Annotated in this window: 52 protein-coding genes, 5 tRNA genes and 1 other RNA gene (1 of these 58 only partly in view); 33 read left to right on the forward strand and 25 right to left on the reverse strand. The window is 64.4% G+C overall.

The annotated features are described in order from the left end of the window. Positions 1-370 (forward strand): hypothetical protein (locus B2V17_RS00005; RefSeq protein WP_292993901.1); only part of this gene is annotated, 370 nt, incomplete at its 5' end. A 349-nt stretch (positions 371-719) separates the two neighbouring features. Further along, on the forward strand, positions 720-947 hold the full coding sequence (locus tag B2V17_RS00010) for a helix-turn-helix transcriptional regulator (protein WP_292993903.1): 228 nt from the start codon (positions 720-722) through the stop codon (positions 945-947). Here B2V17_RS00010 and B2V17_RS00015 read toward each other — a convergent pair. From B2V17_RS00015 to B2V17_RS00035, 5 genes are all read right to left on the reverse strand, one after another. Beyond that, on the reverse strand, positions 932-2170 hold the full coding sequence (locus B2V17_RS00015) for a tyrosine-type recombinase/integrase (protein WP_292993905.1): 1239 nt from the start codon (positions 2168-2170) through the stop codon (positions 932-934). The two genes, B2V17_RS00010 and B2V17_RS00015, sit on opposite strands and share 16 nt — an antisense overlap. A gap of 173 nt (positions 2171-2343) precedes the next feature. Next, positions 2344-2420: transfer RNA gene (locus tag B2V17_RS00020), tRNA-Pro, on the reverse strand. Positions 2421-2443: 23 nt separating this feature from the next. Beyond that, positions 2444-2520, reverse strand: a tRNA-Ile gene (locus B2V17_RS00025). Between the two features lie 40 nt (positions 2521-2560). Then, positions 2561-3541, reverse strand: a complete 981-nt coding sequence (locus B2V17_RS00030; protein WP_292994108.1) for a polysaccharide deacetylase family protein — start codon at positions 3539-3541, stop codon at positions 2561-2563. Between the two features lie 55 nt (positions 3542-3596). Then, positions 3597-5393: a histidine kinase dimerization/phospho-acceptor domain-containing protein gene (locus B2V17_RS00035; RefSeq protein WP_292993907.1), complete on the reverse strand. Its 1797-nt coding sequence runs from the start codon at positions 5391-5393 to the stop codon at positions 3597-3599. A gap of 207 nt (positions 5394-5600) precedes the next feature. Here B2V17_RS00035 and B2V17_RS00040 point away from each other — a divergent pair, with 207 nt between their 5' ends. Together B2V17_RS00040 and B2V17_RS00045 are read left to right on the forward strand one after the other, a co-directional pair. Next, positions 5601-6065, forward strand: a complete 465-nt coding sequence (locus tag B2V17_RS00040; RefSeq protein WP_292993909.1) for an Lrp/AsnC family transcriptional regulator — start codon at positions 5601-5603, stop codon at positions 6063-6065. Between the two features lie 40 nt (positions 6066-6105). Then, positions 6106-6996, forward strand: a complete 891-nt coding sequence (locus B2V17_RS00045; RefSeq protein ID WP_292993911.1) for an HrgA protein — start codon at positions 6106-6108, stop codon at positions 6994-6996. A 17-nt stretch (positions 6997-7013) separates the two neighbouring features. Here the strand turns inward: B2V17_RS00045 and accC are convergent, their stop codons facing one another. The 5 genes from accC to B2V17_RS00070 all read right to left on the reverse strand — a co-directional run bounded on the left by accC (position 7014) and on the right by B2V17_RS00070 (position 10267). Beyond that, positions 7014-8363: an acetyl-CoA carboxylase biotin carboxylase subunit gene (accC, locus tag B2V17_RS00050; RefSeq protein ID WP_292993913.1), complete on the reverse strand. Its 1350-nt coding sequence runs from the start codon at positions 8361-8363 to the stop codon at positions 7014-7016. A gap of 13 nt (positions 8364-8376) precedes the next feature. After that, entirely contained in the window at positions 8377-8871 is a 495-nt protein-coding gene (gene accB, locus B2V17_RS00055) for an acetyl-CoA carboxylase biotin carboxyl carrier protein (RefSeq protein WP_292993915.1), read from the reverse strand. 72 nt (positions 8872-8943) lie between these two features. Next, positions 8944-9372 (reverse strand): type II 3-dehydroquinate dehydratase, encoded by a 429-nt coding sequence (aroQ, locus tag B2V17_RS00060; RefSeq protein WP_292993917.1) that lies wholly within the window; start codon positions 9370-9372, stop codon positions 8944-8946. A gap of 75 nt (positions 9373-9447) precedes the next feature. Continuing rightward, a complete protein-coding gene (locus B2V17_RS00065; RefSeq protein ID WP_292993919.1) occupies positions 9448-9756 on the reverse strand; it encodes a hypothetical protein in 309 nt (102 codons plus the stop codon). Between the two features lie 97 nt (positions 9757-9853). Then, positions 9854-10267, reverse strand: coding sequence for a holin family protein (locus B2V17_RS00070; protein ID WP_292993921.1), 414 nt, complete (start codon positions 10265-10267; stop codon positions 9854-9856). A gap of 135 nt (positions 10268-10402) precedes the next feature. Here B2V17_RS00070 and B2V17_RS00075 point away from each other — a divergent pair, with 135 nt between their 5' ends. Beyond that, positions 10403-11176, forward strand: a complete 774-nt coding sequence (locus tag B2V17_RS00075) for an enoyl-CoA hydratase-related protein (protein WP_292993923.1) — start codon at positions 10403-10405, stop codon at positions 11174-11176. Between the two features lie 16 nt (positions 11177-11192). Here the strand turns inward: B2V17_RS00075 and B2V17_RS00080 are convergent. After that, positions 11193-11269 (reverse strand) — tRNA-Pro (locus B2V17_RS00080). Positions 11270-11507: 238 nt separating this feature from the next. Between B2V17_RS00080 and yajC the strand changes: the two genes are divergently transcribed. The 3 genes from yajC to secF are packed head-to-tail and all read left to right on the forward strand — an operon-like array spanning position 11508 to position 14446. Further along, the gene (gene yajC, locus B2V17_RS00085; RefSeq protein ID WP_324475604.1) at positions 11508-11840 is read left to right on the forward strand and encodes a preprotein translocase subunit YajC; all 333 of its coding nucleotides are present in this window, start codon (positions 11508-11510) and stop codon (positions 11838-11840) included. Between the two features lie 16 nt (positions 11841-11856). Next, complete coding sequence (gene secD / locus B2V17_RS00090) at positions 11857-13452, forward strand: protein translocase subunit SecD (RefSeq protein WP_292993927.1); 1596 nt, start codon at positions 11857-11859, stop codon at positions 13450-13452. 13 nt (positions 13453-13465) lie between these two features. Beyond that, on the forward strand, positions 13466-14446 hold the full coding sequence (secF, locus tag B2V17_RS00095; protein ID WP_292993929.1) for a protein translocase subunit SecF: 981 nt from the start codon (positions 13466-13468) through the stop codon (positions 14444-14446). Here the strand turns inward: secF and B2V17_RS00100 are convergent. Continuing rightward, positions 14443-15609 (reverse strand): glycosyltransferase, encoded by a 1167-nt coding sequence (locus B2V17_RS00100; protein ID WP_292994110.1) that lies wholly within the window; start codon positions 15607-15609, stop codon positions 14443-14445. The genes secF and B2V17_RS00100 overlap by 4 nt on opposite strands. Before the next feature lie 5 nt (positions 15610-15614). Beyond that, a complete protein-coding gene (locus tag B2V17_RS00105; RefSeq protein WP_292993931.1) occupies positions 15615-16187 on the reverse strand; it encodes a helix-turn-helix domain-containing protein in 573 nt (190 codons plus the stop codon). Between the two features lie 93 nt (positions 16188-16280). Here B2V17_RS00105 and B2V17_RS00110 point away from each other — a divergent pair, with 93 nt between their 5' ends. The 3 genes from B2V17_RS00110 (at position 16281) to B2V17_RS00120 (ending at position 19140) form a co-directional block, all read left to right on the forward strand. After that, positions 16281-16754 carry a DUF6456 domain-containing protein gene (locus B2V17_RS00110; RefSeq protein ID WP_292994112.1) on the forward strand — a complete coding sequence of 158 codons (474 nt, stop codon included), beginning with the start codon at positions 16281-16283 and terminating at the stop codon, positions 16752-16754. Between the two features lie 97 nt (positions 16755-16851). Beyond that, positions 16852-18666 carry a DUF885 domain-containing protein gene (locus B2V17_RS00115; RefSeq protein ID WP_292993933.1) on the forward strand — a complete coding sequence of 605 codons (1815 nt, stop codon included), beginning with the start codon at positions 16852-16854 and terminating at the stop codon, positions 18664-18666. Between the two features lie 78 nt (positions 18667-18744). After that, entirely contained in the window at positions 18745-19140 is a 396-nt protein-coding gene (locus B2V17_RS00120; RefSeq protein ID WP_292993935.1) for a hypothetical protein, read from the forward strand. On the opposite strand, the gene B2V17_RS00125 is transcribed toward B2V17_RS00120, so the two are convergent. Continuing rightward, positions 19137-21059 carry an ABC-F family ATP-binding cassette domain-containing protein gene (locus B2V17_RS00125; protein WP_292993937.1) on the reverse strand — a complete coding sequence of 641 codons (1923 nt, stop codon included), beginning with the start codon at positions 21057-21059 and terminating at the stop codon, positions 19137-19139. The genes B2V17_RS00120 and B2V17_RS00125 overlap by 4 nt on opposite strands. Positions 21060-21126: 67 nt before the next feature. On the opposite strand from B2V17_RS00125, the gene B2V17_RS00130 reads away from it, so the two are divergent. The 4 genes from B2V17_RS00130 (at position 21127) to B2V17_RS00145 (ending at position 24478) form a co-directional block, all read left to right on the forward strand. Continuing rightward, a complete protein-coding gene (locus B2V17_RS00130; RefSeq protein WP_292993939.1) occupies positions 21127-21969 on the forward strand; it encodes an aminotransferase class IV in 843 nt (280 codons plus the stop codon). 47 nt (positions 21970-22016) lie between these two features. After that, complete coding sequence (locus B2V17_RS00135; protein WP_292993941.1) at positions 22017-22316, forward strand: hypothetical protein; 300 nt, start codon at positions 22017-22019, stop codon at positions 22314-22316. Between the two features lie 77 nt (positions 22317-22393). Beyond that, positions 22394-23071: a response regulator transcription factor gene (locus B2V17_RS00140; RefSeq protein ID WP_292993943.1), complete on the forward strand. Its 678-nt coding sequence runs from the start codon at positions 22394-22396 to the stop codon at positions 23069-23071. A 90-nt stretch (positions 23072-23161) separates the two neighbouring features. After that, a complete protein-coding gene (locus tag B2V17_RS00145) occupies positions 23162-24478 on the forward strand; it encodes a sensor histidine kinase (protein WP_292994114.1) in 1317 nt (438 codons plus the stop codon). A gap of 7 nt (positions 24479-24485) precedes the next feature. Here B2V17_RS00145 and B2V17_RS00150 read toward each other — a convergent pair whose 3' ends face one another. Beyond that, the gene (locus tag B2V17_RS00150) at positions 24486-25160 is read right to left on the reverse strand and encodes a hypothetical protein (protein WP_292993945.1); all 675 of its coding nucleotides are present in this window, start codon (positions 25158-25160) and stop codon (positions 24486-24488) included. Continuing rightward, a complete protein-coding gene (locus B2V17_RS00155) occupies positions 25157-25450 on the reverse strand; it encodes a chorismate mutase (protein WP_292993947.1) in 294 nt (97 codons plus the stop codon). The genes B2V17_RS00150 and B2V17_RS00155 overlap by 4 nt, the downstream gene beginning before the upstream one ends. Positions 25451-25540: 90 nt before the next feature. Here B2V17_RS00155 and B2V17_RS00160 point away from each other — a divergent pair, with 90 nt between their 5' ends. The 8 genes from B2V17_RS00160 to B2V17_RS00195 all read left to right on the forward strand — a co-directional run bounded on the left by B2V17_RS00160 (position 25541) and on the right by B2V17_RS00195 (position 33485). Beyond that, positions 25541-26557 carry a polyprenyl synthetase family protein gene (locus B2V17_RS00160; RefSeq protein ID WP_292993949.1) on the forward strand — a complete coding sequence of 339 codons (1017 nt, stop codon included), beginning with the start codon at positions 25541-25543 and terminating at the stop codon, positions 26555-26557. 163 nt (positions 26558-26720) lie between these two features. Continuing rightward, positions 26721-27044, forward strand: a complete 324-nt coding sequence (locus tag B2V17_RS00165; protein WP_292993951.1) for a DUF1153 domain-containing protein — start codon at positions 26721-26723, stop codon at positions 27042-27044. A gap of 178 nt (positions 27045-27222) precedes the next feature. Next, positions 27223-28239: an aldo/keto reductase gene (locus B2V17_RS00170; RefSeq protein WP_292993953.1), complete on the forward strand. Its 1017-nt coding sequence runs from the start codon at positions 27223-27225 to the stop codon at positions 28237-28239. Between the two features lie 40 nt (positions 28240-28279). Beyond that, positions 28280-30730: an ATP-dependent helicase HrpB gene (gene hrpB / locus B2V17_RS00175; protein WP_292993955.1), complete on the forward strand. Its 2451-nt coding sequence runs from the start codon at positions 28280-28282 to the stop codon at positions 30728-30730. A gap of 44 nt (positions 30731-30774) precedes the next feature. Then, a complete protein-coding gene (locus B2V17_RS00180; RefSeq protein ID WP_292993957.1) occupies positions 30775-31053 on the forward strand; it encodes an ETC complex I subunit in 279 nt (92 codons plus the stop codon). Positions 31054-31248: 195 nt separating this feature from the next. After that, positions 31249-31343, forward strand: an RNA gene (gene ffs / locus B2V17_RS00185) — signal recognition particle sRNA small type. Positions 31344-31382: 39 nt separating this feature from the next. Next, positions 31383-33143 (forward strand): DNA polymerase III subunit gamma/tau, encoded by a 1761-nt coding sequence (locus B2V17_RS00190; protein WP_292993959.1) that lies wholly within the window; start codon positions 31383-31385, stop codon positions 33141-33143. Between the two features lie 3 nt (positions 33144-33146). Then, entirely contained in the window at positions 33147-33485 is a 339-nt protein-coding gene (locus B2V17_RS00195) for a YbaB/EbfC family nucleoid-associated protein (protein ID WP_292993961.1), read from the forward strand. Positions 33486-33632: 147 nt separating this feature from the next. On the opposite strand, the gene B2V17_RS00200 is transcribed toward B2V17_RS00195, so the two are convergent. Continuing rightward, entirely contained in the window at positions 33633-34952 is a 1320-nt protein-coding gene (locus B2V17_RS00200; RefSeq protein ID WP_292993963.1) for a metal-dependent hydrolase family protein, read from the reverse strand. Between the two features lie 142 nt (positions 34953-35094). Between B2V17_RS00200 and B2V17_RS00205 the strand changes: the two genes are divergently transcribed. The 3 genes from B2V17_RS00205 to B2V17_RS00215 all read left to right on the forward strand — a co-directional run bounded on the left by B2V17_RS00205 (position 35095) and on the right by B2V17_RS00215 (position 40212). Further along, positions 35095-37125 (forward strand): amidohydrolase family protein, encoded by a 2031-nt coding sequence (locus B2V17_RS00205; protein ID WP_292993965.1) that lies wholly within the window; start codon positions 35095-35097, stop codon positions 37123-37125. Positions 37126-37288: 163 nt separating this feature from the next. Further along, positions 37289-39706, forward strand: coding sequence for an endopeptidase La (gene lon, locus B2V17_RS00210; RefSeq protein WP_292993967.1), 2418 nt, complete (start codon positions 37289-37291; stop codon positions 39704-39706). 233 nt (positions 39707-39939) lie between these two features. Beyond that, entirely contained in the window at positions 39940-40212 is a 273-nt protein-coding gene (locus B2V17_RS00215; protein ID WP_292993969.1) for an HU family DNA-binding protein, read from the forward strand. Between the two features lie 106 nt (positions 40213-40318). Here B2V17_RS00215 and B2V17_RS00220 read toward each other — a convergent pair whose 3' ends face one another. Then, positions 40319-41359 (reverse strand): acyltransferase family protein, encoded by a 1041-nt coding sequence (locus B2V17_RS00220; protein ID WP_292993971.1) that lies wholly within the window; start codon positions 41357-41359, stop codon positions 40319-40321. Positions 41360-41467: 108 nt separating this feature from the next. Here B2V17_RS00220 and B2V17_RS00225 point away from each other — a divergent pair, with 108 nt between their 5' ends. From B2V17_RS00225 to B2V17_RS00235, 3 genes are all read left to right on the forward strand, one after another. Further along, positions 41468-41740: a hypothetical protein gene (locus tag B2V17_RS00225; protein ID WP_292993973.1), complete on the forward strand. Its 273-nt coding sequence runs from the start codon at positions 41468-41470 to the stop codon at positions 41738-41740. Positions 41741-41834: 94 nt separating this feature from the next. Beyond that, entirely contained in the window at positions 41835-44555 is a 2721-nt protein-coding gene (gene secA, locus B2V17_RS00230; protein ID WP_292993975.1) for a preprotein translocase subunit SecA, read from the forward strand. Between the two features lie 29 nt (positions 44556-44584). Then, on the forward strand, positions 44585-45322 hold the full coding sequence (locus B2V17_RS00235; RefSeq protein WP_292993977.1) for a sulfite exporter TauE/SafE family protein: 738 nt from the start codon (positions 44585-44587) through the stop codon (positions 45320-45322). Positions 45323-45373: 51 nt separating this feature from the next. Here B2V17_RS00235 and B2V17_RS00240 read toward each other — a convergent pair. After that, positions 45374-45448, reverse strand: a tRNA-Asn gene (locus tag B2V17_RS00240). 76 nt (positions 45449-45524) lie between these two features. Further along, complete coding sequence (locus B2V17_RS00245) at positions 45525-46304, reverse strand: NAD kinase (protein ID WP_292993979.1); 780 nt, start codon at positions 46302-46304, stop codon at positions 45525-45527. 63 nt (positions 46305-46367) lie between these two features. Between B2V17_RS00245 and B2V17_RS00250 the strand changes: the two genes are divergently transcribed. After that, the gene (locus B2V17_RS00250; protein ID WP_292993981.1) at positions 46368-47657 is read left to right on the forward strand and encodes a GGDEF domain-containing phosphodiesterase; all 1290 of its coding nucleotides are present in this window, start codon (positions 46368-46370) and stop codon (positions 47655-47657) included. Between the two features lie 19 nt (positions 47658-47676). Here the strand turns inward: B2V17_RS00250 and mfd are convergent, their stop codons facing one another. The 3 genes from mfd to B2V17_RS00265 all read right to left on the reverse strand — a co-directional run bounded on the left by mfd (position 47677) and on the right by B2V17_RS00265 (position 51930). Further along, positions 47677-51150 carry a transcription-repair coupling factor gene (mfd, locus tag B2V17_RS00255; protein WP_292993983.1) on the reverse strand — a complete coding sequence of 1158 codons (3474 nt, stop codon included), beginning with the start codon at positions 51148-51150 and terminating at the stop codon, positions 47677-47679. A gap of 69 nt (positions 51151-51219) precedes the next feature. Further along, on the reverse strand, positions 51220-51486 hold the full coding sequence (locus B2V17_RS00260; RefSeq protein ID WP_292993985.1) for a succinate dehydrogenase assembly factor 2: 267 nt from the start codon (positions 51484-51486) through the stop codon (positions 51220-51222). Positions 51487-51525: 39 nt separating this feature from the next. Continuing rightward, positions 51526-51930 carry a host attachment protein gene (locus B2V17_RS00265; RefSeq protein ID WP_292993987.1) on the reverse strand — a complete coding sequence of 135 codons (405 nt, stop codon included), beginning with the start codon at positions 51928-51930 and terminating at the stop codon, positions 51526-51528. Between the two features lie 117 nt (positions 51931-52047). Between B2V17_RS00265 and recG the strand changes: the two genes are divergently transcribed. Together recG and B2V17_RS00275 are read left to right on the forward strand one after the other, a co-directional pair. Continuing rightward, entirely contained in the window at positions 52048-54105 is a 2058-nt protein-coding gene (recG, locus tag B2V17_RS00270) for an ATP-dependent DNA helicase RecG (protein ID WP_292993989.1), read from the forward strand. Beyond that, positions 54102-54479, forward strand: a complete 378-nt coding sequence (locus tag B2V17_RS00275) for a YkvA family protein (protein ID WP_324475602.1) — start codon at positions 54102-54104, stop codon at positions 54477-54479. Before recG ends, B2V17_RS00275 begins: the two co-directional genes overlap by 4 nt. A gap of 15 nt (positions 54480-54494) precedes the next feature. Here the strand turns inward: B2V17_RS00275 and B2V17_RS00280 are convergent, their stop codons facing one another. After that, on the reverse strand, positions 54495-54794 hold the full coding sequence (locus B2V17_RS00280; RefSeq protein ID WP_292993991.1) for a hypothetical protein: 300 nt from the start codon (positions 54792-54794) through the stop codon (positions 54495-54497). Between the two features lie 83 nt (positions 54795-54877). Then, positions 54878-54954 (reverse strand) — tRNA-Pro (locus tag B2V17_RS00285). 100 nt (positions 54955-55054) lie between these two features. Between B2V17_RS00285 and thyA the strand changes: the two genes are divergently transcribed. Beyond that, a protein-coding gene (gene thyA / locus B2V17_RS00290; RefSeq protein ID WP_292993993.1) for a thymidylate synthase crosses the window boundary here: on the forward strand, positions 55055-55995 show its 5' portion. The gene runs 16 nt beyond the window's last position; only the first 941 of its 957 coding nucleotides appear in the window; the start codon lies at positions 55055-55057; its stop codon lies off the right edge, out of view.

The following is a 55995-nucleotide window of genomic DNA, read 5'->3' on the forward strand; positions in this document are numbered from 1 at the left end:
CCAAACCGGCAGCAGGCCAATCCACGCAGTCGAGATGAATTTGCACATTGCCGCAAGATGGCGCGACGCAGGTCTGTCAGATGATCTGATCAACATCGTTTTCAGGCGCTTCAAAGACGACGATGTCCATTTAAGAAGCTCCTTAGCCCGTCAAATTCTTTTAGCGTCGGCTTGCGAAGCCTCTGAAGAAAACTGGCTTGAGAGGCTGCGGGTGATGACGACGTCGTTTGCTAGAATTTACCCTGAAAGGCAGAGGATTGAAGCTTATCGAGAATCACTGATGGTCATCGCGGGCATGTCCGAGAAACTTGCACAAGCGGTTGCTCCCGCCCTGTCAATGGCCAGCCTCATCGACAATGAGATTGCGTGACACTGCAAGAAGGTGACGATTCTGAGAGAAAGGCTGCATACCTCACTTTCGTCGACAAAAGGAGACTGTCAGCAGCGTCGAACAAAGCGGCCACACCCTTCGAATGTGCCATCGCTGCAACACATCCAATGCAATCGGCTTGCCAACCTCATCTCGGCCCAGTCGCGCGCGTGAAGTCCGCTAGCTTCCCTATGGTTCCGAGGTCGTCCCAGGACTGTTCAAGCTGGCGAAACTCGGTGAGTGAAGGGGCAATCCGCGAAGAAGATCGCCTATTGCCAACTCGGAAAAAGGTTCCCATTATGTTCTTTCAGGAGGGGCGCAACGACTGAGCCTAGATGGAACTAACACCGTGTCCCACTCCGAACGCATCATCCGCCTGAAAACCGTACTCGCCCGCACCGGGCTTTCCCGCTCCACCGTCTATCGCAAGATCGCCGACGGGACGTTCCCGCCCCAGGTGCGTATAAGCATCCACGGTGCTGGCTGGCATGAGTCCGCAATCGATACCTGGATTGCCGATCCTGCTGCCTATCGATTTGCATCGAAGCCTGTGGGCGCCAATCAGGTCCTGGCGTGATGGCCGCTCAGGCCCTTGCGCTCGGCCTCGTCGAGATAGTCTGACCACCAGTGCATCATGTCCCGGCGCTGGGTGAGGTAGCGCGCCGAGTTGTAAGCTGCGCGCACGCCGCGCTGAACATGGGCGAGTTGCATTTCGATCCAGTCGGATTCGAACAGGCCGGACTCGTTGAGCACTGTGCTGGCAAGACCGCGGAAGCCATGGACCGTGGCCTTGCCGCGCAGCCCGATGCGATACATCACGTCGAGCATCCGGTTCTCGCTGATCGTTCCGGTTTTGCTGCTGGCGACAGGGAACAGGAACTTGCCGTAACGCTCGTTGCCCGCCTGGCGATAGGCGTTCGCCGCATCGATCTCCTCAAGCAGGCGGACTGCCTGCGGTGAGAGGGGTACGATATGCTCTGTACGCATCTTCATCCGGTGCGCCGGGATCCGCCAGATCGGGTTGTCGGTGTTGAGGTCCTCGAACTCGCTCCATTCGGCAAAGCGCGTTTCCTGGGTGCGGACCATTGTATGGATGGTCCAGCGTAGTGCGAGATGGCTCATCGGTTCGGCCTGGTCGCGGCTGAGACCGGCAAAGAATGCCGGCAGGTCGCGCGCTTCAACCTTGGCCCGATGCTGGACAGGCGGCGGCCGCTTCATGGCAGGGCCAATGTCGCGGCTCGGATCGCTGCGGCACAGTTCCATGGCGATCGCGAAGCGGAACACCTCACTGCAATAGTTGCGGACGCGGTGTGCCATCTCGATCGAACCGCGCGCCTCGATCTTGCGCAACACAGCCAGGAGCATTGGCGGATCGATCGCAGTGATCGGCTTGCTGCCGAGCGTAGGGAAGATGTCCTCGCGCAGCCGGGTTTCGACCACGCGGGCATAGCGCGGCGACCATGCGCAGCGCCGTGCCTCGATCCAATCGTTGGTAACTTCCTCGAAAGTGTTGGTAGTTGCCTCGATCAGGGCGCGCTTGGTCGCCTTGCGCACCTCGCTGGGATCGCGCCCCGCGAGAAGTTCGAGCTTCGCATCGTCACGCCATTTGCGGGCATCTGCCAGCTTTACAAGCGGATAGGGGCCTCCGGAGAGCAGCTTTTGCTTGCCCAGGAATCGGTATGCCAGCCGCCAGTGCTTCTTTCCCTCGGGTGTGACCAGAATGAAGAGCCCGCCGCCGTCCGCCTTCTTGATCGGACGATCTCCGGGCCTCAGTGCGCGAATGGCAGTGTCTGTGAGCATGTTGGTAATTTAGCAGAGGGTCCGAAAAAGACCAACACGGTTACCAACATCGAAGCGGGCTGGGCTGGGATCGAATGAACCCAAATGGGATGAAAAAGTGGGCTGAATATGCTGATATTAAGCCATTTTATGAGAAAACTCGATTTCGGATGAGATCACCTGAAATCGAGTGTTGGTCGGGGAGACAGGATTCGAACCTGCGACCCTCTGCTCCCAAAGCAGATGCGCTACCAGGCTGCGCTACTCCCCGACCGGGTTCGGCATCATTCGCACTGGTGGGCCCGGCAGGACTCGAACCCGCGACCTAGCCGTTATGAGCGGCCAGCTCTAACCAACTGAGCTACAGGCCCATGTGCGTAATGCCGCGCGGCGTTAGCTTGGCCGGCGCGCTTAGGCAAGCTCGACCGACTCGATCAGTTCGCTGACCCGCGTCGGGGCGATCTCCCGCTGCCGGAGATAGGCAAAGGCCCGCCGCCACCAGTCATAAAGCGCGTCGAGATCGTCCTCGTTGCGGACATAGGGGGTATAGCCCGGCGCCAGCGACGGAGAGTGGAACGAGAAGACCAGCACTGGCAGGCCTTCGTCGATCGCGATGTCGATCCCGCGGATCGCCTCTTCGATCGTCACGCCTTCGGGGGTCAATGGAATCCGTTCGAGCAGACCGATCCGCGCCAGCGCGCCACGCAGCCGCGGCACTCGCCACATCCGGGCGTAGAGGAACTGCCCAAGCTGGCGCAGCAGGCCCCAATAGACCGTGGTCAAGGGCAACTCCATCAGCCCGGCGTCCCGATCAATCCACCAAGGACGCACCGGCAGGTCGCGGAAATTCGGTCCGCCGCCGGCGCTGTAATCGAACCGGGCGCGGACTGAGCTGTCGATCGCGATCCCGCCTTCGGACAGAATCCCGGCGGTATTGGGCCCAACGCCATAGCGGCCGGCGCGGTAGATCAGCGGCGGGGCGCCAATCTCGCGCTCGATCGCATCGCGCAGGTTGCGGAACTTGGCGCGTTCCAGCGCTTCGGGAAGGTTGCCGGCAAAGGTATTGTGCTCGGTCACCTCTTCCTCAAACGGCGGGTTGACCCAGGGGTGCAGCTGAACTCCGACCTCGGCCTTGCCGGCGGCAACCGCATCGCGCAGGATCCCTGCGGCGGCAGAGCTTTCGACGATCGGATAGTCGATCAGGTAGATCGGGCAGACGCCCTGTGCCTCGCAGAATTCCTGGAACCGCGCGAGCCGGGCGACGGTCTGCACGGTATGGCGGCTGCGTTCGATCGGCCGGCTCCAGTCGAATTCCTCTTCGGTATCGACGGTGACGATGAAGCGCTGACCGAATTCCGGCTTGAAGCGCACGAAATCGGCCTGGGCGGGCATCTCGGCAATGCAACGCTCCACCACCTTACCTTGGCCCCCGTCTATCGTGTGCCGGTCAGTCGGCCGATTGTGCGGCGTCTTGGGTATGAGCGCCATCGCCCGTGGTCAAGCCCGGCAAGGTCAGGCGCAGCTTGTCATCTTTGCGGATCAGGTCGCCACCGGCGGCGCGCGCCTCGGCCCGGGCAAGGCGCAGGGCAAAGCCGACCCCGAACACGCCGGCCGAAATGACCTGCGGAATTGCGCCGGCACCCGCTTCGAACAGGGCATCGCCCTTTTGCGCGGCCAGGACCGCGGGCAGGCCGATATCGACCCGCGCCATGCCGCCGTGCTCACGCAGCTTGAGCCGCAGTACTTCGCCCGGCGCGCTTGTCCCGGCCAGCGTGGCGAGCAGGCGCCAGGCGATCCGCTCAACCTCCAACCGGGCGAGGCCGACTGGCAGCGACGCAGCTTCATCCTTCACCGTAAAGCCGCTGCCGCGCGACGCGGTGTGGCTACCAAGCTGGCCGACTGTGGCCGCTATCACGGCGGCCAGATCGGTCTCTCCGGCATCGAGCTCCATCGCCCCGGAATCGAGCTTGGCCAGCCGGTCCAGCTCTTCGAAGGCGGACAGCATCCGCGCGGCGTCGCCGGCAATGCTGGCGGCCAGCGCGCGATATTCGTGCGGGGTGGCGCCGAACAGCTGCTGCTGGATGATCTCTGCGCCGACCTGGATCGCGTTCACCGGGGTGCGCAGTTCGTGGAGCATCTGGCGCATCCGGTCGGCCGGGCTCTCGGTGACCGGGGGGACCAGCGGCGCTTTCAAGGACGGGCGGCGCAGGCGGCCGCGATAGCCCAGGAAATGGCCGGTCAGCGGATCGAACCACGGTGCGGCATCGAGCTGCCAATCGCCTGCGATCGGGGCCGCCCCGGCGAGACTGATCGGGCACGCGTGCAGCGGCTGACGGCGGCTGTAAAGCTTGGCGAATTCCGCGTTTTGGACCGTGCCGGCGATGCGCAGGCCGCTGACCAACGGTGCGACGCCGGGATCGCTCCACACGATCCGGCCCTCGGCATCGGTCGCGAAATCGAACGCCGAAGCCCGCTCCGGAACTTCGAGCACATGGCCTTCATCGAGCGGAAGGCGCGGAGAATCGTTGGCCGGAACGTGGTCAATCACCTGCTTGGTGCGGCGATAGGCCTCGATCCGTTTGACGATTGCGCCAATGCCGGTCTCTTCCCGGATCGGGGCTGGGTGCAGGATCACCGGCGGCTCGGGCAAGCTGGGTTCCCGACCAGGCTCTGCAATTGCTTCTGCCACCGGCTGCGGTTCCGGTTCGGGTTGCGCCTCGGACTCGATCGTGGACGCGGTAACGGAGGCTGGTGCAGGCAAAGGCTCAACTGCGACTTCCGATTCTGGCAGCGGCGCTGGCTGGACCGGCGGGAGCCCGCGGTCGGTAACGCCCAGCCGGGCCAGCAACTCGCCCACTGCCGGTGATAGATCGCGCCGCAGCCGCAGGTAGGGGCGGCTCGATGGGGGCAAGGCTGGGAGCAGATCGAGCCATTGGTCGTCCGAAAGCCTTGCCCGCTGCAGGGCGGCGGCTGAAACCGCGGGTTCGCCCTCGGCCAGTGCCGCGACCAGTCGCGGCGAGCGCAGCCGCAGGCCGGCATCGCCGATCATCGCGGCGCGTTCAGCTGCCGGGATTTCCTTGGCCAGTTCGCCCAGCCGGACATAGGCCGCATCAAGCTGTTCGCCCCGCGTCTGGGCCGGACTGGTGCCGAGCAGGTCAAGCAACTGGCGGAACTGGATCCGCCGCACCGCCCCGCTGCCGGCACGCAGGCGCAGCACGGTTCCAAGGCGGTCGTCGAAATGCATGCAGTTCCCGGTATGGCAGGCGCACAGTGCGCGCGAGGCTGTTTACCAGTTTTGTCCCCAGCCAAAACGGGCAGCGAAAGGTGCGTTGCAAAGCGGGACAGTTGCGGCCATAAACAATAATATTATCGCATCGCGACGCAGACTGTGGTGAAAGTTGCCGAATCGCGCGTCATTGCGTTAGTGCGGCGCAAGCAAGGGGTGGGTGGCATGGCTAATCTCGATTCGATCGACCGTCGCTTGCTGGCCGAGCTGCAGGAAGAGGGCCGGGTAACCAATGTCGAGCTCGCCCAGCGCGTCGGGCTGACCGCGCCGCCCTGCCTGCGCCGTGTCCGCGCGCTCGAGGAATCGGGCGTAATCCGCGGCTATCACGCCGATCTCGATGCTTCCAAACTGGGCTTTGCGATCACGGTGTTTGCGATGGTTTCGCTCAAGAGCCAGGCGGAGGATTCGCTGCGCCAGTTCGAAGAAGCGATGCGCGACCTGCCCGAAGTGCGCGAATGCCATATGCTCAACGGCGAGATCGACTTTATCCTGAAGATCGTCAGCAAGGATTTGCAGAGCTTTCAGGAGTTTTTGACCAGCAAACTGACCCCTGCGCCCAATGTGGCGAGTGTGAAGACTTCGCTCACGATCCGGACGGCGAAGCAGATGCCTGGGGTGCCGTTGGAATAATGGCATGGGACTTCGACTAAATACACGTGTGGTAGAATGCTTGAAGGCAAAACCGGGGGTTAGATTCACGGCGAGAGATATCGCGCAATGGATTATGGAGAATTATCCTGGTGAGAGCGCTGAGAAGCTAGCATCGAGCAAGCGTCTTTCGACAGAAGCCGACTTAATGCAGCAGATTGTCGCAGAAATTGGCGCGAATCGACCCACGATTGAGAAAAAATGGAATGCTGTTCGGACCACAGCAGAACGACCACGAAAATATTTCTGGTCCGAGTTTAGCGACGAGGCAATCGCAGAAGCTGCGGAATCAGCTGATGAAGTCGGGTCGATAAGTGAAGTTGACGCGCGGGGAGAAACCGAGAGTGATCTTTACCCAAAGTTAGTCAGATACCTGTCTTCTGAATGGGGGCTATTCGCGAAGCGAATTGATGAAAAAACCGCTTCAAATCGCCGCGGACCTCAGGGAAACCGGTGGCTTTTCCCCGATTTGGTAGCGATGGAAGATCTCACCACAGACCTTTCTGGAGCTGTTCGCGATCTCCACTCAATTTCCGGTGCGAGAAAGTTTCGGGTCTGGGCCTTTGAGGTCAAACTTGTCTTGAACAGGTCGAACGTCCGAGAGTCATTTTTCCAAACAGTCTCAAACAGTTCATGGGCTAACTTTGGATATTTGGTTGCCTCCGAAATTCAGTCGGACGAGACACTCAAGGAATTACAAATCCTCTGCTCGCTCCATGGCACGGGCTTGATCCAATTGAACAGCGGCAATCCGGATGAGAGCGAAATCCGTATTCCGGCGCGAGAGAGACAAGATATTGACTGGGCAAACGCAAATCGTCTCGCGAGTGAGAATCGAGACTTCATGTCAGTTGTGGAATTGCTGAAAGAGTTTCACCAAACTGGCAAAGCCAAGAGGAACGAGTGGGATTAGCCAAAGGGCTTGACCTGCTAGCCCGCCCGCTTGGCCAGCCACTCCTCTAGCCACTTGATCGTATAGTCCCCGTGGATGAAGTCCGGCTCGCTCATCAGCGCCTGGTGCAGCGGGATCGAGGTCTTGACGCCGCCGATCACCATTTCTTCCAGCGCGCGCTTCAGCCGCATGATGCAGCCTTCGCGGGTGCGGCCCTTGACGATCAGCTTTGCGATCATTGAATCGTAATAGGGCGGGATTTTGTATCCGGCGTAAAGCCCTGAATCGACGCGGACATTCATCCCGCCGGCGGGGTGGTAATTGCTCACCAGCCCGGGCGAGGGGGCGAAGGTCCAGGGGTCTTCGGCGTTGATCCGGCATTCGATCGAATGGCCGTTGAACTCGATATCATCCTGTTTGACCGAGAGCGGCTTGCCATCGGCAATGCGGATCTGTTCGCGGACCAGATCGACCCCAGTGATTGCCTCGGTCACCGGATGCTCAACCTGCAGGCGGGTGTTCATTTCGATGAAATAGAACTCGCCATTTTCCCACAGGAACTCGATCGTACCGGCGCCGCGATAGGCCATGTCGGCCATCGCCCTGGCGACGATTCCGCCCATCCGCTCGCGCTCTTCTGGGCTGATGACCGGGGAGGGGGCCTCTTCCAGGACTTTCTGGTGGCGGCGCTGCAGCGAACAGTCGCGCTCGCCCAGGTGGATCGCCTCGCCATTGCCGTCGCCAAACACCTGGAATTCGATGTGGCGCGGATTGCCGAGGTACTTTTCGATATAGACGGTGGCGTCACCAAACGCGGCCTTGGCCTCGGTCCCGGCCTGCTGGATCAGCGTTTCGAGCTCGTCGGGGCCGTTGCAGACTTTCATGCCGCGCCCGCCGCCACCGCTGGCAGCCTTGATGATCACCGGATAGCCGGCTTTCTCGGCAATTTCCTTGGCCTCGGCAATGTCGCTGACCGCGCCGTCGGAACCCGGAACCAGCGGCAGACCGAGCGCGCCTGCAGTGCGCTTGGCCTCGATCTTGTCACCCATGGTGCGGATGTGTTCGGGCTTGGGCCCGATCCAGGTGATGCCGTGGCTTTCGACAATCTCGGCGAACTGGGCGTTCTCCGAAAGAAAGCCGTAACCGGGGTGGATCGCGTCGGCGTGGGTGATTTCGGCGGCCGAGATGATCGCCGCGACGTTGAGGTAGGAATCCTTGGCCTGCGGCGGGCCGATGCAGACCGCATGGTCGGCCAGCCGGACGTGCATGGCATCGGCATCGGCGGTGGAGTGAACCGCCACCGTCTCGATCCCCATTTCATGAGCGGCGCGGTGAATGCGCAGCGCGATCTCGCCGCGGTTGGCGATCAGGATCCGGGAAATGCCCATGGTTTATCCGGCCTCAGGCAATCACGACCAGCGGCTGGTCATATTCGACCGGCTGCGCGTTCTCGACCAGGATTGCGGTGATCGTGCCAGCCTTGTCGGCGGTGATCGGGTTCATCACCTTCATCGCCTCGATGATCAGCAGGGTGTCGCCGGCCTTGACCTGGGTTCCGACCGAAACGAACGGTGCCGCGCCCGGCTCCGGTGTCAGATAGGCGGTGCCGACCATCGGCGATTTCAGCGCATTGGCATCAGCCGCCGGTGCGGCCACTGCTGGCTCGGCAGCGGCCGGCAGTGGCATGGCCGGAGCGGCGGCGACAGCGGGAGCCGCCATCGGAGCGGCGGCAAAGTGCTGTGCAGCAGCCTGACGCGCGACCTTGATCTTGCGGTCGCCATCTTCGACCTCGATCTCGGTCAAGCCGGTTTCGGCAAGGAGTTCCGCCAGTTCACGCACCAGCTTGCTGTCGATGTTCATGCCGCCCGAACGGTTGGCGCCCTTGGTATCGCTCATGAGATTTTTTCTCTGGCCTTGTTATCTCAACAGGGCTTCCGCCTATGCGGCGATGCAGCCGGAGAGGCAAGCCTAAAGCGCGGCGGCGCGCTCCAGCGCAACCTCATAGCTGCGCGCACCGAGGCCCTTGACGCAATCGATCGCGGCCATGCCGATGTAGGACAGGTGGCGGAACGGCTCGCGGGTTTCCGGGTCGGACAGGTGAACTTCGATCACCTTGAGCTGGGTTGCCTTGATCGCATCGAGCAGCGCAATCGAGGTGTGGGTATAGGCCCCGGCATTGAGCAGCACGGCGTGAACCTGACCGCGCGCATCGTGCAGCCAGTCGACCAGCACGCCTTCGTGGTTGCTCTGGCGGCATTCGACTTCGACGCCCAGCGCTTCGCCCTGGGCGATCAGCCGCGCTTCGATATCGGCCAGGGTCTCATGCCCGTAAATCTCCGGCTCGCGCGTGCCGAGCAGGTTGAGATTGGGGCCGTTGAGGACAAGGACTTTGCGCAAGGTGCTGGCTTTCCGCGATGGATCGGATCGCGAATCTCCATAACCACGCGGCCCGAACGGGCAAGCCGAAAGGCGTCAGCCCTTGATTTCGGGTTCGGTTGAAAGGGGTTCGTTCTCGGCGGCGACGGCGGCGTCTTCCGCATCCTCGGTCGCGTCGGGATCGGCTTCGATCACTTGCGGCTGGCCGGCCTTTTCGGCCTTGGAAGCAGCCGCTTCGGCGCGTTCGGCGGCCTGTTCGGCGCGCAGCGCGGCGGCGTTGATCTCGGCAAGCTTTTCTGCGCCGTCGGTGTCACGTCCACATCCACCAAGCAGCAGTGCGCCGCCCAGCAATAGCGCAGTGGCGAGGCGTCCGGCCTTGGGCAATGGGTGGTGCGATCCGCTCACAGGCAACTCCCGGACAGCCCTGTGCCGTCCATGCAAGCCTGATCCATAGCGCGGAAAGATTACCTGAAACTAACCAAGGCCGGGCGCGGAATGCGGTTTATTTGTCGCTGCCGGCAATCTTGCCCCACTGGCGCGCGGCGGTGTAGCCAAGGTAGCCGGTGCCGAACAGCGCATAAAGCGGCTCTGGCAGGCCGGAAAGGTAGGCGTTCATGCCCTCGGCGATTTCCTTGGCGGTCTGCGGGCTGAAGGCGGCGAGCAGACCCATCGGCAGTGCCCACAGCAGCAGCACATAGATCACATAAAGGAAGCTGGGCCGGGCGCGGCTGGTCCACGGGTCGTGCGAATTGGCCTCGGCGACGATCGCGGAGAGGCGGGCCTGGATTTCGGCCAGTTCCTGCGATCCCTGCATGGCCAGGAGTTCCAGTTTGGCCTTGTCGCGCTGGGCTGGGTTCGGGATGACCTTGTCGATGATTGCGGCGACGGGTCCGATAAGGGCTTCGAGGATTGGCATTGCGTGCTCCTTTGGCGAGAGGATGCGAACAAGATAACCAAAATGGTTCTTGTAGGAAAATCATTCGCCTCTCTGGTCAAGCATCGCGCTTTGTGAAAACCTGCTGCGATCGACGCATCCGAGGCGAGGGCGGGCATGAAGCATATCGAAAGCACGGCAAGTGGCGGAGTGCGGCGGATCACGCTCAACCGCCCGGAAGTGCTCAACGCGATCAATCACGCGATGCACTATGAGCTGGAGTCAGCTTTTGATGCCTTTGCCGCGGCGGAAGACGAACAGGTCTGCGTCGTGACCGGGGCAGGGCGTGCCTTCTGCGCCGGGTCCGACTTGAAAGCCGCCATTACCGAGGGCCGGCAGCCCTATCCGCCTCATGGCTATGCCGGACTGATCGAACGGTTTGACTGTCAAAAACCGATCATAGCCGCCGTGAATGGCCTGGCGCTCGGCGGCGGGTTCGAACTGGCGCTGGCCTGCGATCTGATAATCGCCGCCGAAAGCGCGAGCTTCGGCTTGCCCGAGCCACTGGTCGGGGCGGTCGCTTTGGGTGGCGGTTTGCACCGGCTGGCGCGGATGGTGCCGGCCAAACAAGCGATGGGCATGATTCTCGCCTCGCGGCGGGTCGGGGCCGGGGAGGGCTATGCGCTGGGCTTCGTCACCGAAGTGGTACCCGATACCCAACTGGACGCCGCGATCGATCGCTGGTGCGCCGATATCCTGCGCGCCTCACCGGTTTCGATCCGCGCCTCGAAGGAACTGGTCGCGGCCGGCCTTGCCGAGCCGGATATTGCTGCCGCCATGCGGATGCAGTCTGCTCACCCTGCGTTCCAGGCCTGGGCCGCCAGCGACGACGCCCGCGAAGGCCCGCGCGCCTTTGCCGAAAAACGCGCGCCGCAGTGGAATGGCAAATAGTCTGACAAGAAGAAAATGGTCGGGACGAGAGGATTCGAACCTCCGACCCCCACACCCCCAGTGTGATGCGCTACCAGGCTGCGCTACGTCCCGACCGGTTCCCCGGCATGCCGAAGCGGCGGGGAGAGGAGCGGGCCTATAGGCAGCGGCGGACGGCTTGGCAAGGTGCAGCAACAAAGATCGCGCCTGCTCTTGAACCCGGCGCGGCAGGCGCCATCTGAGGCACTGGCCGGGGGGCGGCGCGTTGCTATCGCAAGGCATTGCTGCTAGGCGCGCGCAATTCCGCTCCGGACAGCCGGAGCGCCAGTTTCAGGGATGCAAGACCACGGCCATGACCAGCTCGATTCTCCCCCTTCTTTCCGCCGCAGCTGCCGCAGGCCAATCGCCCCCGGCATGGATGCAGTTCCTTCCGCTCGTCGCGATGGTCGCCGTATTCTGGTTCCTGATCATCCGCCCGCAGATGCGCCGCCAGAAGGAGCATCAGGCCAAGATCTCGCAGATCAAGAAGGGCGATCAGGTGCTGACCGGCGGCGGCCTGCTGGCCAAGGTGATCAAGGTCGACGATCACTATGCTGAGGTGGAAATCGCCCCCAACGTTCGCGTCAAGGCGCTGAAGTCCACCCTGGCCGATGTGGTCCCGCCGGCCGGCGCGGCCAACGACTGAACCGAAGGCCATTTCCATGCTCGATTTTCCTCTATGGAAGCGGATCTCGCTGTGGGCGCTGACAATTGTCGCCTGCCTCGCGGCGCTGCCCTCGATCTTCGCTGTCTCGAACCTCCATTGGCCTGACCGGCTGATCGATCCCAAGGTCAACCTTGGCCTCGACCTTGCCGGGGGCAGCCACATCCTGCTTGAAGCGAGCTCGGACCAGATCCGCCGCCAGCGGCTCGACACCATGGCCGAAGACGTGCGCAACCGCCTGCGCCAGGCCAAGATCGCGATCGGCGACGTTTCGACCAAGGACGGCACGGTCAGCTTCATGGTGACCGATCCGACCAAGGGCGATGCCGCGCGCGAAGCGCTGCAGACGCTGACCAGCGGCGCCTCGCTCTCGGGCCAGCGCGACTGGGATCTCAAGGTCGATGGCGGCAAGATCGTGCTGGCCCCGACCGAGGCCGGGATCAAGCAGGCCCAGGGCATGGCGATGGATTCGGCCACCGACGTGGTCCGCAAGCGCATCGACAAGATGGGCACGCGTGAACCGACGATCATCCGCCAGGGTGAAAACCGCATCGTTGTACAGGTCCCCGGGCTCAAGGATCCAAAGGCGCTTAAAGACCTGCTTGGCCAGACTGCCAAACTGGAGTTCCGACTGGTCGATTACATGGCCGATCCGACGCTGGTACAGCAAGGTATAGCTCCGGCCGGGTCGGAATTGCTGCCCTATGCCAATCCAGAGAAGGACGGCACGGGCCGTCTGGCGGTCAAGCGCTATGGCGGGATCAAAGGCGATCAGCTGACCAATGCGGTCGCCAGCAACGACGACAAGACCAATGAACCGCTGGTCAGCATTACCTTCGATCAGGCCGGCGGCGCCAAGTTCGCCCGCCTGACCACCGAAAATGTCGGCAAGCCCTTTGCGATCGTGCTGGACGGCAAGGTCCTCTCCGCGCCGAACATCCAGGAACCGATCCTGGGCGGGCAGGCGCGGATTTCCGGCAGCTTCACCACCGAAAGCGCCAACCAGCTGGCGATTGCCCTGGTCTCGGGCGCGCTGCCAGTTGACCTCAAGGTGGTCGAGGAACGTTCGGTCGGGCCGGACCTTGGGGCCGACTCGATCCGCAAGGGCGTCATTGCCTTTGGTGTCGGCACTACGTTGCTCGGGCTGTTCATCATGGTCACCTACGGACGCTTCGGGGTCTATGCCAACATCGCGCTGGTCATCAACGCGCTGATGATCCTGGGGATCATGGCGATGATCGATTCGACCCTGACCTTGCCGGGCATTGCCGGTTTCGTGTTGACCATCGGTGCGGCGGTCGACGCCAACGTGCTGATCAACGAACGCATCCGAGAGGAGCGGGCGAGAGGGCGCAACGTCGTCGCGGCGGTCGACATGGGCTACAAGGAAGCCAGCCGGGCGATCTTCGACGCCAACATTACCAACGTCATCGCGGCCGTGCTGATGTTCCTGATCGGATCGGGTCCGGTGCGCGGTTTTGCCATCGTGCTGATGATCGGGATCGGAACCTCGGTGTTCACCGCCGTCTGGTTGACCCGGATGTGGGTGGCCGGCTGGCTGCGCCGCACCCGTCCCAGCGATATCGTGATCTGAGGGAACCCAAGTCATGAAACTGCTCAAGCTCGTTCCCGATAATACCAACATCAAGTTCCTGCGTTGGCGGATACCGTTCTACGTCGTCAGCACGATTCTGATCCTGGCGTCATGGGGCCTGGTTCTGACCAAGGGGCTCAATCTGGGTGTCGATTTTATCGGCGGCCAGATGATCCGGGTGACCTTTGTGCAAACCCCCTCCGCGCCGGTGGCTGAACTGCGTGAAAGCGTCGCAAAGCTTGGCTATGGCGAACCGACTATCCAGCAATTCGGTAAGCCGAACGAGGTTTCGATCCGGATGAAGCTGCCCGAGGGATTCGATCAGGATCCGGGCCTCGCCAACCAGATGTCCGACAAAATCACCACAACGATCAAAGCCGCGCATCCCGATGTCCGGATCGACGGAGTGGATTCGGTTTCGGGCAAGGTTTCCGACGAACTGTTCAGCACTGGGATGCAGGCGCTGCTTGCGGCAATGCTGGCGATTTCAATCTACATCTGGGTCCGCTTCGAATGGCAGTTCGGGGTCGGAGCGCTGTTCGCGCTGGTCCACGATGTGTCGCTGACGCTGGGGATGTTCGCGCTGACCCAGATGGAGTTCGATCTCAACATTGTCGCCGCAATCCTGACGCTGATCGGCTATTCGCTCAACGATACGATCGTCGTCTATGACCGGATCCGCGAGAATCTGAAGAAATACCGCCGCATGCCGATGCCCGAGCTGCTCGATCTGTCGGTCAACGAAACGCTCAGCCGGACGATCGTGACCTCGCTGTCGGTGCTGATCACGCTGGTCGCGCTGCTGCTGCTCGGCCCGCCGGTGATCTTTGGCTTTACCGCCGCGATCACGCTGGGGATCTTCGTCGGGACCTACAGCTCGGTCTACATGGCCGCGCCGATCCTGATCTGGCTCAATGTCAAGGCGGACAGCTTCGTGCCGACCGAATCCAAGCTGGAGCGGCAAGAGCGGCTGGCCCGCGAAGGGACTGCCTAAACCTCTGCCAGCCGGGTCCAGTGGGTTACCAGTGCCTCGGCGTTGGCCTTCCAGCTGAACCCGGCGACGGCGGCCTGGACCGTTTCCGGATCGGGTTTCAGCGCAAGCAAGTCCAGCACGGCACGGGCAATCGCTTCACCGTCACGTGGGACCATCCGGCCCCAGTCTGGATCGGTCAGCAGTTCCTGCGCGCCCGGGATCGGGGTGGTGACCACCGGGGTGCCGCAGGCGAGCGCCTCGACCCAGGCATTGGCCAGGCCCTCGCTTGACGAGGGCATCACCACGACATCGGCGGCATTGAGCAGCAGCGGCAGTTCGCCATGCGGTACCGCGCCCAGAAAGCGGACCCGGTCGGCCACGCCCAGCTCTTCGGCCCGGCGGCGCAGCATCGCTTCGTCCTCGCCCTTGCCGGCCAGCAGCAGGAAGGCATCGGGCAGGTGGGTCAGCGCCTCGATCACGAATTGCTGTCCCTTGCGCGGGATCAGCGCGCCGACTGTGGCGAGCACCGGCTTGTCGCGCGGCAGGCCGAACTGGTCGCGGCAAATCTTGCGGTCATAGGACCGGAACAGGTCGGCATCGAGCCCGGTCCGGTGGATCGTGATCTTGCTGCGGTCCATTCCCAGCGCGGCCATGTCGTCCGCAAGTCCACCCGCGACGGCGAGCAGGCCCTTGGCGGTCTGCCCGGCTTCCACAACCTGGCGTGCAGTCGCGGGTTCCTTGCCCCAATGGTGCACATCGGCGCCGCGCGCCTTGATGCTGACCGGCAAGCCCAGCGCCTTGCCCACGGTCACCGCGGCGGGACCATCGGGGTAGAAGAACTGGGCATCGATCAGGTCGAACGGCATCTCCGCATGTAGCCGCCGGGCCAGCGGCAGCACCGCCTTCGCCTCGGCCGCGGCATTGCGGCCCGGCAGCCCCGGCAGCAGCGTGAAGTGCGGACGCAGCACCTTGACCCCCCCGCGCAGCTCCTCAACCGGAAGCGCCAGCAGTGGCTGGTAACGCGGATGGCGCGAGAGCGGGAAGGGCGGAATGCCCAGCGGGTTGACCAACACCAGATCGACATCGCCGCGCTTCATCACCGCCTGCATCTGTCGCTCGACGAAGACCCCGAAATTGGGCGCGCTGTCATTGGGATAAAGCGTGCTGAGGCTCAGCACCCGCAGCTTGCTCACAGCGGGCGCACCAGCATTTCGGCGGCGGCAATCCAGGCGGGATTGTCGACCACGATCTGACGCTGGCCCGGGTCCGGCGGCAAGATCGCCACCCGGCTGGCATCGCGGTCAATCATCCGGCCGAAGGCAAAGCGCCCGCCGGGCCTGGGCACCAGAACATCGCGGTTGAGCAGCCGTGCGGCCTGATCCGCGGCATGCTGACGCAGCCAGACCTGATCCCCGGCACGGTACTGGCCGACCGGGACCTCGATCGCCAGCGCCAGCAGCGAACCATCGCCGCCCAGCAGGGTGGGCAGAATCGCATCGCGCGGCGCGGGCAGGGCTTCGGCCCCGTCACTGGTCAGCCGGGCAAGGAACTGCGGCTGTTCGGCCTGATCGCCGCGCACCAGCAATTCGGGTTCGACCCCTAGTGCGGCGGCAATCCGGTTCATCCAGGTCAGCGAAAGCTGGCGGGTTCCGGTTTCCAGCCGGCCGATAGTCTGCGCCGTGGTCGCAGGCACACAGCGCTCTGCGACATCGGCCAGGGTGAGCTTCTTTTCGCGGCGGATGGCGCGGATGCGGTTGATCATGGTCTGATCCTGCTAACCAATATGGTTTTTCCGCTTTCCTACAACATCGCGCTTTTGGCAAGTGCCAATTCCACGCCGAAGAAGGGGAATGCCATGCAGCGCGAACTGGTTGAACGCGAATTGACCGAGGCCGGACCGAGCTCACACCCGCCCACCAGGGGCCGGCGGTCGGTTACGGTTAATTTGGCCGAGAGCCCGCTGACCTGGCTCCACGCCCGCGGCCACCTGAGCGACCGGCAGTTCGCCGCCGGGGAATGCCTGCGCCGCGATTTCGAACGCGCCCAGATCGCCCCCGGAATCACAATGCGCTGGGACCCGGTCCGGGTTCAGGGCGGGGCGGGGGAGCAGGGGCTTCATGCCAGCGAACGCCAACTCGCCGCGCGCCAGCGGTTTGATGGGGCGATCGGCGCTGCCGGCCCTGGCTTGTCGGACATCCTGTGGCATGTGGTCTGTGCGGGCGAAGGCTTGCCCGATGCAGAACGGGCGCTGGCCTGGCCGGTGCGCAGCGGCAAGCTGGTACTGAAGCTGGCGCTTGATCGAGTCGCGGCATTCTACCGGATCGCCTGACGCTGGTCGAAGCGGCGGAACCGCTGGTCGAACGGCTTGCCTTCCGCTTCATTCCGGCTCCACTATGCCCCCGACTGGACAACACCGGGAGTATAGCATGGACCGCAGGCATTTCCTCGCATCGAGCGGCCTTGCCGCGCTGGCCTTTGCGGCCGACCCGCTGTTCGCCAAGGGCAAGGCTGCTGGCGGCGATCAGCGGCTGCATGTGTTGCTCGACGGGATATACCAGGATGGCATTGCCCGTTCGCCCGAATTTGCCACCTCGCTGGGCGTCGACAAGGGCAAGCTGGCGCACCTACGCGGTGAACTCAGCCCGGCCACCGCCGCCGAGCGCCGCGCCGATCTGGGCCGCAACCAGCGCTGGCTGGCCCGGGTCAAGGCGATCTCCGCCGCCGGCCTGAGCGAGGCCGGCAAGCGTCACCGCGCCCTGGCGATCTATCAGCTGGAGCAGCGCACCATTGCGGCGACCCGGTTCGATATCGGCTCGGTCCAGCGGCCCTATCCGATCTTCCAGCAGGGCGGGGCCTATTTCGAGATTCCCGATTTCCTGACCTCGCAGCACCCGGTTGGCGATGCCGCCGATGGCGAGGCCTACCTTTCGCGGCTTTCGGCCTTCGCCCGGGTGCTTGACGAAGATAGCGCCGAACAGCGGATCCAGGCCGCGCGGGGCTTTGCCGCTCCGGGCTGGTCGATCGACCTGACGCTGGGCCAGATGGCCAAGCTGCGCGGTCAGCCTGCCGCTGACAGCACGATGGCGCGCTATCTGGGCGAACAGGCCAAGGCCAAGGGGCTGACCGGCGACTGGCAGGGCCGCGCCGCCCGGATCATCGAAACCGCGATCTATCCGGCGCTGGACCGCCAGATTGCGCTGATGACCCAGCTGCGCCGCACCACCAAGGCCGGCGACGGTGCCTGGCGGCTCAATCGCGGCGATGAAATCTATGCCGCCGCACTGGCCCAGGCCACGACCACAGCCATGACCCCGGACGAAGTGCACCAGGCCGGGCTCGAACAGGTGGCTGACATTTCGGCGAAGCTCGACGTGATACTGAAGGATGCGGGGCTGACCCAAGGCAGTGTCGGTGCGCGCCTGACCGAACTCAACAAGCGACCCGAACAGCTTTATCCGAATACCGACGAAGGCCGCAAAGCCCTGATTGACAGCCTCAACGCCGGAGTGGCCGACATGTGGGGACGGCTGCCCAGGGCCTTTGCCGAAGTGCCGCGCCAGCCGCTCGAGATCCGCCGGGTTCCGGTCGAGATTCAGGACGGCGCCTCGAACGGATACTACAACCGCGCGTCGCTCGATGGTTCGCGCCCGGCGATCTACTGGATCAACCTCAAGGACAACGGTGACTGGCCGAAATACTCGCTGCCCGCGCTGACCTATCACGAAGGCACGCCCGGGCATCACCTGCAGGGCTCCTACGCGCAGCTCTCAGGCGAATTGCCGATGCTGCTGCGCAACATGTTCATCTCCGCCTATGGCGAAGGCTGGGCGCTTTATGCCGAGCAGCTGGCCGACGAACTCGGAGCCTACAAAGGCATCGAGCGCGCGGGCTATCTGCAGAGCTTCCTGTTCCGGGCTGCGCGGCTGGTGGTCGATACCGGGATCCATCACAAGCGCTGGAGCCGCGAGCAGGCGACCGACTACATGGTCGCCACCACCGGTTTCGCCCGCCCGCGCAGTCAGCGCGAGGTTGAACGCTATTGTACCCAGATGGGCCAGGCCTGTTCCTACAAGATCGGCCACATGGCCTGGGTCAAGCAGCGCGAAAAGGCCGAAGTCGCGCTTGGCGCCAAGTTCAGCCTGCCGTGGTTCCACGAAGTGCTGAAGGACGGGGTGATGCCGCTGTCGATGCTCGATGCGCGGATCGACGAACGGGTGCGGGAGCGGCTGGCGAGGGGGTGATTTGGCGTTCTCCGATCATTTCGAGCCCTGCACGAAATCATCACTTCAATTGAGTTAGCCACCGGGTAAGACTTCGGAATGACTTACGCTCGCTCAACCAGCAAGCTGCGAGGTTGTGTGGTCTCTATTGCCATAATGGCGATGGCAATCGCAATTCTTTGGAGCTTTGCGGTAGGCTATCTGCCGATGCAGCCATTTGACTCAGGTAAATGGAAGGCCGTCAAATCATCTAGCGATCACTCGAGATTGCGGATGGTTGAGCCATTTCTGCTTACCCACCGAATCAACGGAGTACCCAAGCAAGAGATCGTCGATTTGCTCGGCCCAGGTGACGAAACAAGCTACTTCAATGACTGGGATGCAGTTTATTGGCTCGGTCCAGAGCGATCATTTTTTAGTCTGGATTCGGAATGGCTTGTCATTCGGTTCGGACCAGATGGCAAAGTGATCGATCATCGCATTGTAAGAGACTAACCCTCCACCAGTTCCGCCAGTTCCAGCCAGCGTTCCTCGGCCGCGTCCTTTTCGGCGCGGGCCTTTTCGATCGCCTTGGTCAGCTCGGCGAAGCGCTGCGGGTTCTTGGTATAGAGTTCGGGATCAGACAGCGCCGCTTCGTCGCGGGCGATCTGGGCGAGCAGCTCATCGATCCGGCCCGGCAGCAGATCATAATCGCGCTGGTCCTTGTAGGTCAGCTTCACTTTGCCGCTGGCGGGAGCAGGGGCAGGCGCCGGGGAGTCCTTGCGAGCGGTACTGGCGCTTCCAGGCGATGCGGAAGACGGCTTTCGCGCCTTCAACGCATCCTGTTCGCGCTGCTTGATCCAATCGGCATAGCCACCCGCGACCACGTCGACCTTGCCGCTGCCATCCAGCCCCAGCGTGATCGTTACGGTCCGGTCAAGGAAATCGCGGTCATGACTGACAATCAAAACGGTGCCATCGTAATCGGCGATCACTTCCTGCAGCAGGTCGAGCGTTTCGAGATCGAGATCGTTGGTCGGCTCGTCGAGCACCAGCAGGTTCGACAGTCGGGCAAATTCGCGGGCCAGCAGCAGCCGGCTGCGCTCCCCGCCCGAGAGGGTGCCGATCCGGGCATCGACCATCCCTGGGTCGAACAGGAAGTCCTTGAGATAGCCCTGGATGTGCTTGCGCACCCCGCGCACGTCGATCCAGTCGCCGCCCTCGGCCAGGATGTCGCGGACCCGCTTGTCGGGCTGCATCAGGCTGCGCTGCTGGTCGATCAACACGCCTTGCAAAGTCTTGGCGAGGGTGATGGTGCCGCTGTCAGGCTCCAGCTCTCCGGTCAGCAGCTTGAGCAGGGTGGTCTTGCCCGCACCGTTGGAACCGACGATCCCGATCCGGTCGCCGCGGGTGATCCGCAGGGTGAAGTCCTTTATGATGGTGCGGGTGTTGCGCTGTGGCCCTTCGACAGGCTCAGGGCGAGCGGACTCTGGACTAATCTCAGCACCCAAACCCGCTCGTGCTGAGCCTGTCGAAGCACATTCGCGCGGCGTTTCGGCAAAGGATTTGCAAACCTTGTCGGCCACGATCACGGCCTTGGACTTGGCATCGTCTACCGCCAGTCCCAGCTTGGCGGTGCCTTGCGGACCCAGCATGGCGGCCCGCTGGGCGCGCATCTCCCACAGCTTTTCAAGCCGTCCCTGGTTGCGCTTGCGCCGCGCGGTAACCCCGCGTTCGAGCCAGTGCGCCTCGATCTTTAGCTTGGCGTCAAGCCTGTCGGCGGCGCGGGCTTCCTCGGCGTAGATCTGCTCCATCCATGCTTCGTAGCCGCCAAAGCCGATGTCCTTGCGCCGCATCGAGCCGCGATCAATCCACAGCGTCGCCTTGGTCAGCCGGGTCAGGAAGGTCCGGTCGTGGCTGATCACCACGAAGGCGCCCTTGTAGCGGCTGAGCCAGTCTTCCAGCCAGTCGATCGCGGCAATGTCGAGGTGGTTGGTCGGCTCGTCGAGCAGCAGCAGGTAGGGTTCGCTGGCCAGCGCGCGGGCGAGGGCGGCGCGGCGCCGCTCCCCGCCGCTGGCGCTGTCGGCCGGGCGGCTCATGTCGATACCGAGCTGTCCGGCGATCGCCTCGACTTCATGGCGCGGCGGCGCGTCCGGGCCGGACAGCGCGAAGTCCATCAGCGTATCATAGCCGGTGAAGAACGGATCCTGCTCCAGCATCACGATCCGGGTGCCGGGCTGGACCGAGCGCTTGCCCTTGTCCGCCTCGATCTCGCCCGCGATCAGCCGCAACATGGTGGTCTTGCCCGCGCCGTTACGGCCGATCAGCGCCAGCCGGTCACGCGGGCCGATCGCCAGGCTGAGATCGCGGAACAGCCAGCCGGAGCCCTGCTGCAGGCTGAGGTCTTCCCAGGAAAGGATCGGTGCGGCGGCCATGGTGAGCGGCACCTAGGGGGGCTGAGGCGCGTTGACAAGGCGCAGTTCCCGCCCGAAAGCGGCAGCCATGCGCACAGTCTGGCTCAATGGCGAATTCATTCCTGAAACCGAGGCGAAGCTGCCGATCTTCGATCGGGCGCTGCTGTTCGGGCAGGGGGTCTATGAAGTGTCCCCGGTGCTCGATGGGCATTTCTGCAACTGGCCCCACCACGCCGCCCGGCTCGAGCGGAGCAAGGTCAGCACCCGGATCACCGACGATACCGATTGGCCGGCGGTGCTGGCCGAACTGATCGCACGCAATAGCCTGACCGAAGGCCGGGTCTATCTGCAGATCACCGGCGGCGCACCAGCCGACCGTGATTTTCTGTCGCCCGTGGGCGGCACTGAGCCCAATCGCTTTGCTTTCACCCAGGAGGCCGCACTGGTCGACAATCCGGTCGCCAGCCGGGGCATCCGGGTGATGCTCCGTCCCGAAGGCCGCTGGGCGATCCGCTCGGCCAAGACCACGCAGCTGCTTTACGCGGTGCTGGCCAAGGAAGCGGCCCGCGATGCCGGGGTCGATGATGCCTGGTTCGTCGAGGACGGGCTGGTGACCGAGCAGACCAGCGCCAATGCCCACATCATCGATGCCCGGGGTGTGCTGGTTTCGCATCCGGTGGACCATGGGGTGCTGCCCGGAGTGACCCGGATCTGCACGCTGGAGATCGCGCGCGCAATGGGGCTGACGGTAGAGGAACGGCCGTTCACTCCGGAAGAACTGTTCGCGGCGCGCGAAGCGTTCGTTTCCGCCGCCGGATCGCTGGTCCTTCCGGTGGTCGAGGTCGACGGCAAGCCGATCGGCAATGGCGGGCCGGGGACTATAACCGCCGAGATTCGCAGCCGCTACATAGCCTTGCTGCGCGCTGGATAGGCCATTCACACGATGTTCAAGGCTGCAGCGATAGTGCCCATCCGGTCATGAAAAAGCTCCTCCTTATCTCTCTTTTTGCGGCGCTGGTCTTTCCGGCGGTTCCGGTTCTGGCGGGCGGCACGGGCGATGCCCAGGAAAAGGCCCGCAAGGACCTACGCGCCGGCTCGGTCCGGCCGCTCCGCGATATCGAGCAGAAAGTGCTGCCTTCGATGAAGGGCGCGCAATACCTGGGTCCGGAATATGATCCGGTGGCTCAGGCCTATCGCCTCAAGTTCATCCGCGATGGCCGGGTGATCTTTATCGATGTCGATGCCCGTTCGGGCGAGGTCATCCGCAAACTGCAATAGACTGGGCAATCGCGCGGCTTGCTTGACCTCCATGGCCTTTCGCCCCATTTGAACTGCAAGAATTTTGGGGAACCCCTATGCGCATCCTGATCGTCGAGGACGAACCGACCCTCGGCAAACAATTGAAATCCACGCTTGAAGCCAATGGCTATGCTGTCGATCTTTCGACCGACGGCGAAGATGGCCACTTCATGGGTTCGACCGAGGAATACGACGCGGTGATCCTCGACCTCGGCCTGCCCGAGATCGACGGACTGACCGTGCTGGGCATGTGGCGCAAGGAAGGCCGCAAGTTCCCGGTGCTGGTGCTGACCGCGCGCGACAGCTGGTCCGACAAGGTTGCCGGCCTGGATGCCGGGGCCGACGATTACCTGGCCAAGCCGTTCCAGACCGAAGAGCTGATCGCCCGCCTGCGCGCGCTGATCCGCCGCGCTTCGGGCAACACCAGCAGCGAACTGACCGCTGGTGACGTCCGCCTCGATACCCGCTCGGGCCGGGTCACGCTTGATGGCGAGCCGGTCAAGCTGACGGCGCAGGAATACAAGCTGTTGTCCTACCTGCTCCACCACAAGGGCAAGGTGGTCAGCCGGACGGAGCTGATCGAGCACATCTACGACCAGGATTTCGACCGCGATTCGAACACGATCGAAGTGTTCGTCACTCGCATCCGCAAGAAGCTCGGCCCCGATGTGATCACCACGATCCGCGGGCTAGGCTACAGCCTTGACGACCCGGCCGGGCCGGGCCGCGGCTGAGACTGACTACTTGGGCCGGCGGTGAGCGGCGACGTAACTCCTCCGGCGCAGGCATCCGGCATTCCGCATACCGGTTCGCTCTCGCGCCGGATGATGCTGATCGCCACCGCGTGGATCGGCGTGCTGCTGCTCGGCGGCGGCATCGCGCTCGATCGGACGCTGACCGGCGTGGTCACGCGCAACTTCGATGCGCAGCTGTCCAATCTGCTCAACGGCATGATCGCTTCGGCCGAAGTGGGGATGGACGGGGATGTGATCCTCAACCGCCCGCTCGGCGACCAGCGCCTGCTGGAACCGAACAGCGGGCTTTACTGGCAGATCCGCGGGGCCGGCCGCGAGGATTTTGCCTCGCGCTCGTTGTGGGACCGCTCGCTCGATGTCCGCGCCGGCCATACCGATCATGATCCGCATCTCTATGTCAGCAAGCAGTACCCGGACGAACCCCTGCGGGTGATGGAACGCTCGGTAACCTTGCCGGGCAGCGATACCCTGTGGTGGTTCAGCGTTGCGGAAAAGCAGGGCAACCTGGACGAGCAGGTCGGGCGGGTGCGGAGGATCCTGCTGCGCAGCTTTGCCGTGCTCGGACTGGGCCTGCTGGGCATGGCGATGCTGCAGACCTGGCTCGGCCTTGGTCCGCTGCGCGGGGTGCGGTTGGCGCTGCAGAAGATGCGCAATTCCGGGGCGAACCGGGTGACCGAGCCGCTCCCGCTCGAAGTCCAGCCGCTGGTTGAGGAACTCAACAGCCTGCTGGCCCATACCGAGCGCCAGGCCGAGGAAGCGCGGACCCATGCCGGCAATCTGGCCCACGCGCTCAAGACCCCGCTGACCGTGGTGATGAACGCTGCGACGGCCAAGGCACCGGACCTCGCCGATACCGTGATCCGCGAGGCGGCGGTAATGCGCCGTCAGGTCGATCACCATCTCGCCCGGGCCCGCGCAGTCGGCCGCCGCGCGGTCGGTCAGGCGCGTGCCAGCGTCGGCGAAAGCGTCGAAGCGGTGCTCCGCGCTGTAACCGTGCTCTACGAAAGGACCCGCTTCGACCTTGATGGCAACCGCGAAGCCCGGGTCGCGATCGAGCGCCAGGACCTCGACGAAATCCTCGGCAACCTGATCGAGAACGCGGCCAAATACGGCGGTGGATCGGTGTTCGTCACGATTGACCCGACCAATGACGCGCGCTGGTGCGAAATCTGGGTCGAGGATGACGGCATGGGCATCCCCGAGGAAGAACGCACCCGCATCTTCGATCGCGGCGCGCGGCTCGATACCGGCAAACCCGGAACCGGGCTGGGGCTGGCAATCGTTAGGGACGTGGCGGAGATTTATGGGGGGTCTGTCACGCTCGATGAGAGCGAAGATTTGGGCGGGCTGCTGGTGAAGCTGCGGCTGCCGCGGGCGCGGGCCTGATCGAAGTTCACTTGTCGGTGTTGGGTTCCGCGACATCGCCGATCCACTGCAATGTTCCAAGTGGAGGCAGCCGGGCCATTCGCTTCGCGAGGCTGATCATCTCGGCCTTCGAATTGATCGCGCAGTATTCGGTCTGCCAGACATCCATTGGAGGGCCACGCCGCACCGACTTTCTTGGGCACTGGCGCTGCAAGACGATGAATGACTTCACCACGCCGTCGGATGGTTCCCTGGCCAGCAGTGCATAGGTGCTTCCGGGAAGATGTCCCGATTGGAGCACCCACAACTCCAACGGTTGCCCGTTTACCCGCGTCTGATCGATCTTGACGAAATACGCGTACTTGAAGTCCGATTCTTCCAGATCACTGCGCTCTGATGCCGAGCGCTCGATCGCGGCACAGTGGAACACGCCGTAGTTGGTCAATCGAAGCCAACGCGTTTCATTGTCGCTAAAGGTAAGGCTCCAATCCCCGAAGGCCACGCGTGAAGTGCAACCGAATTCGTAAGAATCGCCCATGCCGGAGCTGAACCCGCGTGGCCAGATCGCCTCAAAATCCGATCCCCACAGCGGAACATCGGCGTGCAGAAATGCATCGTACAGTTCTGGCGGGTTCGTATCTTCGGCTGCCAGCACTGAGCTGCAAAATACACCGAACCCGACCAGCCAGGTTGCAACTCTCATCCTGCCGCCGCCTGCTCATGGTGGCGGATCACTTCCTCGATGATGAAGCGCAGAAACTTCTCGGAGAATTCCGGGTCGAGCTGCGCGTCCTCGGCCAGTTTGCGGAGCCGGGCGATCTGGCGCTCTTCGCGGCCGGGATCGCTGGCAGGCAGGGCCTTCTCCGCCTTGTAGGCGCCGACCGCCTTGGTGATGCGGAAGCGTTCGGCCAGGATGTGGATCAGCGCGGCGTCGATATTGTCGATCGAGGCGCGGTATCCGGCAAGGACGGGATCGGGCTGGTTCTGGGACATGATTGGCTCCGCTAGCATGCATTTTTGGGCATTGCCATTGTCCGCTTTGCACTTGCCAAGCGCGGCCCGTGCCGCCTAGGGCTGCGGGTGATGAGCGCCGACGTCATTCCCCTGCGCCCCCGCGAAAGCGCGCCCTCGCTGGGGCCGATGATGGCGCTGACCGCGCAGGGCATGAATGCGGTCAACCAGGTCATCCTCGAACGGATGCAGAGCGAGATACCGCTGATCCCCGCACTGGCCGGACACCTGATCGCCGGCGGTGGCAAGCGGATGCGGCCGATGCTGACGCTCGCCGGTGCCGCGCTGTGCGACTATTCCGGCACCCGCCACCACAAGCTGGCCGCTGCGGTGGAGTTCATCCATACCGCCACCCTGCTGCATGACGACGTGGTCGACGGCAGTGAGATGCGCCGCGGCAAGGCGGCGGCCAACCTGATCTTCGGCAATCCCGCAACCGTGCTGGTCGGCGACTTCCTGTTCACCCGCAGCTTTGAGCTGATGGTTGAGGACGGAAGTCTGAAAGTGCTCAAGATCCTGTCCGGTGCCAGCTCGGTGATTTCGGAGGGCGAGGTCGACCAGCTCACCGCCGCGCGCCAGATCGAAACCAGCGAAGACCGCTATCTCAACATCATCGGCGCCAAGACCGCTGCCCTGTTCGCCGCCGCCACCCGGATCGCCGCTGTGGTTGCGGAGAAGGGCGAGACCGAAGAGCGCGCGCTCGACGATTACGGCCGCAACCTCGGCATCGCGTTCCAGCTTGTCGATGATGCGATGGACTACGATTCCGACAGCGCCGAAATGGGCAAGGGCCGCGGCGACGACTTCCGCGAAGGCAAGATGACCCTGCCGGTGATCCTCGCCTATGCTCGCGGCACTGCTGAAGAGCGCGAATTCTGGAAGGCCGCGATCCAGGGCCACCGCACTTCGGACGAAGACCTGGCCCATGCGATCGAACTGATCGCACGGCACGATGCCGTCAACGAAACCCGCGAGCGCGCACGCCACTTCGCCCAGCGCGCGATCAACGCGATTGCGGTGTTCCCGCCTTGTGAGGCCCGGGCAGCAATGACCGAAGCAGCCGAGTTCGCAGTCGCGCGGCGCAGCTGAGGCGGTTCGCCTCCTTATCACCACAGTCTGGCGTCAGCCGCCTTGTCCAAGCGACGAGCCGTTGGTCATTTTCACCCCGTTTTAACCACGCCTGCCTGACAGTCCTTGTGCTTGGGGGCCCAACCTGACCTGTCAAAAGGTCACTGTCACAAAGGGCCGTAACATGATGGAATATCACAATTCTCGTCCCGCCCGGATCATCGGGCCAATTGGCGAGGTGCTGACCCGCGATAACCTGCCGCCGCGTGATACCACGCGCTGGGTGGCGAGCCGCAAGGCGCAGGTCGTGGCCGCAGTCGAAGGCGGGCTTATCACGATCGAGGAGGCCATGGCGCGCTACAATCTCAGCCTGGAGGAGTTCTATTCCTGGCAGCACGCGATGGACCGGGGCGGCGTATCCGGTCTGCGGGTTGCAGCCGGCCAGCGCAGCCGTTCCGAACGCCATCGCCACGCCGGATCACGCCTGGTGGAACTGACCACGCATTGATGCGGCACGGCTCTATCCGGAAAGGGGATCGCTGATCCCGTCTCTGTCCTCCCCGCGCGCTGCTGTATCGAACGCCCCCGAGTTTGGCAGCGGCGTGCGCGGGGCTTGACCGGCTGGCGGCAAACCGCTTCAACCCCGTTTCATTGAAAAACCGATCGAAACGGGGAGAAGCATACCAATGGAACGCCGCCGCCTGGGCAAGAGCGCTATCGTCGTGTCCGACATCTGCATGGGCACGATGACCTTCGGCAGTCAGACCGACGAAGCCGAAGCGATCCGCATACTCGACAAGTGCTATGATGCCGGGATCGATTTCTACGATACCGCCGAAGGCTATCCTGTTCCGCCCGACACAAAATGGGTCGGCCGGACCGAGGAAATCGTCGGCAAGTGGCTCAAAACCAAGCCGCGCGACGCGATCGTGCTGGCTACCAAGGTTTCCGGGCCAAGCCACGTCTGGTTCCGCTCGCCCTGCCGCAACGGCATGACGGCACTGGACCGGCGCAACATCGAGACCGCAATTGACGCAAGCCTCAAGCGGCTCGGTACCGACTACGTCGACCTTTACCAGACCCACTGGCCCGATCACCAGCTGCCCTATGACGAGACCATGGAAGTGCTCGACGAGCTGGTCCGCGCCGGCAAGGTGCGGATCGTGGGCTGCTCCAACGAAACCAGCTGGGGCCTGATGAAGTCGATCCAGACCGCCGAACGGCTGGGCACCGCGCGCTATCAGACGATCCAAAACAATTTCAGCCTCAACAACCGCCGCTTCGAGGATGAACTGGCGCAGGTCTGCCGGATGGAAGGAGTCAGCCTGATTCCCTATTCGCCGATCGCTGGCGGGGTGCTTTCGGGCAAGTACCAGAACGGCGCTCGCCCCGATGGGGCGCGGTTCAGCCGTTATCTGGCGATGGAGGGCCGGCAGGCCGAAATGGGCAAGCGCTTCGTCAACGACAAGTCACTGGCCGCGACCGCGCGTTATGCCGAAATCGCCGCCGAGGCTGGCCTTGATCTGGTGGCTATGGTGGTGGCCTGGTCAAAGCAGCATGATTTTGTTGCCTCGACCATCGTCGGGGTTTCGAAGGAGGATCAGCTCGATTCGATCTTCGCCGCGCGCGATCTGGTTCTACCGGCAGATGTGATGAAGGCGCTGCACAAGGTCGGGCGCGAGATCATGTACCCGATGGGGTGATTCCTCCCCATGCCGGGGAGGATAGGCTAGGGCCAGTCACGTGACTTCACTCCCGATCCATGCGGTCCTGCCCGATCTGCTCGCCGCGTTGCGCCAGCGGGAAAGCGCGGTGCTGATCGCGCCGCCTGGCGCCGGCAAGACCACCGCAGTTGCCAGCGCACTGCTGGCCGAGCCGTGGTGCGAGGGCAACGTGATCCTGCTGTCCCCGCGCCGGGTTGCCGCGCGGGCCGCGGCCGAGCGGATGGCGGAACTGCTGGGTGAAGGCGCGGGCGAGACGGTCGGCTACCAGACCCGGCTCGACAGCAAGCGCAGCGCCCGCACCCGGGTGCTGGTGATGACCGAGGCGATCTTCGTCGCGACGATCCTGGGCGATCCGGAGCTGAAGGGCGTCTCCGCTGTCCTGTTCGACGAAGCGCACGAACGGCATCTGGACAGTGACCTTGGCCTTGCCCTGGCGATTGAGAGCCAGAATGTGCTGCGGCCGGACCTGCGCCTGGTGGTGATGAGCGCTACGATCGACGGGACGCGCTTTGCGGGCCTGCTTGGCGATGCCCCGGTGATCGAGAGCGAGGGCAAGGCCCATCCGCTGACAATCAGATGGCTCGGTGCGCGGCCCGATCTGCGGATCGAGGATGCGATGACCTCGGCCCTGCTCACCGCCTGGCGCGAGGAGAGCGGCGACGTGCTCGCCTTCCTGCCCGGCGTGGGCGAGATCGAACGGGTCCGCGAGCGGCTGGCCGAGAAGCTGCCCGGCGCGCTGGTCCTGCCGCTCCACGGACAATGCGATCCGCAGGCCCAGCGCGCCGCGATCAAGCGCGATCCGCAAGGGCGGCGGCGGATCGTCCTCGCCACTGCGATCGCCGAAACCTCGCTGACGCTCGATGGCGTATCTGTGGTGGTCGACGCCGGGCTTTCGCGCCGGGCTGAATTCGACATGGCCGCCGGGGTGACCCGGCTGGTCACTCACCGCGCCAGCCAGGCCGCAGCCGCACAGCGCGCCGGACGTGCGGCCCGGCAGGGGCCGGGCGTGGCGTATCGGCTGTGGGAGGAAGCGGCCCATGCCGGCCGCGCAGCATTCGACCCGCCCGAGATGCTGACTTCGGACCTCGCACCCTTGCTGCTCAGTCTCGCGCAATGGGGCGCTGGCGATCCTGCAGCGATGCCCTGGCTCGATCCGCCGCCAGGTGCAGCATTGGCTGCAGCAACGGCTACATTACAAGCACTTGGCGCGCTTGATGCCGAGGGCCGGATAACGCAGCATGGGCGCAGCATGGCGTGCCTTCCGATGGCGCCGCAGCTCGCGCACATGCTGCTCTATGCTGCGCAGCATGGCGCGGCGCAGGATGCAGCATTTCTGGCGCTTTTGCTCCAAGAAAGCGGGCTGGGCGGGCGCGGTGATGATCTGGCCGCAAGGCTCGATCGCTGGAAGCGCGAACGCGGGCCGCGCGCCGAGGCATCGCGCAAACTGGCGCAGCGGTGGGAGCGGCGCGCGGTTGAGCTCGCGGGCAAGGGCACGGGCGAAGCAACGCCCATCGGCATACTCCTCGCCGAAGCCTATCCCGATAACATCGCCCGCCGCCGCGATCCCAGCGGAGAGCACTGGCTGACCTCGGGGGGCAGGGGCCTGCGGCTCGATCCCGCCTCGCCGCTGGCCCGGGCCGAATGGCTGGCGGTGGGCGAGGCGCAAGGCGATGCCAAGGGCGCGCGGATCACCGGAGCGGTCGCGCTGGACGAGGCCGAGGTCACCCGCTGGCTGGCGCACCGGATCGAACGGCGAAGCACGCTGCGCTGGATCGAAGGGGAGGGCCGGGTCGAAGCGCTAATGGAAAGCCGGCTGGGCGCGATCACGCTGGGCCGCGGTTCCGATCCTTCGCCTGATCCCGCAGCGATCCGCGCCTTCCTGATCGAGCGGGTCCGGGCCGACGGGCTGGGCCTGCTGCCCTTGTCCAAAGCCAGCCTGGCATTGCTGCGGAGGGCAAGGTTCGCCGGGATCACGACGCTGTCGGATGCGGCACTGCTCGCCGAAGCGGACGACTGGCTGGATCCGCTGCTCGGACGCCGGTTCGACCAGCTCGATCCGGCCAAGCTCCACGATGCGCTCCGCGCGAGGCTCGAATTTGCCGCCCAGCAGGTGCTGGAGCGGCTGGTTCCTGCCCAGTTCACCAGCCCGGCCGGGACTGCCCACGCGATCGACTATGACGATCCCGGCGGGCCATCGGTCGAACTGCGGGTCCAGGCGATGTTCGGGCTCGATCGTCAGCCGACATTCGGCCAGCCGCCGCAGCCGTTGCTGCTCAAGCTGACCGATCCGGGCGGCAAACCGCTCCAGACCACCCGTGATCTCCCCGCGTTCTGGCGCGGATCGTGGCGTGATGTCGTGAAAGACATGAAGGGCCGCTATCCCAAGCACCGCTGGCCGGACGAGCCCTGGGCCGAGGCACCCAGCCTCAAGACCAAGAATGCGTTCAAGGCTTCGACAGGCTCAGCCTGAGCGGGGGCTTGATTTCCGCTGCGATTCGCCGCAATCGCACCGCCATGCCCGCACGTATCTTTCAGCGCCCCAAGAACGCCATGCAGTCCGGCAAGGCCCGGACCGACGAATGGCTGCTCGAATTCGCTCCGGCCGAGGCGAAGAAGCCCGATCCGGTGATGGGCTGGGCCGGTTCCGGCGATACCCAGAGCCAGGTGACGCTGACTTTCGCCAGTTCGGCAGAAGCCCAGGCCTATGCTGCCAAGTACGGGATCGAAGCCGTGGTTCACGCCACGCCGCCACGCCGGCTCAAAATCCAGGCCTACGCCGACAATTTCCGCTGAGTGCTGCCTGCACAGGCAGGAAAGGAAGCGGGCCCGCCGAACACCCGGGTCGCGCTGTAAGGCATTGGCGAACCCGCTTCCCGGTCTCCCTGCAGGAGAACCGTGACTGCCCCCAAATGAGCGAGTCGAACGCGGTTTAACCCGGCGCAGCCCACATGGACTTGCGCAAACGCGACAGCACCGCCATATGCGCCGCCGGGAGTCGGTCGGACGTTTGCGCTCGCCAACTTGGTCAGGTCCGGAAGGAAGCAGCCACAACGGGTTGCGGCGGGTCGGCCGGCTCCTTTCTCCTTCGACAAAAATGAACTGACCGCCTAGTCTGGCGCACGATGGACGATTCCCCCGAGATGTACGGCGACGAGCCCGAAGACGACGCGCCTTCTGCGGCTGAGCTGGAGGCGGCCGGACAGGAATCGATGTTCGGCGCGCCCGAACCGAAGCCCGCGCCCGCGCCGCCGCCAGCCGTGACCGCCGCTCCGGCGCAGCCGTACCGCGTGCTTGCCCGCAAATACCGTTCGCAGACCTTTGCCGAGCTGATCGGGCAGGACGCGATGGTCCAGACCCTGGCCAACGCGATCAAGCGTGACCGGCTGGCCCATGCCTTCCTGATGACCGGCATCCGCGGGGTCGGGAAGACCAGCACCGCGCGGCTGATCGCCAAGGCGCTCAACTGCATCGGGCCGGACGGGCAGGGCGGGCCGACGATCGCTCCCTGTGGGCAATGCGAACCTTGCCAGGCAATTGCCGAAGGCCGCCATATCGACGTGATCGAGATGGACGCCGCCAGCCACACAGGCGTCGACGACGTGCGCGAGATCATCGAGGCAGTGCGCTATGCCGCCGTCTCGGCCCGCTACAAGATCTACATCATCGACGAAGTCCACATGCTCAGCCGCAACGCCTTCAACGCGCTGCTCAAGACGCTGGAAGAGCCGCCGGCCCATGTGAAGTTCCTGTTCGCAACAACCGAAGTCGAAAAGCTGCCGGTCACGGTGCTGAGCCGCTGCCAGCGGTTCGACCTGCGCCGCATTCCCGCGCCGCTGCTGGCCGATCACTTCGCGATGATCTGCGGCAAGGAAGGGGTCGAGGCTGAGACAGAGGCCTTGGCGATGATTGCCGCTGCGGCCGAAGGTTCGGTTCGCGATGGCCTCTCGATCCTCGACCAGGCGATTGCCCACGCCGATCTGGGCGGCGATGGCCGGGTCAGCGCAGCGCAGGTCCGCGACATGCTGGGCCTGGCCGACAAGAGCGCCCAGCGCACGCTGTTCGCCGCGCTGCTCTCTGGCGACGGGGGAGGGCTGCTGGACCTGATCGACCAGCAATTTGCCTTCGGGGTCGAGCCGCTGGCGCTGCTGCGCACGGCGATGGAACTGACCCACCGGGTCACCGTCGCGCAGCTCGGCAAGAGCGTGGCCGATGCAATCTCGGAAGAGGAACGCCTGGCGATCAGCACCTGGGCCGAACAGCTTTCGCCCGGGCAGCTGCACCGGCTGTGGCAATTGCTGCTGAAGGGCCATGACGAAGTGCGCGCCGCGCCCGATCCGTTGGTCGCGGCCAAGATGGCGCTGCTGCGGGTCCAGCACGCTGCCGACATGCCCGATCCGGGCTCGCTTGCGAAAAGGCTGGAAGAGCTGGCTGCGCGCGGGCCGGTCGCGGGACCGGCGAGCGAGGGCGCCTCTGCCTCCGCCGCTGCTGCTCCGCAAGCCGTTACCTGGGAAGCGCTGATCGAGCGGGTCGAGCAGTCCGGCCAGTTCCGGCTGGCCCAGTTGATGCACGATTGGGTGCGGGTGATCGCGCTAACGCCGGGCGAGCTGATCTACACCCTCGCGCCCGGCTATCCCGGCGATGCCACCGCCGAACTGCGCGATGCCCTGCTGCGCGCCACTGGCGAGCGCTGGAGCGTTACCCGCGGCGAGGGCGATGCCGCGCCCAGCCTGAAGGAAGCCAAGGATGCGCAGAAGGATGCCGCCCGGGCCCAGGTCCTGGCCGATCCGCTGGTCGAAGCGGCCTTTGCCGCCTTTCCCGGCGCCGAACTGCTTGACGAAAGCCCCGATGCCCGCGTTGCGAGCATGGGCAAGAACTGGAGATAGACCGTGAAGTCGATGGAAGAGATGCTCAAGGCCGCGCAGCAAGCCGCCGAGACCATCCAGAAGCAGATGACCGAAATGCAGGGCAAGCTCGACGCGATGGAAGTCGAAGGCGCGGCCGGCGGCGGACTGGTCAAGATCCGTTGCAGTGCCAAGGGCCGGGTGATCGGCGTCGCCATCGACGACAGCCTGCTGCAGCCCAGCGAAAAAGGCATCCTAGAAGACCTGATCGCCGCCGCCTTCAACGACGCCCGGGCCAAGGCCGATCAGGTCAGCAATGCCGAAATGGCCAACATGCAAAACGGCATGGGCCTTCCGCCGGGGTTCAAGTTGCCGGGGATGTGAGAAAGCTACCTTTCCTGCAAATGGGGAGGTGGCAGCCCGCAGAGGTGACGGAGGGGCATCGAAGTCAGCGTCCAATCCCCTCCGTCTGGACCTTCGGCCCATCCACCTCCCCAAATGTGCATCGCAAATTTGGAGAGGACCCAGGGCCTACCGCGCCCGCTCGATCACCACACCGCCCTTGATCACACCGTCAACGCTTTCCAGCTCGCGCACGTTTGCCAGCGGATCGCCGTCGACCGCGATCAGGTCGGCGAAGCGGCCCACCGCGATCTGGCCGACGTCCTTGTCCCAGCCGAGCGCCTGCGCCGCGTTGAGCGTGGCGGCGCGGATCGCGTCGAGCGGGGCCATGCCGTAAGTCACCATGGTATTGAACTGCCGCCCGACCAGCCCATGTGGCATCACCCCGGCATCAGAGGCAAACACCATCCGCACCCCGGCCTTGAAGGCCTTGCGGAAGTTGTCGCGCTGCAATTGTCCGATCTCGCGGTCCTTGCGCAGGTTGTCTTCCAGCACGCCGTTTTTCTTGCCCTCGGCCTGGGTGTAATCGGTGTTGTAGATGTCCATGCTGAACCAGACCGGACGCGGGCGGGCCACGGCGAGCTTGATGCCTTCGTCGTCGACCAGGCTGGCATGCTCGATCGTGTCGATCCCGCTCTTGATCGCGGCCTTGATCCCGGCCGCGCCGTGAGCGTGGGCGGCAACGCGCAGGCCCCACATGTGGGCTTCATCGGCGATCGCGGTCAGTTCGGGCTCGGTCAGCTGCTGCTGGCCCGGCTCGGTATTGTGCGAAAAGACCCCGCCGGTGGCGCAGACCTTGATCACGGTCGCGCCATATTTGCGCTGGCGGCGGACCTGGTATTTCAGCTCCTCGGGCGTATCGCCAACCCCTTCCATCTTGCCGGGCTTTTCCATGCTGGGAGGTAGCCCGGTCTGATCGCAATGCCCGCCGGTGCTGCCCAGCGCATAGCCCGCAGCGACGATCCGCGGCCCGGTGACGTAACCCTGGTTCACCGCCTGGGCGAGGCCGATATCGTTGCGGTTGGCGCTGCCGACATTGCGGACCGTGGTGAAGCCGGCGTCGAGCATCGCGCGGCCGTTGCTGACTGCGGTCATGGCGAAGAAGCTGTCGGTATATTCCAGCCCGCGCCAGCCGCCGATATCGGCCGGACTGTCGAGGTGGACATGCATGTCGATCAGGCCGGGCAGCAGGGTCTTGCCGCCCATGTCGATATGTTTGACGTTGCTGCCCCATTTGACTGTGCGGGCATCGGCGATCCCGGTGATCCGCCCGTCCGCGCCGACGAAGATCGCCGGAAACTCGACATATTTGCCGCTCGCTACATCGAGATAGCGTGCGGCGGTGATTACGGTCTGCTGCGGTGCTGCGGCGCTTTCGGTCGCATCGGATAAGGCGGGCACGCTGAGCGCGAGCGCGCTGGCGAGGGCGGCGATCATCAGTTTGCGCATCGGTTACGAATCCCCTGTCTGTTCTTGCTGCCATCCTGCGGAGCGCGGCGCGGCTTGGCAACCTGTCGCTGGTCCAAAAGCTGTTGCCGGATGCGGCCAATCGTGGTTGCTGCACATTCCGGTTCGATGAGGGGAGAAACCGATGCGTCCTGCCTTGCTGCCGCTGGCCCTGCTGCTGCTTTCAACCAGCGCGATCACCCAGGTTCCGAAGGATCAGCTCGATCAGCCGCCGGCCAATGCCCGGCATTACACGATCCAGTCGACCGGCGGGAAGCACGGGGATTCGTGGGTCTGGCAATTGCCGGACGGGACCCGCAAGGCGCGCGAATCGATGGTGCTGCGCGGGATGGTGTGGGAAATGGACTATACCGGGAAACCCGGTGCCAACGGCCTTCCCGCTAGCATCACGGTGCGCGGGGTGACGCCAAACGGCAATGCGGCAGAGAGCTTTTCGCTGACCGGATCGGTCGGCAACTGGCTCAGCCCGGTCGACAAGGGAAGCGGCGCGGCGGCGGGCAAGTTCTATGCGGCCTACGGCGGGCCGATCGACACTACCGCCTGGCTGGTCGAACGACTGGTGGCGAGCCCGAACAAACGGCTCGCGCTGCTGCCCGGCGGCGAAGTGAGGGCCGAGCGACTGACCACGATGACCGTCGGCAAAGGCAAGACCGCCAAGCCGATCGTGCTGTGGCAGATCCTGGGCTATTCAACCTCGCCATTCCCGGTCTGGACTGACACCAAGGGCAAGTTCTTTGCCGTATCCAATGGCATGGCCTGGCTGCCCGATGGCTATGCCGGAGAGCAGGCGCGGATCGAGAAAGTGCAAAGCGCTGCGCTAAGTGCGCAGGCCCCGCTGCTTTACAAGAAGCTGGTGACCGTGCCCAAGGCGCCGGTCGCGTTCCGCAACGTCAAGCTGTTCGATGCCGATGCCCGGCGGTTCCTGACTGGGCAAACGGTGGTCGTCTCGGGCGCGAAGATCGTCGCGGTGGGACCGGTCGGCTCGACCCCGGTCCCGGCCGGCGCACAGGTGATCGACGGCACCGGCAAGACCCTGCTGCCGGGCCTGTGGGATTGCCACATGCATGTCGGCGACGATTATACCGGCGCGCAGGAGCTTTCGCTGGGGGTCACCTCGGTGCGTGATCCGGGTAACGACGATGTCAAGACGGTCGATCGCTGGAAACGGGCGCGGGCCGGCCGGCTGCTGATGCCCAACGTCTATGCCAGCTCGCTGATCGACGGGAAGGGCCCCAACACGGCGCAGGTCGCCAATGTCGCAACCAGCGAGGCCGAAGCGATCGCGCTGGTCCGCAAGGCCAAGGCCAACGGCTTCACCGGGGTTAAGTTTTACGGCACTTTCGACTATCGTTGGCTCCCCGCCGCGATTGCCGAGGCGCACAAGCTGGGTCTGCATGTCCATGGCCACGTGCCCAAGGGCATCCGCCCCAGCCAGGCAGTGCGCCATGGCTATGACGAGATCACCCATATCAACTGGATCGTGATGGAAGGCGTCCCTGCCGAAGTGCTGCCGGTCGACAATGGCATTGCCCGGTTCGAGGCGCCTGGCCGCTACATGAAGGACATGGCGCTGGACAGCCCGGAAATGTCCGGCCTGATCGCAACCATGGCAGCAAAGCAGATCTACTCCGACCCGACGATGGTGGCATTTGAATCGATCTACGTGCCCGAAGCCGGCGAGCTTGGGGCCAGCTACACCGCCCTTGTCGGGACCTTGCCGGTGACGATGGAGCGGTCATTCAAGTCCGGCGGCTTTGCGGTGCCAGCGGGACTCGCCCGATCGGACTATCGCGCCAGCTGGAGCCGGATGGTCGCGCTGCTCGGCATGATGCACAAGGCCGGGGTGCCGATCGTCGCCGGGACCGACGGCTATGGCTTCGAACTGATCCACGAGCTGGAAATCTACCTCGAGGCCGGGATGACCCCGGCCGAAGCGATTGCGGCGGCGACAATCGTTCCGGCGAAGATGCTGGGGGTCGACAAGCGTACCGGTTCGATCGCGGTCGGCAAGGACGCCGACCTGTTCCTGGTAGAGGGTGATCCCGAGCAGAAGATCGGCGACCTGCGCCAAACCCGCTGGGTCATGCAGGGCGGCAGGTTGATGAACGCGGACGAACTGCGCTCTGCCGTGGGCTTCAGCGGCAGGCCGCGCTAGCCGGCAGGCACGGCACCTGGATCATTTTCGGGGCTTTCCGACGGACTTCCACAGCCTGTCGTCTCGCAGGCATTGCGCCGGGGGCAGGGCATGCCCATATCCCCGCTCAAGGACGGGATTCACCCGTATCGGCCTATCGCGCAGGCCGGATTGGACGGATTTTATGACGAAACTTCTTCCCCTTTTGCCGCTCCGCGACATCGTTGTGTTTCCGGGCATGGTCGTTCCGCTGTTCGTGGGACGTGAAAAGTCGGTCGCCGCACTGGAAGCCGCGATGGCGAGCGAGGGTGACAAGGATATCTTCCTGCTCGCCCAGCTCGATCCCGGCTGCGACGATCCGGCGGAGGACGACCTCTACGATATCGGCACCGTGGCAACCGTGCTGCAGCTGCTCAAACTGCCCGACGGCACCGTTCGCGTGCTGGTCGAGGCCAAGCAGCGCGCCAGCCTGGAAAGCCTGCGGCTGGAACGCGGCGGTTCGGGCGAGCTGGTAGTGGCGCAGGTCGCTCCGGTCGACGCGGTCAGCGTCTCGGGCAACGAGGTTGCCGCGATGATGCGCTCGGTGGTCGAAACCTTTGGTGAATATGCCAAGCTCAACAAGAAGCTGCCGGCCGAAGCGGGTGAGAACCTGGCTGAGATGGTCGATGCGTCGCAACTGGCAGATGCCGTGGCGGCGCATATCCAGGCCAAGGTTTCCGACAAGCAGACCATGCTGAGCGAGTCCGATCCGCTGAAGCGGCTGGAAATGGCCTATTCCTTCATGGAAGGCGAGCTTGGCGTGCTGCAGGTTGAGCGGCGGATCCGCGGACGCGTGAAGCGCCAGATGGAAAAAACCCAGCGCGAATACTATCTCAATGAACAGCTCAAGGCGATCCAGTCGGAACTCGGCGGCGGGGACGGCGAGGAAGCCAACGAGATCCAGGAACTGCAGGACAAGATCGACCGGCTGAAGCTGTCGAAGGAAGCCCGCGCCAAGGCCAATGCTGAGCTCAAGAAGCTCAAGTCCATGCAGCCGATGAGCGCGGAAGCGACGGTAATCCGCAATTACCTCGACGTGCTGCTCGGTCTGCCGTGGGGCAAGAAAAGCAAGCTCAAGAAGGATATCGGCGCGGCCCAGACCGTGCTCGATGCCGATCACTATGCGCTCGACAAGGTCAAGGACCGGATCGTCGAATATCTCGCGGTCCAGGCCCGCACCAACAAGCTCAAGGGCCCGATCCTGTGCCTGGTCGGCCCTCCGGGTGTCGGCAAGACCAGCCTGGGCAAGTCGATCGCCAATGCCACGGGCCGCGAATTCATCCGCCAGTCGCTGGGCGGCGTGCGCGACGAGGCCGAGATCCGCGGCCACCGCCGCACTTACATTGGCTCGTTGCCGGGCAAGATCATCTCGAACCTCAAGAAAGCCGGGACTAGCAATCCGTTGTTCCTGCTCGACGAAATTGACAAGCTGGGTCAGGATTTCCGGGGCGATCCTGCCTCGGCACTGCTCGAGGTGCTCGATCCCGAACAGAATTCGAAGTTCCAGGACCACTATCTGGAGCTGGACTACGACCTGTCAGACGTGATGTTCGTCTGCACTGCCAACAGCCTCAACCTGCCGCAGCCGCTGCTGGACCGGATGGAGATCATCCGGCTGGAAGGCTACACCGAGGACGAAAAGGTCGAGATCGCGACCCGCCACCTGGTCGAAAAGCAGGTCAAGGCCCACGGGCTCAAGAAGGGTGAATTCACTCTGACGGCCGAGGCGCTGCGCGACCTGATCCGCTACTACACCCGCGAAGCCGGGGTCCGGACGCTGGAACGCGACATTGCCAAGCTGGCCCGCAAGAGCCTGCGCCAGATCCTGGAAGGCAAGACCAAGTCGGTCACCGTCTGTTCGGAGAACCTTGGCGACTTCGCCGGGGTGCGCAAGTTCCGCTATGGCGTGGCCGAGGAAGAGCATCAGGTCGGCGCGGTCACAGGCCTCGCCTGGACCGAGGTCGGCGGCGAACTGTTGACGATCGAAAGCGTCACCGTGCCGGGCAAGGGCGGGATCAAGACCACCGGCAAGCTGGGCGAAGTGATGAGCGAAGGCGTGCAGATGGCCTTCAGCTTCGTGAAGGCGCGCGCCCCGGCCTATGGCATCAATCCCGGCATCTTCAACCGCAAGGACATCCACGTCCACTTGCCCGAAGGGGCGGTGCCGAAGGATGGCCCCAGCGCGGGTGTGGGCATGGTCACCGCGATGGTCTCGACCCTGACCGGTATTCCGGTGCGCAAGGACATCGCCATGACTGGTGAGGTCACACTGCGCGGGCGGGTGCTGGCGATCGGCGGGCTCAAGGAAAAGCTGCTCGCCGCGCTGCGCGGCGGAATCAAGACAGTGCTGATCCCCGAAGAGAACGTCAAGGACCTCGCCGAGATCCCCGCCAACGTGAAGGACGGGCTGGAAATCGTGCCCGTCAGCCATGTCGACCAGGTACTGGCTCAGGCCCTGATCCAGCCGCTCCAAGCGATCGAATGGAGCGAGGCGGACGATCTTGCGAGCCAGCCGGGGGCCGCCCCTGCGGGCGCTCCGGGGGCGTCGACTACGGCACATTGATTTCTGCTGCATTGCAGCGATTCGTCAGGCCCTGGCCCGTGCTGCAATGCGGCATCGGGCACGGGATCACGCGTGTGGGCCTCAATTCGTCGAAAAGCGCGGAGAATCGTGGATAATCTGGCCTTTTTTCGACCTTTTGGCTTTGACAGTCCCCGCAAAAGTCGCTCAATTCCGGCCAGCTTTTGAGGCGAATCACAAGATCCAAAGCACTAGAAAGGTAGGGGGTTCCCGACATGAACAAGAACGAACTGATCGGCGCAGTTGCTGACGCCAGCGGTCTCACCAAGAGCGATGCCACCAAAGCCGTTGAAGGCGTTTTCGAAGCCATCACCGGCGCACTGAAGAGCGGCGACGAAGTTCGCCTCGTCGGCTTCGGCACCTTCTCGGTTGCCAAGCGCAAGGCTTCGACCGGCCGTAACCCGCGTACCGGCGAACCGATGAAGATCAAGGCTTCGGCTCAGCCGAAGTTCAAGGCCGGCAAGGGCCTCAAGGACGCCGTCAACTAAGACGGATCGCTGGATTTCGGGCCGCTTCGCCTCGCGCCCGGATCGCAAAACAGCCGCGCTGACCTTTGGGTCGGCGCGGCTTTTTTGTTGCCTTGAACGCCGGGGGCTAGCCCGCGCCCTTCGCAACCGTTGGCTTGCTCGAAAAGCTGACCACCTTTGAGAAGAACCACGACAGCGCCAGCGCGATCCCTATCGCCAACGCGGCGATCTGGCCGCTGTTGCTGCCGGCCAGTTCCTTGGTCCAGACCAGCACTGTCAGGTGTACGCAGTAAAGCGGCAGCGAGTAGTTGCCGAGCCATTCGAGCGGCGCCTTGAGGCTTTGCGGCGGGCGGCACATCGCGGTCAGCCACATCATTACCGGCAGGAACAGGATTACAAAGCCCAGATCGCCCCAGACCTTGCCAAGCGGCAGATAGGGAACTGCCGCAATCCCCGCTACCGGCAGGACCAGCGCCAGCTGCCAGGGCAGGCTCGGCGTGCGCAGCCCGCCCTTGTAGAGCCGCCCGATCCACACCCCCAACACATAGGAGAAGCCAACGCGGGGGAGGGCCATCCACCAGGTCTTCCAGGTCGGCGCATTGACGCCCATCGTATCGGCACCGTGCAGCTGGACGGTATGGATCAGCCAGCCCCCCATGATCAGCGCCAGCAGGCCCATTGCCCAGGTCGGCACCCGCTTCAGCGCGAGGGCATGGATGAAATTGGCCAGCAGTTCATAGAACAGCGTCCATTGCGGTCCGTTGTAGCGATAGAACGGCCCGGTTCCGGCCAGGCTTGGGATCATCAGCAGGTCGAGCGCCAGCCACCACAGCAGGGTCAGCGGATCGGCCATGCCGATGTAGAACGCGCGCACCACTGCGACCCCAGCACCGACCGCCACCAGTGGCCAGAGCCGCTTGAACCGCGCCCAGGTAAACTCCAGCGCGCCAATCCCGCTCAGAAGCTTCTTCTCGGTCGAAACCGCCAGGACAAAGCCTGACAGCAGGAAGAACAGGTCGACGAACAGATAGCCGCGCTGGAACGGTCCGCCGATCCCGTAAACAATGTCGAGGTGGTAGAATACGATCATGAACGCGGCGACGCCGCGCAGACCATCCAGCTGGAACATGCGCGGCGCGTGAGCCGCCGACGCTGCCTGTTCGGTCATTCCCCATCCCTCCCTGTGCGCTTCCTTACAACAGCATGCCGGATAAAGATCAACCACGACAGGGCCGTACTGGACGCGAAGGTCGGCAATCCCTATATGCCCCCGGCAATGAACCGGATTGTCCTGGCCCTTCTCGCCCTGTTTGCAGGGATCGCCGCGCAGGTAACCCCTGCCGAGGCACGGGTGCGCGGACAGGCCGAGGTCGGCGCCGTCCTTGCTCAGCGCAGCGCGGCCCGCACGGCGGCTTCGGCCCAGATCCACGTCGCGATGCGGGCCGAAACCCGCATTCCGGAGGACCAGCCCGCTGCCGACACGCCGCGCGCCTTCGCTCCGCTGACGGTTCCCGCGGTTCGTGTCCGGATCGATCGCGCCCGCGAATAGCCCGCGCTGACTGCCCGCCCCAGGCGAGCCGCGCTGGCGCATTCGCGCCCGCGCAAACCTGCACCATATCACTCAAATTATTCAGGAATTGCCCATGTTCGGCAGCATCGCCAAGGCCATTTTCGGCTCGTCCAACGATCGTTACGTCAAGTCGCTCGACAAGATCGTAAAGCAGATAGCGGCCTACGAGCCCGCGCTCGAAGCGCTCTCGGAAGAAGAGCTTCAGGCCCAGACCGCCAAGTTCCGCCGCATGCTGGATGAGGGCAAGACCCTCGACGAGCTGCTGCCCGAAGCCTTCGCCACCGTGCGTGAAGCATCGAAGCGCGTGCTCGGCATGCGCCACTTCGACGTGCAGATGATCGGCGGGATCGTGCTTCACCGCGGCGAAATTGCCGAAATGCGCACGGGCGAGGGCAAGACCCTGGTCGCGACGCTGGCGGTCTATCTGAACGCGCTGGAAGGCAAGGGTGTCCACGTCGTCACCGTGAACGACTACCTCGCCCGCCGCGACGCCGAATGGATGGGGCAGATCTACAAGTTCCTCGGCCTGACGGTTGGGGTGATCGTGCCCAACCTGTCGGAATACGAGCGCCGCGAAGCTTACGAGTGCGATATCACTTACGCGACCAACAACGAGCTTGGCTTCGATTACCTGCGCGACAACATGAAGCACGAGCGGAGCCAGATGGTGCACCGCCCGTTCAATCACGCGATCGTCGACGAGGTTGACTCGATCCTGATCGACGAAGCCCGTACCCCGCTGATCATCTCGGGCCCGACCGACGACAAGAGCGAGCTCTATGTCCAGGTCGATGCGATCGTGAAGCAGCTTCCGACCGAGCTTTACGAGAAGGACGAGAAGACCAAGAACATCACCCTGACCGAGGACGGGGTCGAATGGGCCGAGCGTCAACTTGAGGCGGCCGGACTGCTGGTTGGCTCGAACCTCTATGACGTCGAGAACACCCAGGTGGTCCATCACCTCGACCAGAGCCTCAAGGCCGTGATGATGTTCAAGCGCGACATCGACTACGTGGTTGAAGACGGCAAGGTGGTGATCATCGACGAGTTCACCGGCCGCAAGATGGAAGGGCGGCGCTGGTCGAACGGCCTGCACCAGGCGGTTGAAGCCAAGGAAGGCGTGACCATCGAGCCCGAGAACCAGACCATGGCCTCGATCACCTTCCAGAACTATTTCCGGATGTATCCCAAGCTTTCGGGCATGACCGGCACCGCCGCGACCGAAGCGGCGGAATTCTTCGACATCTACAAGATGAACGTGGTGACGATCCCCACCAACGTGCCCGTACAGCGGGTCGACGAAGAGGACGAGTTCTACAAGAACACCACCGACAAGTTCGCCGCGATCGCCAAGCAGATCAAGGAAAAGAGCGACAAGGGCCAGCCGGTGCTGGTCGGCACGGTGTCGATCGAAAAGTCGGAATTGCTCAGCGAATTCCTCAACAATGAGGGCGTGAAGCACAACGTCCTCAACGCCCGCTTCCACGAAATGGAAGCGCACATCGTCGCTCAGGCCGGCCAGCCCGGCGCGGTGACCGTGGCAACCAACATGGCCGGCCGCGGCACCGACATCAAGCTGGGCGGCAACGCCGAGTTCCGGATCGAGGACGAGCTGAAGGACATGCCCGAGGGGCCGGAGCGCAACAAGGCGATCGCCAGGATCGAAGAGGAAGTCGAGATTTCCCGGCAAAAGGTGCTGGCTTCTGGCGGGCTCTGCGTGATCGGCACCGAGCGCCACGAAAGCCGCCGCATCGACAACCAGCTGCGTGGCCGCTCGGGCCGGCAGGGCGACCCCGGCATGTCGAAGTTCTACCTTTGCCTCGAGGATGACCTGCTGCGGATCTTCGGGCCGGACACGCTGTTCTCCAAGATGATGAACAGCAACCTGGCCGACGGCGAGGCGATCGGTTCGCGCTGGCTGTCGAAGGCGATCGAAACCGCGCAGAAGAAGGTCGAAGCGCGCAACTACGATATCCGCAAGCAGGTCGTCGAATACGACGACGTGATGAACGACCAGCGCAAGGTGATCTACGAGCAACGCGCCGACATCATGGACGCCGAAACCGTGGACGAAGTGGTTGAGGACATGCGCCACGATACGGTCAACACGCTGGTCGGCACCGCTTGCCCGCCGGGATCCTATCCCGAACAGTGGGACATCGAAGGGCTGAAGCAGCGCTGCATCGAGGTGCTGGGGATCGAGCCGGCCTTCGACGACTGGTTTGCCGAGGACGGGATCGAGCCCGAAGACATCGAAATCCGCCTGTCCGAAGCCGCCGATGCCAAGATGGCGTCCAAGATGGGCGACGATTCCGCGATCTGGCGCCAGGTCGAAAAGCAGATCCTGCTCGATCGGCTGGATCACTACTGGAAGGAACACCTCGCCACGCTCGATGCGCTGCGCCAAGTGGTGTTTCTGCGCGCCTATGCTCAGAAGCAGCCGATCAACGAGTACAAGCAGGAAGCCTTCGGGCTGTTCGAAAGAATGCTGGGCGCGATCCGCGAGGACGTGACCCGGATCCTGATGAACAGCGAACTGCGCATGCCCGATCCGGTCCAGATGCCGGAACTGCCGGCCTTCCTGACCAGCCACATCGATCCCTTCACCGGGGAAAATGATGCCGGCTCGCGCACTCCTGGTGCGGAAGCGATGATGGGCGCGCTGGGTTCGGGCATTGCCGCCGCAGCGGCCGGAACGGTCAATCCCTATGCCGACCTCGGCCTGTCGCGCAACGCGATGTGCCCTTGCGGTTCGGGCCAGAAGTACAAGCACTGTCACGGCGCGGTGGGGTGATCATTCCTGCCCGTGCCGGGGATGATTGAGTGGACTGGCTGACCCCCGCCTTCTTCGCCACCGCGCTGCTCTATGCCTCGGTCGGGTTCGGCGGCGGATCGACTTACAATGCGCTGCTCAGCCTGGCCGGGTTCGATTACCGGCTGCTGCCGATCGTCAGCCTGTGCTGCAACGTCGTAGTCGTCACCGGCGGCACGATCCGCTTTGCCCGGGCCGGGGTGGTGCCATGGCGGCGCGCGATGCTCCTCTCGCTGGTCGCCGCGCCGCTGGCTTTCCTCGGCGGGCTTACCCCGATCCGGGAGGAGACATTCCTGTTCCTGCTGGGGTTGAGTCTGGTGGGAGCGGGCCTGGCCCTGTTCATCCCGCGCACGCCGGATGCGGAGGCAGAGCCAGGCGATGGAACACGGTTCATGCCATTGCTGGCAGCACCGCTGGGCTACCTTGCAGGGCTGGTCGGGATCGGGGGCGGAATCTTCCTGGCGCCCTTGCTGCACCTGACCCGCTGGGCTCAGGCCCGTCAAATTGCGGCGACCACCAGCCTGTTCATCCTGATCAATTCGCTGACCGGCCTGGCGGGACAGCTCACCAAGAATGGCACCGAGCAGTTCGCCAACGCGCTGACCCCGGCATTGCCGCTGCTGATCGCAGTGGTGCTGGGCGGTCAGCTCGGCAGCATGCTGGCCCTGCGCTGGCTGCCCGAACGGGTGATCCGCTGGCTGACCGCGATATTGACGATCTGGGCAGGCACCAGGCTGCTGTTCGGCTGAAAAAGCAAAAGCCCCGCCACTAGGACGGGGCTTTGCAATGCCCGGGCGGGGTGGCTCCCCGAGTAGGATTCGAACCTACGACCAAGTGATTAACAGTCACCTACTCTACCGCTGAGCTATCGGGGAATGCTCCCCCGCCTGCGGGCAGGGGTGCGCCTATAGCAGCGCCGACATTTTTGGCAAGCGGGTCGGCGGCAAAAAATCAGACTTCGAACTGCTCGGCAAAGATGCGCTCTTCAAGGGTCTTTCCGGGATCGAACAGCAGAGTCAGCTGGCACTCGCGGGCAACGCGAACCTCTACCTCCAGGATATCGCGCAGTTCCTTCTGGTCAGCCACCACCGCAACCGGTCGCTTGTCCGGGTCGAGCACGCGGAACGACATCTCGTAGTGATCGGGCAGGATCGCCCCGCGCCAGCGCCGCGGGCGGAACGGGCTGATCGGGGTCAGCGCGACCAGGTTGGAGGTGAGCGGCAGGATCGGTCCGTTGGCGGAGAGGTTGTAGGCGGTCGACCCGGCCGGAGTGGCGACCAGCACGCCGTCGCAAAACAGTTCGGCCATCCGCACCTTGCCGTTGACCGAAACCTCCAGCCGCGCGGTCTGGCGGGTTTCGCGCAGCAGCGAGACCTCGTTGATGGCGAGGCCCCTGACCTGTTTGCCGCTGCCCAGCGTGGCGATCATCTCGAGCGGGGTAATATTGAGCTGCTTGGCCCGCGCGATCCGCTCGGCCAGGCTCCGGCTCGACTTCGGCTTGTTCATCATGAAGCCGACGGTGCCGAAGTTTATCCCGTATGCCGGGACGACATGCCCACAATCGAGCATCTCGTGCAGCGCGTGGAGCATTTGCCCGTCACCGCCCAGGACCACGGCCATGTCAGCCTCGGCCAGAGGGACGAAATCGATCTCGCCGCGCAGCTGGACGGCAGCCTCTTGTGCGCGGGGCGTGTCGGAGGCCAGCAAGGCGAGGGCGGGGGTTTTGCTCATCTGCGCGGGTGCATATGGGCAATTTGAACACTTTGGTAGGGGCCTTATGCTAGGCGTGCCCGAATGGACGCCGTGCATCCCGACGCGCTTTCGCCTCGCCTGGACGCCCTGACCGGGCTCCCGGGCCGCGATGCCGCGCGCCTGCGGCTGGGCGAATGGCTCGATCGGGGTGAGCCGGTTCATGCGCTTTTGATTGGGCTGCGGCGGTTCGATGCGGTCAATCTGGCCTATGGCTCGGCCGCCGGCGATGCCGCCCTGGCAGAGGTTGCGGCGCGGATCCGCCATTTCGCCCATGGCGAAATCGACGGGGCGTGGATTGCCGCGCGCGGCGGGGGCGGGCAGTTCCTGCTGATCGCGACCGAGGCCTGCAGCCGTGAGCGCTGGCAGATGGTTGGCGGTCAGGTGCTCGACCTGCTGGCTGGGCCGATTCCGGTCGGCGGCCATACACTGCGGCTGTCTCCGCGCGGCGCACTGATCCGCTCGCTGGGCGGAGAGGACTCGGATTCGCTCCTAGACCGATTGGGACAGGCCCTGTCCTCGGTTATGACCGCGACCGGCCGCCGAATGCTGTGGGCCGATGGAGAAGCGACCCGAGCAGGCCGCAGTGCTGCGCAGCTTGAGGGCGATCTACTTCGCGCCATCGATCTGGGGGAGATCGAGGTGGTTTTTCAGCCGCAGTGGTCCTGCGCCGACGACCGCCTGGCCGGAGCCGAGGCGCTGGCGCGCTGGAACCATCCGCGACTGGGCCGCATCGGTGCCGGTGCGCTGTTCGCCATTGCCGAGCGGGCCGATCACGTCGCGCAGCTTTCCCGTCACATCGCCCAGACCGCGCTGGTCGGCGCGCGTGACTGGCCCAAGCCGCTGCGGCTCTCGCTCAACGTCACCCCCAACGATCTTGCCCAGGGCAACTTCGCCCAAGATCTGGCTGCGCTGGTATCGGCCAGCGGATTCCCGGCCGAGCGACTGACGCTGGAAGTGACCGAGCAGGTGTTGCTCGCCGATATCGCCCAGGCGGCGTTGGCATTGGAAGAACTTGCCGCGCGCGGCATGCGGATCGCGCTCGACGATTTCGGGGCGGGGTTCTGCAACTTCCGCTATCTCAAACTGCTCCCGCTGCACTACCTCAAGCTCGATCGTTCGATGATCGAGGGGGCCGAGGATCCGCGCGACCTGGCCGTGCTTCGCGCAATCCTGGCCATGGCCGGTGCGCTTGATCTGTCGGTGATCGCCGAGGGGGTCGAGAGCGAGGCCCAGAGGCGCCTGGTCGCAGCAGAAGGATGCGCGACCTATCAGGGTTTCCTTCGCGCCCAACCCCTAGGGGCCAGCGAGTTTATGGCACTGGCGCGGGCCTGATCCTCCCCAAGAGTGAGGATTAGCGCGCCTTCCGCGCAATCGCGCTCAGCCCCTTGGTCAGCTGGAACAGTCCGTTGAGCCGGGCTTCGGCGCTGCCCCAGGCGCGCGTCACCACGATCTTGCTGTCCGGGCGCAGCTTGATCGTGCCTTCCAGCCGCTGGGCATAGGCGAACAGGCCGGCCGGGTCCGGGAACTCGTCGTTGTGGAACGAAACCAGCGAGCCCTTCGCGCCGACATCGATCTTGGCGATGTTCGCCTCGATCGCCTGGCGCTTGATCTGGATGAGCTTGACCAGATTGACGGTGGGGCCCGGCAGCGGGCCGAAGCGGTCGATCATCTCGGCCGAAAGGCTTTCGACCTCGGCCATGTCCTCGGCATCGTTGAGGCGGCGGTACAACGCCATCCGCACCGCCAGATCGGGGACATAGTCCTCCGGGATCATGATCGGAGCATCGACCGTGATCTGCGGGCTGAGCGAATGGCGTTCCTTGGCGAGGCCCAGTTCCCCGGCCTTCGCGGCCAGGATCGCGTCTTCCAGCATCGACTGGTAGAGTTCGAAGCCGACCTCGCGGATATGACCCGATTGCTCGTCACCCAGCAGGTTACCCGCGCCGCGAATGTCGAGATCATGGCTGGCGAGCTGGAATCCGGCCCCCAGGCTGTCGAGATCGCCCAGCACCTTGAGCCGCTTTTCCGCCACTTCCGACAGCTGCATGTCGGCTGGGGTGGTGAGATAGGCATAGGCGCGCAGCTTTGACCGGCCGACCCGGCCGCGCAGCTGGTACAGCTGGGCCAGGCCAAAGCGGTCGGCGCGGTGGATGATGATCGTGTTGGCGCTGGGGATATCCAGCCCGCTCTCGACGATCGTGGTCGAAAGCAGCACCTCATACTTCTTTTCGTAGAACGCGCTCATCCGCTCTTCGACTTCCCCGGCGGCCATCTGGCCGTGGGCGGTGACGAAGCGCACTTCGGGCACGGTCTCGCGCAGCCACTTCTCGACCTCGTCCATGTCGGCGATCCGGGGGACGACGATGAAGCTCTGCCCGCCGCGGTGATGTTCGCGCAGCAGCGCCTCGCGCATCACCATGTCGTCCCATTCCATCACGTAGGTGCGCACTGCCAGCCGGTCGACCGGGGCGGTCTGGATGGTGGAGAGTTCGCGCAGTCCGCTCATCGCCATCTGCAGGGTCCGCGGGATCGGCGTGGCGGTCAGCGTCAGAACGTGGACATTGGCGCGCAGCTGCTTGAGTGTTTCCTTGTGATTGACCCCAAATCGCTGCTCTTCATCAACAATTACAAGGCCAAGCCGCTTGAATTTGAGGCTCTTTGACAGGAGCGCGTGAGTGCCGATCACCACATCGGTGGTGCCTTCGGCCAAACCCTCCTTGGTCGCCTTGGATTCCTTTTCCCCGACCAGTCGCGAAAGCCGTCCGACCTTCAGCGGGAAGCCGGCGAAACGCTCGGTAAAACCGGTGTAGTGCTGGCGGGCAAGCAGGGTGGTCGGCGCGATCACCGCCACTTGCTGCCCGGCCATGGCGGCGACAAAGGCCGCGCGCAGGGCCACCTCGGTCTTGCCGAAGCCGACGTCGCCGCAGACCAGCCGGTCCATCGGGCGGCCTTCGCCAAGGTCCCTCAGCACGTCTTCGATCGCGGCTTCCTGGTCCTCGGTCTCTTGCCAGGGGAACTTCTCGACAAACTGGTCGTAGGCGCCCTGATCGGGCAGCAGCACCGGAGCCTGCCGCAGCGCGCGCAGGGCTGCGGTCTTGAGCAGGGCATGCGCGATCTCGCGAATCCGCTCCTTCAGGCGCGACTTGCGCTTTTGCCAGCCTTCGCCGCCAAGCCGGTCCAGCGCGACGAATTCGTTGTCGCTGCCATAGCGCGACAGAACGTCGATGTTCTCAACCGGGACGTAAAGCTTGTCGCCGCCGGCATATTCCAGCGCGACGCAATCGTGCGGGCTTTGCCCGACCGGGATCGATTGCAGGCCGATGTAACGCCCGATCCCGTGGTCCATGTGGACCACCAGGTCACCGGGGGCGAGTGCGGCCAGCTCGGCCAGGAAGGCATCGGCACCCTTGCGGCGCTTCTTGCGGCGGACCAGCCGGTCACCCAGGATGTCCTGCTCGGTAACCAGTTCCAGCTCTTCGTTGGAAAAGCCGTTTTCGAGCGGCAGGACCACCGCAACCGGCGCGCCCTTGGCGGCGAGGCCGAGCGCCTCCTGCCAGCTGTCGGCCAGCACAGGGGCGGGGCGGGCGGCCTCGCCCAGGATCGCGGCAATCCGGGCGCGGCTGCCTTCGGAATAGGCCGCGATCAGCGCCTTGCGCCCGCGCTTGGCTTGCCCGGTCAGGTACTGGGCGGCGGCTTCGTAGATATTGTCGCCGCGGGCGCGTTCCGGGGCGAAATCGCGGCTGCCGGAAAAGCCGAAGTCGATCACCGTGGCGCTTTCCGGCTGGGCGAAGATATCGGCGCGGTGGACCGGACGGTCCTTGATCGCCGCATCAAGCTCGGCCCGGGTCAGATAGAGCGCGGCCGGCTCAAGCGGACGATAGGACCCCGCCGCCTTACCCGATGTGTCGCTGCGCGCGGCGAAATAATCGGCGATGTCGCCCAGCCGCTCGTCGGCGGCGCCCAGCGCTCCGTTGTCGATCACGATCGTGTCATCGCCGCCCAGGTGATCGAACAGCGTGGCCAACCGCTCTTCGAACAGCGGCAGCCAGTGCTCCATCCCGGCCAGCCGCCGGCCGTCGCTGACCGCCTGATACAGCGGGTCGCCGGTGGCATTGGCGCCGAACTGCTCACGGTAACGGCTGCGGAACCGCTTGATGCTGTCTTCGTCGAGCAGGGCCTCGCTGGCCGGCAGCAGCAGGTGGGCCTCGGCAACGCCCTTGCTGCGCTGGGTGCCAGGATCGAACAGCCGCAGCGTCTCCAGCTCGTCGCCGAAGAAATCGAGCCGCAGCCCGGATTCGAGGCCCGAGGGGTAGATATCGAAGATCGATCCGCGCACGGCATATTCGCCGGCGTCGGCGACCGTGTCGGTCCGCGAATATCCCTGCCGCTGGAGCAGCGCGATCAGGCTCTCGCGCCCGATCTCCATGCCTGGCTTGAGCAGGCGGACATTCTCACGAATCCGGAACGGCGTGGCGACGCGCTGCAACGCGGCGTTGATCGTGGTGACCAGCAGCTGCGGCGCATCGGCCTTGCCCTGCAGCCGGTGCAGCGCTGCCAGCCGGCGCGCGCTGACCGACAGCGCCGGGCTGGCGCGGTCATAGGGCAAGCAGTCCCAGGCCGGGAAGGCGATCACTTCCAGTTCGGGGGCAAAGAAGGCCGCACTGTCGGCAATGCCCTGCATCGCCGCCTCGTCGGGAGCGATGAACACCACCCGGCTCTTCGCGGCCCGCGCCAGATCGGCCAGCACCATCGGCTGCGCGCCGCGGGCCAGCGCGGCGAGGGTCAGCGGGCTTTTGGCAGAGAGGATCTTTGACAGGTTAGGCATGGCTCACGCAACGGCGATTGCCCCGCGGGCCATTTTTGCGGCCAGCGGGGTAGGGATCGAAGCCGCGCCTTAGCGCGGGATCTCGACGTAGTCGAGCTTGCGGAATGCATCCATCAAAGGACCGGCATATTCGTCGGGCACGGCCAGCGTGCCGAGCGCCCAGCCCATGATGTCGACGTCTTCCTCGTCCAGCAGGGCTTCGAACCAGGCGATTTCAACCTCGCCCCAGCCACTGCCAAAGCGATCGAAGAAACAGCCGATCATGTAATCGGCTTCACGCGTACCGCGATGCCAGGCGCGGAACTTCAGGCGGCGGAGGCGATCATCGGGAACCATGCCGTCGCCGCTAGGCTGCGGCGACGGCAATGGCAACGCTCAATGCTTTTCGCGCAGGGCGATAAGGATGTCGCTGGGCTGCTTGCCGATCAGGTCCTTGTGCAATTCCTTGATCACGGCCCGCCCGGTCATCTTGTGATAGTGCTTGCGCAGTTCCCCCAGAGTGCGGGGCGGGGCGACAACCACCAGGTCCTTTATCTTGTGGCTCAGCACTTGGCCATTGAGCCAGGTCGCAACAGCCGCCGCGTGCGCATCTTCGCCGACGATGCTATCGGCATGGTTGCCGGGGCTGGAACGATGACTGCCGCCAGAATGGTTGCTCGAATCCAGCTTGGGCACGGGCTGGGCAGCCAATTCGGGCTCCGCCTCGTTCCCGGTATTGCGGTACAGTTCGAAATTCTCGCCGTCGGCAATTGCAACAATGGCTCCGTGGGGTAGCAGCATGGGATTCTCCTTTTTGATGCGCTTGTTGCCAGCAGAGCGGGAATGTCTTTGCCGGTCCATGCGCTGAGTCAAAGACCGGCCCTTTCGCCGCATCGCGGCTTGAGGCATGAAGCGGCCATGCGTCCCGAACGGCTCAACCCCCTGTTCGTTGCGGCTGACAGCCTGAAAGGCGTCGGCACCGGTCTGGCGCGCCCGCTCGAACGGCTCGGCCTGACCCGGGTGCGCGACTTTGCCTATCACCTGCCCGACCGATTCGTGATGCGCCGCGCGGTCGCCGATCTCGACGCGGCCAGCGTAGGTGAAAATATCGTCGTCGCGCTGACCCCGATCGAATACCGCAGTTCACCCGGGCGCGGGCCGTTCCGGGTGCTGGCCAGCGACGGCCCTGGCAACATCTGCGCGATCACCTATTTCGGCCGCAACACCGGCTGGGCCAAGAAGGCACTGCCCTTGGGCGAACCGCGCTGGATCGCCGGACGGCTCGACCAGTATGGGCAGATGCTGCAGATCGTCCATCCAGATCATGTCGCCGAGGAAAGCGGGGCGGCGCTCGGCCAGCTGGTCGAGCCGGTCTATCCGCTGTCCGAGGGGCTGACCCAGGGGCGGCTGACTGCACTGATCGAGCAGGCGCTGGAACGGATGCCCGAGCTGCCCGAATGGATCGAGCCGGGCCTCGCCGACAAGATGCAATGGCCGCGCTGGCGCGACGCCTTGGAATTGGCGCACCGCAGCGAACATGCCGCCGCGCGCGACCGGCTGGCCTATGACGAGCTGCTTGCCAACAGCTTGGCGCTGATGCTGGTCAAGAACGCCAACCGCGCCAAAATCGGCACGCCGCTCAGCGGCGACGGGTCGCTGCGCGGCAAACTCAACTTGCCGTTCGGGCTGACCGGGGCGCAAAGCCGCTCGATTGCCGAGATCGAAGGCGACATGGCCCAGGCCGCACCGATGCTGCGGCTGCTGCAGGGCGATGTCGGATCGGGCAAGACCGTGGTTGCGCTTGAGGCGATGCTGCTGGCGGTGGAGGCGGGGGCCCAGGCCGCGCTTCTCGCCCCGACCGAGATTCTCGCCCGCCAGCACCACGAAACGCTCACGCGGATGGCGGCTGGCACCGGGGTGACGATCGCGCTGCTGACCGGGCGCGACAAGGGCCGGGCGCGCGAATCGATCCTGATGGGGCTGCTCGACGGCTCGATCCAGCTGGTGATCGGCACTCACGCGATCTTCCAGGATACGGTTGCCTATAAGAACCTGGCGCTGGTGGTGATCGACGAGCAGCACCGCTTCGGGGTCGGCCAGCGGCTGATGCTGACGCAAAAGGGCAAGCGCACGCCGCATTGCCTGGCGATGACCGCCACCCCGATCCCGCGCACGCTGACCCTGGCCCAATATGGCGAGATGGACGTCAGCCGGCTCGACGAGATGCCGCCGGGCCGCCAGCCGATCGATACCCGGGTGGTGGCGCTGGAGCGTCTGGGCGATGTAGTCGGCGCGATCGGGCGCCATATCGAAAGCGGGCAGCAGGCCTACTGGGTTTGCCCGATGGTCCGCGAGCAGGAGAGCGAGGATCTGGCCGCGGCCGAGGCGCGCTATGCCGAGCTGACTGCCCGGTTCGGCGATACGGTGGTGCTGGTCCACGGCCAGCTGCGTCCCGAACAGAAGGACGCGGCGATGGAACGGTTTGCCAGCGGTGCGGCAAAGCTGCTGGTCGCGACCACGGTGATCGAGGTGGGGGTCGACGTACCCAATGCCACGCTGATGGTGATCGAACAGGCCGAACGCTTCGGCCTCGCCCAGTTGCACCAGCTGCGCGGACGGGTCGGACGGGGTGAGGGCAAGAGCATCTGCTTGTTGCTGCGCGGCGAGGCGCTCAGCGAAACCGCGCGCGAACGGCTGGCCCTGATGCGCGAGACGCAGGACGGGTTCCGGCTGGCGGAGGAAGACCTGCGGCTGCGCGGCGGCGGGGAACTGCTCGGCACCCGCCAGTCCGGCGATACGCCGTTCCGGGTTGCCAGCATGGAACAGATCCAGCGGCTGCTCCCCGTGGCCCACGACGATGCCCGCCTGCTGATGGAGCGCGACGGCGGCCTGACCGGCGAACGCGGCGAGGCGGCCCGGCTGCTGCTCTATCTGTTCGAACGCGATTGGGGCGTGCAACTGCTGCGCGGCGGATGACGCTGTGGCAGCGCCTGAGGGGCTGGGCCAAGGCATTGCGGCGCGAGGTGCTGTTGCTGTGGCTTGCCGCCCGCGATCCGCGGGTGCCGCTGCTGCCAAAGCTGCTCGCGGTGTTCGTCGCGGGCTATGCGCTCAGCCCGATCGACCTGATCCCCGATTTCATCCCGGTGCTCGGACTGCTGGACGATCTGGTGCTGGTTCCGGCCGGAATCTGGCTGACCTTGCGGCTGCTGCCAGTCGAGCTGCTGGCCGAACTGCGCACCAAAGCCGGACAGACCGCGTGGCCGCGTCCGTCGCTCTATGGTGCGGTGTTTATCGCAGCCGTCTGGCTGGCCGTACTGTCGGCAGGAATGTGGTGGTGGCAGGGCGCCTAGGCCCGCGGTCTTCGCTCAGACCGCTAGAATCAGCACGTCATCCGCGCGCGGGGTCTCGGGCTTGAAGCCTGCCAGCGGCTCGAACGAGTCTTCCTGCAACACGGTCTCATTGAGGCCGGCCAGCTTGAACTGGCCCAGTCGCGGCTCTTCGTCGCTGCGCCAGGTCTTGCCGAGGTTGAGCGCGGAGACGAACAGATCGCCGTGACGTTCAAAAATCAGGTGCGGAGCCAGCCGGATGGTTGCGCCGTTGTAGAGCGCTTCGACGATCCGCTTGCGCGAGATCGCTTCGAACAGCGTCAGCCGGTTGTCGCTCATGGTGATGATATCGCTCTAGGGGAGAAATGTTGCGTTGCAGCACAGTGCTTCAAGTCTCATGGACTTGCAAGCACGGAGCGATTTGGTCGGGGAAAGAGGATTCGAACCTCCGGCCCCTGCCTCCCGAAGACAGTGCTCTACCAGGCTGAGCTATTCCCCGACCGATCGTTCACCCCTGCATGCAGGGGCGAGGCAGGAGCGCGCCTATAGTGAGCGATTCCACGGGTGGCAAGCGGGCAATCTCGCGCTAGGGTCTTTTCATGGCATCAGCAGCGATTCCCCTCGATTCCCGGCGCGACGATCATTGGGAATGGCAATATCTCGATCTGATGCGCCAGATCTGGGCGCAGGGGGACGAGCGGATCGACCGGACCGGGGTGGGCACCCGTGCGGTCTTCGGGGCGCAGATTCGATTTGACCTGTCCACCGGCGCGATGCCGCTGATCACCACCAAGCGGATCTACTGGAAGACCTCGGCGCGCGAATTCCTGTGGTTCCTGACCGGCAATACCAACATCCGCCCGCTGGTACTGCAGGGGGTTAAGATTTGGAACGAGTGGCCGCACGCCAATTATGTGAAAGCCACCGGCGAAGCGATCAGTCTTGACGATTTCGTCGCCCGGATCGCGGCGGATGAGCAATTTGCCGCGCAGTGGGGCGAACTCGGCCCGGTTTACGGCAAGCAATGGGTCGATTGGCCAACTTACACGCCGGCCGGCGAAGGGCTCTACCGGCCTGGACCAGGGATCAACCAGGTCGCGCAGGTGGTCGAAAGCCTGAAGAACAATCCCGGCAGCCGCCGCCACATCGTCGAAGGCTGGAACGTGGCCGAGCTGGAGCGGATGGCCTTGCCGCCGTGCCACAAGACCTATCAGTTCCAGGTGGCCGGAAACCGGCTGAATTGCCTGCTTTACCAGCGCAGCTGCGACGTGGTGCTGGGGCTGCCGTTCAATCTGTTCGGCGCGGCGCTGTTCACGCGGATGCTGGCACAGCAGTGCGATCTGGAACCGGGCGAACTGATCTGGATGGGCGGTGATACGCACCTTTATCTCAACCATGCCGACCTGATCGAAGCGCAGCTGGCGCGGGTGCCTGCGGGCGGCGGAACACTGGAGATATTGCGCCGGCCGGACAGCATCTTCGGCTACCGGATCGAGGACTTCGCGGTGGAAGGGTATTCCCCCCAGGGCCATATCGCCGC

Origin of the sequence: Novosphingobium sp. UBA6272 (genome assembly GCF_002440635.1) — a bacterium.
Lineage (GTDB): Bacteria > Pseudomonadota > Alphaproteobacteria > Sphingomonadales > Sphingomonadaceae > Novosphingobium.

Coding starts and splice junctions, on each gene's coding strand:
- B2V17_RS00015 (WP_292993905.1), bottom strand. CDS start 2,170: ATGCTCACAGACACTGCCATTCGCGCACTGAGGCCCGGAGATCGTCCG.
- B2V17_RS00030 (WP_292994108.1), bottom strand. CDS start 3,541: ATGCCCGCCCAGGCCGATTTCGTGCGCTTCAAGCCGGAATTCGGTCAG.
- B2V17_RS00035 (WP_292993907.1), bottom strand. CDS start 5,393: ATGCATTTCGACGACCGCCTTGGAACCGTGCTGCGCCTGCGTGCCGGC.
- B2V17_RS00040 (WP_292993909.1), top strand. CDS start 5,601: ATGGCTAATCTCGATTCGATCGACCGTCGCTTGCTGGCCGAGCTGCAG.
- accC (WP_292993913.1), bottom strand. CDS start 8,363: ATGGGCATTTCCCGGATCCTGATCGCCAACCGCGGCGAGATCGCGCTG.
- accB (WP_292993915.1), bottom strand. CDS start 8,871: ATGAGCGATACCAAGGGCGCCAACCGTTCGGGCGGCATGAACATCGAC.
- B2V17_RS00070 (WP_292993921.1), bottom strand. CDS start 10,267: ATGCCAATCCTCGAAGCCCTTATCGGACCCGTCGCCGCAATCATCGAC.
- B2V17_RS00075 (WP_292993923.1), top strand. CDS start 10,403: ATGAAGCATATCGAAAGCACGGCAAGTGGCGGAGTGCGGCGGATCACG.
- yajC (WP_324475604.1), top strand. CDS start 11,508: ATGACCAGCTCGATTCTCCCCCTTCTTTCCGCCGCAGCTGCCGCAGGC.
- secD (WP_292993927.1), top strand. CDS start 11,857: ATGCTCGATTTTCCTCTATGGAAGCGGATCTCGCTGTGGGCGCTGACA.
- secF (WP_292993929.1), top strand. CDS start 13,466: ATGAAACTGCTCAAGCTCGTTCCCGATAATACCAACATCAAGTTCCTG.
- B2V17_RS00105 (WP_292993931.1), bottom strand. CDS start 16,187: ATGATCAACCGCATCCGCGCCATCCGCCGCGAAAAGAAGCTCACCCTG.
- B2V17_RS00110 (WP_292994112.1), top strand. CDS start 16,281: ATGCAGCGCGAACTGGTTGAACGCGAATTGACCGAGGCCGGACCGAGC.
- B2V17_RS00115 (WP_292993933.1), top strand. CDS start 16,852: ATGGACCGCAGGCATTTCCTCGCATCGAGCGGCCTTGCCGCGCTGGCC.
- B2V17_RS00120 (WP_292993935.1), top strand. CDS start 18,745: ATGACTTACGCTCGCTCAACCAGCAAGCTGCGAGGTTGTGTGGTCTCT.
- B2V17_RS00125 (WP_292993937.1), bottom strand. CDS start 21,059: ATGGCCGCCGCACCGATCCTTTCCTGGGAAGACCTCAGCCTGCAGCAG.
- B2V17_RS00130 (WP_292993939.1), top strand. CDS start 21,127: ATGCGCACAGTCTGGCTCAATGGCGAATTCATTCCTGAAACCGAGGCG.
- B2V17_RS00135 (WP_292993941.1), top strand. CDS start 22,017: ATGAAAAAGCTCCTCCTTATCTCTCTTTTTGCGGCGCTGGTCTTTCCG.
- B2V17_RS00140 (WP_292993943.1), top strand. CDS start 22,394: ATGCGCATCCTGATCGTCGAGGACGAACCGACCCTCGGCAAACAATTG.
- B2V17_RS00145 (WP_292994114.1), top strand. CDS start 23,162: ATGATGCTGATCGCCACCGCGTGGATCGGCGTGCTGCTGCTCGGCGGC.
- B2V17_RS00150 (WP_292993945.1), bottom strand. CDS start 25,160: ATGAGAGTTGCAACCTGGCTGGTCGGGTTCGGTGTATTTTGCAGCTCA.
- B2V17_RS00155 (WP_292993947.1), bottom strand. CDS start 25,450: ATGTCCCAGAACCAGCCCGATCCCGTCCTTGCCGGATACCGCGCCTCG.
- B2V17_RS00160 (WP_292993949.1), top strand. CDS start 25,541: ATGAGCGCCGACGTCATTCCCCTGCGCCCCCGCGAAAGCGCGCCCTCG.
- B2V17_RS00165 (WP_292993951.1), top strand. CDS start 26,721: ATGATGGAATATCACAATTCTCGTCCCGCCCGGATCATCGGGCCAATT.
- B2V17_RS00170 (WP_292993953.1), top strand. CDS start 27,223: ATGGAACGCCGCCGCCTGGGCAAGAGCGCTATCGTCGTGTCCGACATC.
- B2V17_RS00180 (WP_292993957.1), top strand. CDS start 30,775: ATGCCCGCACGTATCTTTCAGCGCCCCAAGAACGCCATGCAGTCCGGC.
- B2V17_RS00190 (WP_292993959.1), top strand. CDS start 31,383: ATGGACGATTCCCCCGAGATGTACGGCGACGAGCCCGAAGACGACGCG.
- B2V17_RS00200 (WP_292993963.1), bottom strand. CDS start 34,952: ATGCGCAAACTGATGATCGCCGCCCTCGCCAGCGCGCTCGCGCTCAGC.
- B2V17_RS00205 (WP_292993965.1), top strand. CDS start 35,095: ATGCGTCCTGCCTTGCTGCCGCTGGCCCTGCTGCTGCTTTCAACCAGC.
- lon (WP_292993967.1), top strand. CDS start 37,289: ATGACGAAACTTCTTCCCCTTTTGCCGCTCCGCGACATCGTTGTGTTT.
- B2V17_RS00215 (WP_292993969.1), top strand. CDS start 39,940: ATGAACAAGAACGAACTGATCGGCGCAGTTGCTGACGCCAGCGGTCTC.
- B2V17_RS00220 (WP_292993971.1), bottom strand. CDS start 41,359: ATGACCGAACAGGCAGCGTCGGCGGCTCACGCGCCGCGCATGTTCCAG.
- B2V17_RS00225 (WP_292993973.1), top strand. CDS start 41,468: ATGAACCGGATTGTCCTGGCCCTTCTCGCCCTGTTTGCAGGGATCGCC.
- secA (WP_292993975.1), top strand. CDS start 41,835: ATGTTCGGCAGCATCGCCAAGGCCATTTTCGGCTCGTCCAACGATCGT.
- B2V17_RS00245 (WP_292993979.1), bottom strand. CDS start 46,304: ATGAGCAAAACCCCCGCCCTCGCCTTGCTGGCCTCCGACACGCCCCGC.
- B2V17_RS00250 (WP_292993981.1), top strand. CDS start 46,368: ATGGACGCCGTGCATCCCGACGCGCTTTCGCCTCGCCTGGACGCCCTG.
- mfd (WP_292993983.1), bottom strand. CDS start 51,150: ATGCCTAACCTGTCAAAGATCCTCTCTGCCAAAAGCCCGCTGACCCTC.
- B2V17_RS00260 (WP_292993985.1), bottom strand. CDS start 51,486: ATGGTTCCCGATGATCGCCTCCGCCGCCTGAAGTTCCGCGCCTGGCAT.
- B2V17_RS00265 (WP_292993987.1), bottom strand. CDS start 51,930: ATGCTGCTACCCCACGGAGCCATTGTTGCAATTGCCGACGGCGAGAAT.
- recG (WP_292993989.1), top strand. CDS start 52,048: ATGCGTCCCGAACGGCTCAACCCCCTGTTCGTTGCGGCTGACAGCCTG.
- B2V17_RS00275 (WP_324475602.1), top strand. CDS start 54,102: ATGACGCTGTGGCAGCGCCTGAGGGGCTGGGCCAAGGCATTGCGGCGC.
- B2V17_RS00280 (WP_292993991.1), bottom strand. CDS start 54,794: ATGAGCGACAACCGGCTGACGCTGTTCGAAGCGATCTCGCGCAAGCGG.